Source organism: Aeromonas sp. 95A (assembly GCF_051919235.1).
GTDB lineage: Bacteria > Pseudomonadota > Gammaproteobacteria > Enterobacterales > Aeromonadaceae > Aeromonas > Aeromonas veronii.
Genome location: NZ_JBQBFC010000001.1, coordinates 1437906 through 1495576, shown reverse-complemented (window position 1 = coordinate 1495576; position 57671 = coordinate 1437906). Strand labels below are relative to the sequence as shown.

The 57671-nt window shown below is 51.7% G+C and carries 50 protein-coding genes and 2 pseudogenes (2 of these 52 cut by a window edge); 42 read left to right on the top strand and 10 right to left on the bottom strand.

Annotated elements, in window-relative coordinates; translation table 11 throughout:
- The 30 genes and pseudogenes from wecA to ACTG2U_RS06345 all read left to right on the top strand — a co-directional run.
- On the top strand, positions 1–781 hold the 3' portion of the coding sequence (gene wecA / locus ACTG2U_RS06490) for a UDP-N-acetylglucosamine--undecaprenyl-phosphate N-acetylglucosaminephosphotransferase (protein ID WP_439844658.1). Its footprint begins 287 nt before the window's first position; only the last 781 of its 1068 coding nucleotides appear in the window; its start codon lies off the left edge, out of view; its stop codon occupies positions 779–781.
- A gap of 105 nt (positions 782–886) precedes the next feature.
- Positions 887–1993: a dTDP-glucose 4,6-dehydratase gene (rfbB, locus tag ACTG2U_RS06485; protein ID WP_439974243.1), complete on the top strand. Its 1107-nt coding sequence runs from the start codon at positions 887–889 to the stop codon at positions 1991–1993.
- A complete protein-coding gene (gene rfbD / locus ACTG2U_RS06480; RefSeq protein ID WP_439974242.1) occupies positions 1993–2880 on the top strand; it encodes a dTDP-4-dehydrorhamnose reductase in 888 nt (295 codons plus the stop codon). Before rfbB ends, rfbD begins: the two co-directional genes overlap by 1 nt.
- Positions 2881–2992: 112 nt before the next feature.
- Complete coding sequence (gene rfbA, locus ACTG2U_RS06475) at positions 2993–3871, top strand: glucose-1-phosphate thymidylyltransferase RfbA (protein ID WP_439974241.1); 879 nt, start codon at positions 2993–2995, stop codon at positions 3869–3871.
- Between the two features lie 62 nt (positions 3872–3933).
- Entirely contained in the window at positions 3934–4479 is a 546-nt protein-coding gene (rfbC, locus tag ACTG2U_RS06470) for a dTDP-4-dehydrorhamnose 3,5-epimerase (RefSeq protein ID WP_439974240.1), read from the top strand.
- 17 nt (positions 4480–4496) lie between these two features.
- Positions 4497–5153, top strand: coding sequence for a DapH/DapD/GlmU-related protein (locus tag ACTG2U_RS06465; RefSeq protein WP_439974239.1), 657 nt, complete (start codon positions 4497–4499; stop codon positions 5151–5153).
- 52 nt (positions 5154–5205) lie between these two features.
- Entirely contained in the window at positions 5206–6363 is a 1158-nt protein-coding gene (locus tag ACTG2U_RS06460) for a glycosyltransferase family 4 protein (protein ID WP_439974238.1), read from the top strand.
- Entirely contained in the window at positions 6347–7576 is a 1230-nt protein-coding gene (locus tag ACTG2U_RS06455; protein ID WP_439974237.1) for an oligosaccharide flippase family protein, read from the top strand. Before ACTG2U_RS06460 ends, ACTG2U_RS06455 begins: the two co-directional genes overlap by 17 nt.
- Positions 7577–7648: 72 nt before the next feature.
- Positions 7649–8557: a hypothetical protein gene (locus ACTG2U_RS06450; protein ID WP_439974236.1), complete on the top strand. Its 909-nt coding sequence runs from the start codon at positions 7649–7651 to the stop codon at positions 8555–8557.
- Positions 8547–9533, top strand: a complete 987-nt coding sequence (locus tag ACTG2U_RS06445) for a hypothetical protein (protein WP_439974235.1) — start codon at positions 8547–8549, stop codon at positions 9531–9533. Before ACTG2U_RS06450 ends, ACTG2U_RS06445 begins: the two co-directional genes overlap by 11 nt.
- A gap of 27 nt (positions 9534–9560) precedes the next feature.
- A complete protein-coding gene (locus ACTG2U_RS06440; protein WP_439974234.1) occupies positions 9561–10727 on the top strand; it encodes a nucleotide sugar dehydrogenase in 1167 nt (388 codons plus the stop codon).
- A 96-nt stretch (positions 10728–10823) separates the two neighbouring features.
- A complete protein-coding gene (locus ACTG2U_RS06435) occupies positions 10824–11951 on the top strand; it encodes a glycosyltransferase (RefSeq protein WP_439974233.1) in 1128 nt (375 codons plus the stop codon).
- Between the two features lie 13 nt (positions 11952–11964).
- On the top strand, positions 11965–13248 hold the full coding sequence (locus ACTG2U_RS06430) for a hypothetical protein (RefSeq protein ID WP_439974232.1): 1284 nt from the start codon (positions 11965–11967) through the stop codon (positions 13246–13248).
- Between the two features lie 28 nt (positions 13249–13276).
- On the top strand, positions 13277–13981 hold the full coding sequence (locus ACTG2U_RS06425) for a glycosyltransferase family 2 protein (RefSeq protein WP_439974231.1): 705 nt from the start codon (positions 13277–13279) through the stop codon (positions 13979–13981).
- Entirely contained in the window at positions 13978–15087 is a 1110-nt protein-coding gene (gmd, locus tag ACTG2U_RS06420; protein ID WP_439974230.1) for a GDP-mannose 4,6-dehydratase, read from the top strand. The genes ACTG2U_RS06425 and gmd overlap by 4 nt, the downstream gene beginning before the upstream one ends.
- Positions 15088–15090: 3 nt before the next feature.
- Positions 15091–16071 carry a GDP-L-fucose synthase gene (gene fcl / locus ACTG2U_RS06415; RefSeq protein ID WP_439974229.1) on the top strand — a complete coding sequence of 327 codons (981 nt, stop codon included), beginning with the start codon at positions 15091–15093 and terminating at the stop codon, positions 16069–16071.
- Positions 16055–16552 (top strand): GDP-mannose mannosyl hydrolase, encoded by a 498-nt coding sequence (locus ACTG2U_RS06410; protein WP_439974228.1) that lies wholly within the window; start codon positions 16055–16057, stop codon positions 16550–16552. Before fcl ends, ACTG2U_RS06410 begins: the two co-directional genes overlap by 17 nt.
- Before the next feature lie 4 nt (positions 16553–16556).
- Positions 16557–17963 carry a mannose-1-phosphate guanylyltransferase/mannose-6-phosphate isomerase gene (locus tag ACTG2U_RS06405; protein ID WP_439974227.1) on the top strand — a complete coding sequence of 469 codons (1407 nt, stop codon included), beginning with the start codon at positions 16557–16559 and terminating at the stop codon, positions 17961–17963.
- A complete protein-coding gene (locus ACTG2U_RS06400) occupies positions 17963–18715 on the top strand; it encodes a glycosyltransferase family 2 protein (protein ID WP_439974226.1) in 753 nt (250 codons plus the stop codon). The genes ACTG2U_RS06405 and ACTG2U_RS06400 overlap by 1 nt, the downstream gene beginning before the upstream one ends.
- The gene (locus ACTG2U_RS06395; RefSeq protein ID WP_439974225.1) at positions 18712–20130 is read left to right on the top strand and encodes a phosphomannomutase; all 1419 of its coding nucleotides are present in this window, start codon (positions 18712–18714) and stop codon (positions 20128–20130) included. The genes ACTG2U_RS06400 and ACTG2U_RS06395 overlap by 4 nt, the downstream gene beginning before the upstream one ends.
- Positions 20131–20200: 70 nt before the next feature.
- Positions 20201–20901 (top strand): annotated as a pseudogene (locus tag ACTG2U_RS06390) (sugar nucleotidyltransferase); the annotation flags it as partial.
- Between the two features lie 78 nt (positions 20902–20979).
- Positions 20980–21144 carry a dTDP-4-dehydrorhamnose 3,5-epimerase family protein gene (locus ACTG2U_RS06385; RefSeq protein WP_439975111.1) on the top strand — a complete coding sequence of 55 codons (165 nt, stop codon included), beginning with the start codon at positions 20980–20982 and terminating at the stop codon, positions 21142–21144.
- A gap of 285 nt (positions 21145–21429) precedes the next feature.
- Positions 21430–24111: an SLBB domain-containing protein gene (locus ACTG2U_RS06380; RefSeq protein WP_439974224.1), complete on the top strand. Its 2682-nt coding sequence runs from the start codon at positions 21430–21432 to the stop codon at positions 24109–24111.
- 73 nt (positions 24112–24184) lie between these two features.
- On the top strand, positions 24185–25147 hold the full coding sequence (locus tag ACTG2U_RS06375; RefSeq protein WP_335843942.1) for a Wzz/FepE/Etk N-terminal domain-containing protein: 963 nt from the start codon (positions 24185–24187) through the stop codon (positions 25145–25147).
- A gap of 99 nt (positions 25148–25246) precedes the next feature.
- The gene (gene yjbE / locus ACTG2U_RS06370) at positions 25247–25480 is read left to right on the top strand and encodes an exopolysaccharide production protein YjbE (RefSeq protein WP_236563270.1); all 234 of its coding nucleotides are present in this window, start codon (positions 25247–25249) and stop codon (positions 25478–25480) included.
- Between the two features lie 90 nt (positions 25481–25570).
- On the top strand, positions 25571–26242 hold the full coding sequence (locus tag ACTG2U_RS06365; protein WP_335812609.1) for a YjbF family lipoprotein: 672 nt from the start codon (positions 25571–25573) through the stop codon (positions 26240–26242).
- A complete protein-coding gene (locus ACTG2U_RS06360; RefSeq protein WP_439974223.1) occupies positions 26239–26985 on the top strand; it encodes a capsule biosynthesis GfcC family protein in 747 nt (248 codons plus the stop codon). The genes ACTG2U_RS06365 and ACTG2U_RS06360 overlap by 4 nt, the downstream gene beginning before the upstream one ends.
- Entirely contained in the window at positions 26982–29060 is a 2079-nt protein-coding gene (locus tag ACTG2U_RS06355) for a YjbH domain-containing protein (protein WP_439974222.1), read from the top strand. Before ACTG2U_RS06360 ends, ACTG2U_RS06355 begins: the two co-directional genes overlap by 4 nt.
- 123 nt (positions 29061–29183) lie before the next feature.
- Positions 29184–30923, top strand: a complete 1740-nt coding sequence (locus ACTG2U_RS06350) for a Wzy polymerase domain-containing protein (RefSeq protein ID WP_439975110.1) — start codon at positions 29184–29186, stop codon at positions 30921–30923.
- 607 nt (positions 30924–31530) lie between these two features.
- A complete protein-coding gene (locus tag ACTG2U_RS06345; protein ID WP_064338382.1) occupies positions 31531–31941 on the top strand; it encodes an H-NS family histone-like protein in 411 nt (136 codons plus the stop codon).
- Positions 31942–32477: 536 nt separating this feature from the next.
- Here the strand turns inward: ACTG2U_RS06345 and ACTG2U_RS06340 are convergent.
- From ACTG2U_RS06340 to nadK, 6 genes are all read right to left on the bottom strand, one after another.
- Complete coding sequence (locus ACTG2U_RS06340; RefSeq protein WP_439974221.1) at positions 32478–33842, bottom strand: efflux transporter outer membrane subunit; 1365 nt, start codon at positions 33840–33842, stop codon at positions 32478–32480.
- Positions 33843–33844: 2 nt separating this feature from the next.
- Entirely contained in the window at positions 33845–35818 is a 1974-nt protein-coding gene (locus ACTG2U_RS06335) for a MacB family efflux pump subunit (protein ID WP_439974220.1), read from the bottom strand.
- Positions 35815–36978 carry a macrolide transporter subunit MacA gene (gene macA / locus ACTG2U_RS06330; protein WP_047439138.1) on the bottom strand — a complete coding sequence of 388 codons (1164 nt, stop codon included), beginning with the start codon at positions 36976–36978 and terminating at the stop codon, positions 35815–35817. Before macA ends, ACTG2U_RS06335 begins: the two co-directional genes overlap by 4 nt.
- A 250-nt stretch (positions 36979–37228) precedes the next feature.
- Positions 37229–38119, bottom strand: coding sequence for a manganese-dependent inorganic pyrophosphatase (locus tag ACTG2U_RS06325; RefSeq protein ID WP_429089108.1), 891 nt, complete (start codon positions 38117–38119; stop codon positions 37229–37231).
- 314 nt (positions 38120–38433) lie between these two features.
- On the bottom strand, positions 38434–40098 hold the full coding sequence (gene recN / locus ACTG2U_RS06320; RefSeq protein WP_439974219.1) for a DNA repair protein RecN: 1665 nt from the start codon (positions 40096–40098) through the stop codon (positions 38434–38436).
- A 250-nt stretch (positions 40099–40348) separates the two neighbouring features.
- Positions 40349–41233 carry an NAD(+) kinase gene (gene nadK / locus ACTG2U_RS06315; protein ID WP_005338038.1) on the bottom strand — a complete coding sequence of 295 codons (885 nt, stop codon included), beginning with the start codon at positions 41231–41233 and terminating at the stop codon, positions 40349–40351.
- Between the two features lie 291 nt (positions 41234–41524).
- Between nadK and grpE the strand changes: the two genes are divergently transcribed.
- The 8 genes and pseudogenes from grpE to ACTG2U_RS06275 all read left to right on the top strand — a co-directional run bounded on the left by grpE (position 41525) and on the right by ACTG2U_RS06275 (position 52313).
- Positions 41525–42100, top strand: a complete 576-nt coding sequence (gene grpE / locus ACTG2U_RS06310; protein WP_005338036.1) for a nucleotide exchange factor GrpE — start codon at positions 41525–41527, stop codon at positions 42098–42100.
- Between the two features lie 298 nt (positions 42101–42398).
- Entirely contained in the window at positions 42399–44327 is a 1929-nt protein-coding gene (gene dnaK, locus ACTG2U_RS06305) for a molecular chaperone DnaK (RefSeq protein WP_042053028.1), read from the top strand.
- Positions 44328–44428: 101 nt separating this feature from the next.
- Positions 44429–45571: a molecular chaperone DnaJ gene (gene dnaJ, locus ACTG2U_RS06300; RefSeq protein ID WP_005338032.1), complete on the top strand. Its 1143-nt coding sequence runs from the start codon at positions 44429–44431 to the stop codon at positions 45569–45571.
- Between the two features lie 264 nt (positions 45572–45835).
- Positions 45836–47340, top strand: a pseudogene (locus ACTG2U_RS06295) (carbohydrate porin).
- 115 nt (positions 47341–47455) lie between these two features.
- Positions 47456–48412: an aminoimidazole riboside kinase gene (locus tag ACTG2U_RS06290; RefSeq protein ID WP_439974218.1), complete on the top strand. Its 957-nt coding sequence runs from the start codon at positions 47456–47458 to the stop codon at positions 48410–48412.
- 83 nt (positions 48413–48495) lie between these two features.
- Complete coding sequence (locus ACTG2U_RS06285; protein WP_043818633.1) at positions 48496–49860, top strand: sucrose-specific PTS transporter subunit IIBC; 1365 nt, start codon at positions 48496–48498, stop codon at positions 49858–49860.
- Positions 49860–51275: a glycoside hydrolase family 32 protein gene (locus ACTG2U_RS06280; protein ID WP_439974217.1), complete on the top strand. Its 1416-nt coding sequence runs from the start codon at positions 49860–49862 to the stop codon at positions 51273–51275. The genes ACTG2U_RS06285 and ACTG2U_RS06280 overlap by 1 nt, the downstream gene beginning before the upstream one ends.
- A 27-nt stretch (positions 51276–51302) precedes the next feature.
- Complete coding sequence (locus ACTG2U_RS06275) at positions 51303–52313, top strand: LacI family DNA-binding transcriptional regulator (RefSeq protein ID WP_439974216.1); 1011 nt, start codon at positions 51303–51305, stop codon at positions 52311–52313.
- Positions 52314–52408: 95 nt separating this feature from the next.
- Here ACTG2U_RS06275 and ACTG2U_RS06270 read toward each other — a convergent pair whose 3' ends face one another.
- From ACTG2U_RS06270 to ACTG2U_RS06255, 4 genes are all read right to left on the bottom strand, one after another.
- Positions 52409–53137: an MgtC/SapB family protein gene (locus ACTG2U_RS06270; protein WP_005350335.1), complete on the bottom strand. Its 729-nt coding sequence runs from the start codon at positions 53135–53137 to the stop codon at positions 52409–52411.
- 218 nt (positions 53138–53355) lie between these two features.
- Complete coding sequence (locus ACTG2U_RS06265) at positions 53356–53760, bottom strand: hypothetical protein (RefSeq protein WP_374811011.1); 405 nt, start codon at positions 53758–53760, stop codon at positions 53356–53358.
- 380 nt (positions 53761–54140) lie between these two features.
- On the bottom strand, positions 54141–55412 hold the full coding sequence (locus ACTG2U_RS06260) for an NAD(P)/FAD-dependent oxidoreductase (protein WP_005338013.1): 1272 nt from the start codon (positions 55410–55412) through the stop codon (positions 54141–54143).
- A gap of 54 nt (positions 55413–55466) precedes the next feature.
- Positions 55467–55652 (bottom strand): YgaP family membrane protein, encoded by a 186-nt coding sequence (locus tag ACTG2U_RS06255; RefSeq protein ID WP_005344304.1) that lies wholly within the window; start codon positions 55650–55652, stop codon positions 55467–55469.
- Positions 55653–55740: 88 nt separating this feature from the next.
- On the opposite strand from ACTG2U_RS06255, the gene ACTG2U_RS06250 reads away from it, so the two are divergent.
- The 4 genes in view from ACTG2U_RS06250 to ACTG2U_RS06235 are tightly spaced (at most 41 nt apart) and all read left to right on the top strand, a layout consistent with a single transcriptional unit that may run on beyond the window.
- Positions 55741–56055 (top strand): ArsR/SmtB family transcription factor, encoded by a 315-nt coding sequence (locus tag ACTG2U_RS06250; RefSeq protein WP_005338008.1) that lies wholly within the window; start codon positions 55741–55743, stop codon positions 56053–56055.
- Positions 56055–56468, top strand: coding sequence for a YeeE/YedE family protein (locus ACTG2U_RS06245; protein ID WP_064338373.1), 414 nt, complete (start codon positions 56055–56057; stop codon positions 56466–56468). The genes ACTG2U_RS06250 and ACTG2U_RS06245 overlap by 1 nt, the downstream gene beginning before the upstream one ends.
- A gap of 13 nt (positions 56469–56481) precedes the next feature.
- Positions 56482–56952, top strand: a complete 471-nt coding sequence (locus ACTG2U_RS06240; RefSeq protein WP_335812596.1) for a YeeE/YedE family protein — start codon at positions 56482–56484, stop codon at positions 56950–56952.
- A gap of 41 nt (positions 56953–56993) precedes the next feature.
- Positions 56994–57671, top strand: partial view of an efflux RND transporter periplasmic adaptor subunit gene (locus ACTG2U_RS06235; protein ID WP_335812633.1) — the 5' portion only. Its footprint extends 378 nt past the window's final position; the window shows 678 of its 1056 coding nt (coding positions 1–678); the start codon lies at positions 56994–56996; the stop codon falls past the right edge of the window.

The window sequence follows — 57671 nt, the reverse complement described above, 5'->3', positions numbered from 1 at the left end:
AGGTTTGCAGGCATTCCTTATAGTTGTGTTATGTTTATCCACAGGTGTGGGTCTACACCACTTTGGTGACTTAGTGGGGCTGGGTAATATTAGCCTGCCTTGGGGGGGGGGGGTTGTTGCTGTACTTGCTGTTTGTGCAGCGGTTAACGCCTTTAACATGATGGATGGCATTGATGGCCTCGCTGGCTCAATGGCCGGGATCAGCTTGGTCGGCTTAGCTACTTTGTTCAGCAATACCATGCCCGATATGGCCAACTTCTGTTTGGTAATCGCGATTGCATTGGTACCCTATCTGGCGATGAACCTCACCATCCCCCCCTTTAAACACAAAATTTTTATGGGTGACGCAGGCTCAATGTTTTTGGGCTTTATAATCGGCTTTTTAGTCATTTATGGTTCACAAGTCACTCAACAACACCCAGCATTCAGGCCTGTAATGGCCCTGTGGCTGATGGGATTGCCGCTGATCGACATGGTCGGAATTATGATTCGGCGTATTCGTAAAGGTCAATCCCCACTCAAGGCTGACCGTAATCACCTCCATCATATCTTGTTGCATGCCGGATTTACTCATCGTGAGGCATTGTTGCTAATGGTTGTCACCAACCTTGGCATAGTTTTCATGGGCATTTTGGCTGAAATGGCAAAATTACCTGAGTGGTTAATGATGGTTATCTACTTGGGGTTGTTTGCAGGTTATACCCTATCTCTTAACTATGCATGGCGAGTGGGACGTTGGATAAAGAGCAGTAAAAATCAAGTAAGTAACAACAGTAATTGACCCTTATCTAGGTTTTGCCAAACTGAGACTAAGAGATATATTATTCATTGTTTATTTTATCTTTCATAAATTTGTATTTAACTTCAACATGGCCTAATAAAGAGAATGAAAATACTCGTTACTGGTGGCGCAGGCTTTATCGGCTCTGCCGTTGTGCGCCATATTATCCGTGATACCCAAGATTCCGTTATCAATCTCGATAAACTTACCTATGCCGGCAATCTGGAATCCTTGGCCGATGTATCGTCAAGCGAGCGTTATGTGTTTGAGCAGGTGGATATCTGCAACCGTGCCGAGCTGGATCGGGTGTTTGCCCTGCACCAGCCGGATGCCGTGATGCATCTGGCCGCCGAGAGCCATGTTGACCGCTCCATTACAGGGCCAGCTGACTTTATCGAGACCAATATCGTCGGCACCTATATGTTGCTGGAAGCGGCTCGCGCTTACTGGAATGGTCTGGACGAGGCGCGCAAGGCGGCCTTCCGCTTCCACCATATCTCCACCGACGAGGTATATGGTGATCTGCCCCATCCGGATGAAGTGGCTGCCGGTGAGGCATTGCCGCTCTTTACCGAAACCACCCCCTACGCCCCCAGCAGCCCCTATTCTGCCTCCAAGGCTTCCAGTGACCATCTGGTGCGCGCCTGGCGCCGCACCTACGGCCTGCCCACCATGGTCACCAACTGCTCCAACAACTACGGCCCGTACCACTTCCCCGAGAAGTTGATCCCGCTGGTCATCCTCAACGCGCTGGATGGCAAGCCATTACCTGTCTACGGCAAGGGCGACCAGATCCGTGACTGGCTCTATGTGGAAGATCACGCTCGCGCGCTCTATAAGGTGGTGACTACTGGTGTGGTCGGGGAAACCTACAACATCGGCGGCCATAACGAGAAGCAGAACCTGGATGTGGTGCATACCGTGTGTGATCTGCTTGACGAGATGGTGCCGAAGGCGGGCTCTTATCGTGAGCAAATCACCTATGTAGCGGATCGTCCCGGTCACGATCGTCGCTATGCGATCGATGCGACCAAGATGAGCAGTGAGCTTGCTTGGCAACCGCAAGAAACGTTCGAGTCTGGCATTCGCAAAACCGTGCAGTGGTATCTGGATAACCAGCAGTGGGTCAGCAACGTCAAGAGCGGCGCCTACCAATCCTGGATTGAGCAGCACTATTTCGCGATTGAACAGAACGATGGGGAGCGTGCCTGATGCATATTCTGCTGTTTGGCAAAAACGGTCAGGTAGGCTGGGAGCTGCAACGCGCACTGGCGCCGCTGGGCTGCATCACTGCCGTTGATTTTGACTCCACCGACTATTGCGGTGATTTCAGCAACCCGGCAGGGGTGGCCGAAACGGTACGCCTGGTCAAGCCGGACGTGATTGTCAACGCAGCGGCCCATACCGCAGTGGATAAAGCAGAGAGCGAGCGTGAGTTTGCCGAGCTGCTCAACGCAACCAGCGTGGCCGCTATCGCCAAAGAAGCGGAAGCATTGGGTGCCTGGCTGGTGCATTACTCCACCGACTATGTGTTTGATGGCAGCGGTGAGCGCCCCTGGGTGGAAACCGATGCCACCGCCCCGCTCAACGTCTATGGCGAAACCAAGCTGGCGGGTGAGCAAGGGGCCGCGCTTTGTTCCCGTCACCTGATCTTCCGCACCAGCTGGGTTTACGCCGCCCGCGGTGCCAACTTTGCCAAGACCATGCTGCGCTTTGGCAAAGAGCGTAGCGAGATGTCAGTCATCAATGACCAGTTCGGCGCCCCGACTGGCGCCGAGTTGCTGGCCGATTGCACCGCCCATGCGATCCGTGTGGTGCAGAGTAGACCCGAGGTCGCCGGGTTGTACCATCTGATTGCCTCTGGTACCACAACCTGGTTTGACTACGCCCAGCTGGTGTTTGCCAAAGCCAGAGAGGCCGGGGTTGAACTGGCGGTGACGCAGCTCAATGCAGTTCCGACCAGCGCCTTCCCGACTCCGGCCAAACGCCCCCATAACTCCCGCCTTGATACCGGCAAATTCCAGCGCACCTTTGATCTGGTGCTGCCGGAGTGGACCGTCGGTGTGGAGCGGATGTTGACCGAGATCCTCGGTAAGTAAATTACTGGCCAGGAATTTATTGAATGCGTCCTTGGCTGGCAGGGATAAAACAGAAAGGTGTGGCCGCAAGCCACCCTTTTCTTTTGCATTTTAAAAATAAGAAACAAACATCATGACCAAACGCAAAGGCATTATTCTGGCCGGTGGCTCAGGCACCCGTCTCTATCCTGTGACCATGGCGGTGAGCAAGCAGCTGCTGCCCATCTATGACAAGCCGATGATCTACTACCCGCTCAGCACCCTGATGTTGGCCGGTATTCGGGATATTTTGATCATCAGCACGCCGCAAGATACCCCCCGTTTTGAGCAACTGCTGGGTGATGGCAGTCAGTGGGGCCTTAACTTGCAATACAAGGTGCAGCCAAGCCCGGACGGGTTGGCACAAGCCTTTATTTTGGGTGAAGAGTTCATCGGGTCACACCCCTGTGCGCTGGTGCTGGGTGACAACATTTTCTACGGCCACGATCTGCAGAAACAGTTGGCGACGGCAGCGGCCAAAGAGAGCGGCGCTACCGTCTTTGCCTATCATGTGCATGACCCCGAGCGTTATGGGGTGGTTGAATTTGATAAAGAGGGTACCGCTATCTCTTTAGAAGAGAAGCCACTGGAGCCCAAGAGCAACTATGCGGTCACCGGCCTCTATTTCTACGACAATAGCGTGGTGGAGATCGCCAAGAGCCTGAAGCCATCGCCCCGTGGTGAGCTGGAAATTACCGATGTGAACCGTATCTACCTGGAGCAAGGCAATCTGTCGGTGGCCATGATGGGCCGTGGTTATGCCTGGTTGGATACCGGTACCCATGAAAGCCTGATTGAAGCGAGCAACTTTATTCAGACTATTGAGACCCGTCAGGGGTTGAAGGTGGCCTGTCCGGAAGAGATTGCCTATCGCCAGAAGTTTATTACTGCCGAGCAGGTGTGTGAACTTGCAGCTCCGTTGGCAAAGAATGCGTATGGCCAATATTTGCTAAAAATGGTTGCCAAAGCCTGATGTGGTATGGGGGGAGGAAAGATAGTCTCTCCAGAAAGATTGAATTGAATGCGGATAGACAGATGAATGTAATCAAGACAGCGATTCCTGACGTGCTTATTTTTGAGCCAAAAGTATTTGGTGATGAGCGTGGTTTTTTCTTCGAGAGTTTCAACCACAAGTTGTTTGAAGAGGCGGTAGGATATCCGGTTCATTTTGTGCAGGATAATCACTCCAAATCGTCGAAAGGGGTGTTGCGTGGGTTGCACTATCAGTTGCCGCCGCATGCCCAAGGCAAGCTGGTGCGTTGTGTAGCCGGTGAAGTATTTGATGTGGCGGTAGATATCCGCAAAAGCTCACCGACCTTCGGGCAATGGGTTGGGGTTAACCTGTCAGGTGAAAACAAGCGACAGTTGTGGATCCCGGAAGGGTTTGCCCATGGTTTTCTGACATTGAGTGAGAGTGCAGAGTTTTTGTATAAAACTACTAATTACTATGCTCCACAGAGTGAAGGTTCAATACGGTGGAATGATCCTCAACTAGATATTGAGTGGCCAATTAAAGAGCAAATAAATCTATCTAATAAAGATCAAGATGCGAGTTTTTTGCATTTATCAGAATTGTTTTGAAAAGCGTGGTGATGGAAATGTCCTTACTTGATAGAGTTCAGTCGTATATAGAATTACGTTCTTTTAGAAGAAAGTGGCGTTCGCTTAATACTCATAATAGAACAATTGCTGTTAATATCTTTGATCCTAGAGTAGTTACTGTTGGTCGTGAATCTTATGGCGCTTTAATTATTAAACAGTGGGGTGCAAATAAAGAACGACTCAGTATAGGTAGTTTTGTATCTATAGCAGAAAATGTCTGCTTTTTGCTTGGTGGGAATCATCATTTAAATGGTTTTTTGACCTACCCTATTTATTCAAAATTTAAACAATTGACTCCAGAATTAGATGCTCAGTCTAAAGGAGCGATCATTGTTGATGATGATGTATGGATCGGCTTTGGCGCAGTAATTTTATCGGGTGTTAGACTTGGGCGAGGCGTTGTCGTAGGAGCTGGTAGTGTCGTAACAAAATCATTTCCTGAATATGCAATTGTTGGCGGTAATCCAGCTAAAATAATAGGATTTAGATTAACGGAGAAGGAAAGGGAAATTGCTTCATCACTTGATCTTGAAAACCTATATTTACAGGGTTTAAGTGATGATGTCATTTCTCTTCTATATGAAAGACCAACCGAAAAATGTTTGCATAATATAAATGATTCTATCAATTCATATTCTAAGAATGGCTATTAAAGTACAAGCCTTATTCGATTATATTTCGATGTGATTTAAGAGATAAATTAAAATGAAGAAAGCATTTGTCACTATATTTCCTTTGTTTAGTGATGCCTTAGCCTACAAGGATGTTGGTTTAATATCAAGATACATGAGTGTTTATCATGGCTATGATGGCTTTATTATCTCAAATAAATTAGTCACATTGAGTGATAATGTTTTTGAAAGGGTGAAAAATATTCCATTGGGTACAGATAAAGAGACCGGTAACATCTCTTTAGATATAGCAAATTATGATGTAATTAAAATCATAAAATTCATATCAAAATTATCCAAAACTTATGACAAGGTGGTATTGAATTTTTATCATCTACATAGGAATACAATTTTATTATCAAGTATAATCAAGATGATCTTTCCTAAGTCATTTATATATATCAAGTTGGATATTAGATCTAATGTTGCAAAGGAAATATTTACAAAATCAAATAAATATAAGGGTAGGATTAGGGATTACTTGCTGGGTCAAGTTGACATGTTTAGTGCGGAAACACATGAGGCATATCATTTCTTAAAGCAAGTAGCTTGTGTAGCTGATAGAACATATTTAATACCTAACGGTGTATTTTTAGATGATGGATTAATTGAAATAAATAAGCATGAGAATATAGATAAAAAAGAAAAAATAATTTTTACCGCCGGACGATTAGAATCCTATGAAAAAAACACAAGATTACTTGTTGATGCTTACTTTACCTCAAGACTATGGCTGGAAGGTTGGCAACTCATTCTTGCAGGTAGTTATGATGAAGAGCTTGTCAATTATATAAGAGAAAGAACTTACGAACATATCGGAAAAGATAATAAAATGATAAGTCTAACGGGGCACTTAAATAGAGAGCAGTTATTCGCTTATATGCGTAAAGCAAAGATTTTTGCTTTAAGTTCCCGCTGGGAAGGATTTGCGCTCGTTTTACCTGAGGCTGTTGCTCATGGTTGCATTATCGCCGCCACTGATGTTGGTGGTGTAGCAGATGTAACAAATATGGGGACACTCGGTTTTATCGCAAAAGAGCAGACCGTTGAATCATTTGCAGATGTATTAAAATCTGCCGCCGAAAGTGATCCCTCACTAGGAAAAAAGCAAATGGATTTTGGTATATCTAATTTTGATTGGAAATCTATCAGCGACAAGTTGGCCAAGATCATTGATGAAAAAACAAATTAATCTTTCCTATGGTATTTTAAATACAATTCAAAATGCTATTTTCCCGCTAGTTACGTTACCCTATGTGTTGCAAACTGTCGGACCTGAATTATACGGAAAAAATTTACATGCTGCACTTTTTCATCAGCTATTTTCATTTTTATTTATCTTGGCAATAAATCCATACGCATTACGCCTCTTTAGTCACGCGATAGAAGTTGACAAAAAAATTGTAGAGGAGTCAGTTTTTAGTCGTATAGTATCTTTCCAGTTTATAATGTCATTTATCGCTACTATATTCCAAGTTTTTTTGATTACAGTGCTGGAGCTATTAACGCCACTTTATTTATTATATACATTGATAACCTTCTTTTCCTTCATGAATGTAGAGTGGCTTTTTCAAGCCAAACAAGACTATAGGGTCATATTTTTTAGGACGTTTATTATTAGGGCGTTAGTATTGCTTTTTCTTTTTATTCTTGTAAAAGATGAAAGTGATGCCAATTACTATAATATAATTATGGCTTGCAGTTTGATATTACCTGCTGTCATATCATTTGCTCTGGCGAATAAGACGTATAAAATCAAATTAAATTTTGAAAAAGTAAAATTAGATGTAATCGGTGCTAAGTATTTCTATGCTAATGGTGCAATAGGTAGTGTATATGCATATGTAGGGCAAGTAGTTATTGGTTTTCTTGTGTCAGGTAGTGAACTTGCATTATTAAATATCATGAAAACTATCGTTTCCACTATAATGGCCATACCTAATATGGTCAATAAATTCATTATGCCAGATGCATTTAAAGCCTATAGAAATGGAATGTTAATTGAGCATCATAAAAAATTTTTTATTTTAATGATTGTTTGCTTGGTTTTAGGTCTATACATATTCCATAGTTACGGCTTGATGGTTATATCTAGCTTTTTAGGTGAAAAAGTGGTATTTAAGCAGATGTATGTAGATCTAATATGTTTTTCTGTTGTTGCTACATCTTTAGCTGTCTATATCGATAATCAATCAAGTGTTATTATAGGGCTGGAAAAGATAACGACATTATCGAATAGTATAGTTGCGATCACCGGCCCGTTAACAGCGTATTTTATGTATCATCTTGGCTTTGGATTTTTAAGTCTATTTATTGGGTTCACTCTAGGCGAATTTTTGGGAGTATTGGTAATGATTGTTATGCATATTTGTGTGTATAAAACAAATTTTTGCTCTAGGAATTGAATTTAAATAATAATTCCATTCTGGAATAGTCCCTTTAAAAAGAAAGTCAATAATGTTGGACCTGAGTTTTTAATGAAACCAAAATTGCAAAAAGAAATCATTGCGGTGTTTTTGTCTTATTATCAAGATTATTTTGAAAGTGCCTTGGATGAATTTTTGGCAGTTTTAAAAAACTCTGGTATGCGATATAAATGTATAGTCGTTTTCAACGGTCAATTTGATAAAAATAACGCCATTAATAAAAAGAAATATGAAAATATTTATTTTTCCACTGGTGATAATACGAGAGGCGAGTTTTCTGGTTGGCAGAAAGGTCTTTCATATTGGCTAGATATACTTGCTGATATGAATGACTTGGCTGATAATGAAAATTACTTCATTTTTGCAAATGATACATTTAATCAGCATCGAAAATGGAATATCCGATCAAGAATTGCGATACTGAGTGGAATAGCAGAAATTCAAAGGCATAAAACGATCCCTGTATTAATAGGTCATGCAGATGGGCATTTAAAAGGGCTTTTTATGCAAGATGTACATTTGCATGCTTGGATTAGTACGTTTATTTTTGTCTGTAATCAGAAATTTTTAGATAAAATAAAATGGAACCTAGTCATACCAAGTGAAGATATTAACTCAATCATTAAACAAGTTGATTATAGTGGCATTTTGTGGACTGCTTCGGTAAATGAGGCGTTTAGTCACCATATCAATAAATGGCTGTTCCCAAAAGATGGTCAAAAAGGTTGGTATGGAGCTAATTCAAAATCTTTAGAAAGTAAAAAGTTTAAGTTAATAGCTATACTGAATGAAAAATGGCTAAGCAAAGAATTGATTAAAAGCCAAGGGAAATTAATATCATGGGCCTCTAGGCGAGATTTCATTTTGTTGTTCTTAAAAAATTTAATTAGAGTAGTTAAAGGCATTGTCAAGGCTAACCTAACAGCCAAACTTAAGTTGAGCTTAAATAATGATAGCTAAAAATGAGACTATTTATTGCTACCCGCCCAAAATGGAAATGAATGAATATTTTTCATTAAATTCAGCTGTTTGGGAAAAAATGGGATTTTCTGTTACCTCATTTCTTAAAATAACAAGTAAAATACTCAAGCCATTTAGTTGGAACCGAGATTTATTAATATTAAATTTTTTTGAAAACCTGGTCGTTCAAGATAAACGCTTAATTAAATTAGGAGTGGCGGTTTTATATCTTCTTTTTGCTAAGATTGTTGTTAGAAAAATAATCTGGGTCAGACATAATTACAAACCGCACGATATGAAACCTGGTTCTGAGTGGTATTATGACGTTATTTGCAAAATAATGTATCACTTGGCTAATGAGATCGTTGCTCATCGAGAGGTTGATGGTCTAAATATTACCAAAGTTGTGCCACATCCTCTTTACAGAAAAATAAATATGGATGATGAAGGTCAAGATGATGAAAATAATAAAAAAGACTATGTTTTTTTATATTTCGGATTGGTGAGAGCGTATAAAGGATTGCCTTCTTTGTTATCAGTATGGCCACAAGACAAAAAACTCACTATGCTTGGTTATTGTCAGGATACTGATTTAACTAATGAGATAAATTCAATTATCTACAATAGAAAAATTCTTGTTTCCTGGGAAAATAGTTACATTGAAGCATCTGAACTGGATTCTGCAATATTAAATTCAGATTACGTGGTTATTCCACACGTAGATAATTCCATGATCGTGACTGGTGCTATTTTTCATGCGATGAGTCTTGGCGCAAATGTACTCGTTAATAAATCCGACTTCTCAGCTTGGGCAACTAATGAATACCCATTTGTGCATGAGTATAATAATAATGAACTGCAGGCTATTCTGTGTAGCCTTAATGTGCCAAATAAAAAAAATGTTCTCAATATAGCAAACCAAAAAAATTCGGATAAAAAAATATCCGATGCTTGGAATGCTGTTTTTAATAGTTAATATTCACAATCGTTATAGTGAGTCTGTATGAAAATTGCTGTTGCCGGAACCGGGTATGTCGGTTTATCTAATGCGGTGTTGCTTGCCCAGCACCATGAAGTGGTAGCCCTTGATGTATTGCCAGAAAAAGTGGCACTAATTAACGATCGCCAGTCACCGATTGTGGATGTTGAAATTGCACACTACCTACAAACTCATGTACTTAATCTCACCGCAACGATTAATAAGCAGCAGGCTTATCGCGATGCTGATTTTGTGATAATCGCAACCCCTACCGACTACGATCCCACTACCAATTATTTCAATACACATACGGTAGAAGCCGTGGTGCGTGACGTGATGGCGATTAATCCGGCTGCGGTGATGGTGATAAAATCAACGGTGCCGGTCGGTTTTACTGCCAAACTGCGTGAAGAACTTGGTTGTGACAAGCTAATTTTCTCACCTGAATTTTTGCGTGAAGGACGAGCCCTCTATGATAACCTGCATCCTTCCCGCATAGTTGTGGGTGAACGCAGTGAGCGTGCTCAGCAGTTTGCAGATTTGCTGCTCGAAGGGGCTATTAAAGAAGATGTGCCGGTACTGCTTACCAATAGCACCGAAGCGGAAGCCATCAAGTTGTTTGCCAATACCTATCTGGCGATGCGGGTAGCCTATTTCAATGAGCTGGATACCTATGCCCAATCACTTGGCCTCGATTCACGTCAAATCATTGAAGGGGTCGGGTTAGACCCGCGCATTGGCAATCATTACAATAACCCCTCTTTCGGTTATGGCGGTTACTGCCTGCCCAAAGATACCAAACAGTTATTGGCCAACTACAATGACGTGCCGAATAACCTGATCCGTGCCATTGTTGATGCCAATACTACCCGCAAAGACTTTATTGCCGGATCTATTTTGCACCGGAACCCCAAACGGGTAGGTGTTTACCGACTGGTGATGAAAGCCGGCTCAGATAACTTCCGCGCCAGTGCTATCCAAGGCATTATGAAGCGTATTAAAGCGAAGGGCATCGAGGTGGTTGTGTATGAACCCACTTTAAAAGAGAGCCAATTCTACAGCTCGCGGGTCATTATCGACCTTGAGCAATTTAAAACTGAGTGTGACGTTATCATTGCGAACCGTATGGTGAATGAATTAAGTGATGTTGTCGAAAAAGTTTATACCCGCGATTTGTTTGGGTGTGATTGATAAAGTTCTCTGATTCATCTTGCGACCTTAATAAGGTTAGAGAGTTAACATTTTTACGCGTTTGTGAGTAGTTACCTGCCAAGCATAAGGAACTTTATGCGCGCCCTATTTTTTATTAATGAGACGATAAAAGAGTCATCTGGCATATCAAAAAAAATATTATCACAAGTTTCTGCATTAGCATCAATGTCTGAAACGTGTTATTTTTGCCGGTTAGTTGAATCTGATGGTTATTTTAGTAGGCAAGTCGATGATTATCTTTTAAATGAGTTTGGTGCAGGAAAACTAGGACGCTTAAAATCATGGTTGCAGTTCTATAATCTCGAGCAATTTATTTTAAAAAATGGTGTCACCTTTTTATATATTCGTTATACGCATTATGCTAACCCTCTATTTAATATTTTTTTGAAAAGGATTAAATCGGCCGGGGTTCGGGTTATTATGGAAATACCAACATTTCCTTATGATCATGAATACGATCAGGCTTGTCTATTCAGTAGATTGAAGCTGAAGCTTGAACAAGTTTTTCGTCAAACAATGGCGAATCATGTATATCGCTTCGTTACTTTCTCTAACGATAAAGAGATATGGGGCCGCCCAGCCATCTGTATTTCAAATGCAGTAAACCCTGATTTGTTACCAATTTCAACATCAACATTTAATGGTCTGCAACTCAATTTTATTGCTGTTGCCAATCTTGCTCCGTGGCATGGTTATGATCGATTTCTTCGAAGTTTAGCACACTACTATACTGGGCCGAACAAACCAACGTGTGACATTCACTTCCATCTGGTTGGTGATGGTCCTTTGCTTTCTGATTTAGTGGCCTTAGCTAAACAACTTGATATTACTTCAAGAGTGACATTCCATGGTCCTTTGGATGGTGAGAACTTGGATAAAGTATTCGCTAACGCACATATTGGTGTTGATTCATTGGGGCGGCATCGAAGTGGAAATAACTATAATAATTCATTGAAATCTAAAGAGTACCTGATTAGAGGCCTGCCTATAATTAAGTCACATATCGATTCATCTATTGATATAAATAACTATTGCTATCAGATTTCTGCAAATGAAGAAGTATTTTCTTTAAGCGAATTATTTTGTTGGTTTACAAGCATCAACTCATCACATACCACTATCAGGACTTATGCGACTCAGAAATTTACATGGGTTGTACAGATGGGGCACATACTTAAAAATGTCAATATGCAACGCCTATAAAGTTGACTTTCCTATGAAAAGAACACTTATACGAGTAGTGTTGTTTCTTTTGTTATACCTTTTTATTTTTGGACCAAATTTAAAGCCTTTAGACTTTTTGTTCCCAACTGTTTTTTTATTTTCTGTTTATTTTTTATGTCTATCTTTTATAAATGGGAAAGTTGATTCGAGTTATGGTCTTCTAACTTTTTCCATATTCCCAGTAATCATTTATTCTCTTTTTATTTCTATCTTTTCTAAAGGCAATGAGTATATTTTTTTTATTGAGTTGTTAAAGTTTTCATTTTTCATTACTGGTAGCTTTGGTGTCGTTTCACTATATAGTCGGATGATTGGACTTGATTGGTTTAAAATCCTTCTTTGTGATGTTGTAAACGCATGTATACTTGTAGCTATTACCACGCTGATTATTTTTTTATTCGATCCAGTGAAACAATTTGTTTTAAATGTTGTAAGTTTCAAAATGGCAGATAACATTCAGGTTTTAAAGGGGATGAGGTCAATCGATATTAGTGTGGGAGGGGGAACAGCGTTATCATTGGTATTTGTATTTGGCTTTGTGCTCGTTAATTGCTTGTATTTGTGGGGAGGAGGGGACTCATACAAGAACTCCCTGGCATCATATTTATTTATATTGAGCTCTTTAGTTACTGCTCGAACTGGTTTTATGGTAACATGTTTATTATATGTATCTTTTGTTGTGATTAATGTTTTTCATGAATTCTTTCATGTCTCATGCGACAAGAGAACAAGAATAAAACATTTTGCTATAAATATTGTTATTATATCTTGTTTTGTATCATATGCTCTTTATCAATATAATGATTTGATTTTTAATGTAATGATTCCATGGGCTTTTGAATTATTTATTAATGCTGCTGAATCAAAAAACATTTCATCTGCTAGCACTAGTGATTTGTTGAATAATCATTATTCAATTTCATTGACGGAGACTAACTATATATTTGGTGGTGGCACATTTTTAATTAATAGCGATGTTGGGCCGATTAAAATCCTTTCAAGTGTCGGAATAGTTGGTGCGATATTTCTTGCTGCGAATACAATTTGTTTTGTTTTTTTGATTTGCAATGCAACCAAAAGTATAAATTTTACTAAATTTGAAAAGCATATATGTGTATCAGTTTTAGTTTTTTGGTTGTTGATTTTTGTTGTTAATTTTAAAGAGTTGATTTTCTCAAATAGTAGAGGGGCATTTGTTTTGATAGTGCTGTGTTCGGTTGCCGTTATATGTAACTCATCATTGGTAAATAGAATAAATAAAGTAAATATTCATTAAGCTGAGGCATGGAATGCATGTTACTAATATGATTAGTGTATGTCTAGCCTCCTATAATGGAGGGTTATACATCGGTGAACAAATAGAAAGTATTTTACAACAGTTGCAAGTTAATGATGAGCTTATTATTTCAGATGATGGCTCATCAGATAATACTCTGGCTGTTATCGCTCGCTTCCAAGATGCACGTATTCGGTTGGTCAACGGGCCACGGCAGGGTTTGATAAAAAATTTTGAGTATGCACTTGCTCAAGCTAAAGGAGATGTTATATTTCTTTCTGACCAAGATGACATATGGCATGAGAGAAAAGTAACAGAGTGCTTAACTATATTGTCAAGCGATCAAGTCAGTATGGTGGTGACTGATTGTCAAGTCGTCGATGCGAGTCGAAAAGTTATTGAACCCTCATTTTTTAAAATGCGTCATTCAGGTGGTGGCCTATTTAAAAATTTAATAAAGAATTCATATCTTGGTTGCTGCTTGGCATTTAAACGGCGGATTTTACTAAGCGCAATGCCCTTTCCTGACTCAATTCCTATGCATGATTGGTGGCTGGGGTTAATTGCAAACATGTATGGCAAAGTGATTTTTCTTGATATGCCTTTGTTAAGTTATCGTCGACATGGGGCGAATGTTTCATGCACTGCTGACGTTAGTTCATTTTCATTAAAAGAAAAGTTTTGTCATCGCTCTGTTCTCTTTTTTTATGTATGTTTGAGAGTAATAAAATGAAAAAAAAAGCGTTAATTACCGGCATTACCGGCCAAGATGGTTCCTATTTAGCCGAGCTGTTAATTGAAAAGGGTTATCAAGTTCACGGTTTAATCCGTCGTGCGTCTTCTTATAACACAACCCGTGTTGATCACCTGCGCCAGTTAAGCGACAATATAATCCTTCATTATGGTGATTTGTCTGACAGTTCAAACCTTAATCGCTTAATAAAAGAGATAGAACCTGATGAGGTGTATAACTTGGGCGCAATGTCCCATGTGGCGGTATCTTTTGAATCGCCTGAATATGCTGCAGATGTCGATGCTATCGGCACTTTGCGTATTCTTGAGGCGATCCGTGTGAACGGCCTAGCGCAAAAGACCCGTTTTTATCAGGCTTCCACTTCCGAGCTATATGGCTTGGTGCAAGAGATCCCGCAACGGGAGACCACTCCGTTCTACCCCCGTTCCCCCTATGCAGTGGCCAAGATGTATGCCTACTGGATCACTGTAAATTACCGCGAGTCTTATGGCATGTATGCCTGCAACGGTATTCTGTTTAACCACGAGTCACCGCGCCGTGGTGAAACCTTTGTGACCCGTAAGATTACTCGTGCCATTGCTAATATTGCTCAGGGAATTGAGCAGTGTCTCTGCTTGGGCAATATGGACTCCCTGCGCGATTGGGGTCATGCCAAGGATTATGTACGGATGCAGTGGATGATGTTGCAACAAGAGGTGGCAGAGGATTTTGTCATTGCCACCGGTAAGCAGATTTCTGTTCGAGAATTCGTGCGTATGTCAGCCAAAGAGGCGGGGATTGAACTTGCGTTCAGTGGTGAAGGTGTTGATGAGATCGCCACGGTAACGGCTGTGACGGGTGATAATACACCGGCAGTTAACGTTGGGGATGTCATTGTGCGGGTCGATCCCCGTTATTTCCGACCCGCTGAAGTTGAAACCTTGTTGGGCGATCCTGCCAAGGCTAAGGCCAAGCTGGGTTGGGTGCCTGAGATCTCTGTCGAACAGATGTGTTCCGAAATGGTGGCCAACGATCTGCAACAAGCCAAACAGCATGCTTTGCTCAAGGCAAATGGCTTTGATGTGGCTATCTCACTGGAGAATTAAGAGATGAGCGAGCAGAGCATCCATAAAAAGCGTGTGTTTGTCGCTGGCCATCGAGGGATGGTCGGCTCGGCTATCTGCCGCCAGTTGGCCCTTCGAAATGATGTTGAGCTGGTCGTTCGTTCTCGTCGTGAGCTGGATCTGACTCGCCAGGAGGCTGTAGAGCGTTTTTTTGCAAATGAAGCGATCGATGAGGTCTACTTAGCGGCTGCCAAGGTGGGCGGGATCCATGCTAATAACACCTATCCAGCAGAGTTTATTTATGAAAACTTGGTGATGGAGTGCAATATCATTCATGCCGCACATCAGGCGGGCGTTCAGAAGTTATTGTTTTTGGGATCTTCCTGTATTTATCCCAAGCTGGCCGAGCAACCCATGACCGAGGCTGCACTGCTGACAGGGAGCTTGGAGGGCACAAATGAGCCATATGCCATTGCCAAGATCGCAGGTATCAAGCTGTGTGAATCGTATAATCGCCAATATGGTCGAGATTATCGCAGCGTGATGCCTACCAATCTGTATGGCGAAAATGACAATTTCCACTCGGAAAATTCACATGTTATCCCGGCACTGCTGCGCCGCTTCCACGAAGCCAAGTTACATGGTGATAAAGAGGTGGTGGTGTGGGGCAGCGGTACGCCGATGCGCGAGTTTTTGCATGTTGATGATATGGCGGCCGCCAGCATTCATGTGATGGAATTGGCGAACGAGGTATATCAGGTCAATACCCAGCCGATGCTGTCCCATATCAATGTGGGAACCGGTGTCGATTGTACAATCCGCGAGTTGGCAGAGACTATGGCTAGGGTGGTGGGGTTTGCCGGTGAGGTAGTATTCGATGCTACTAAGCCTGATGGTACTCCGCGAAAACTAATGAATGTAAGCCGCTTGGCTAACCTGGGTTGGCATTATACCCATTCATTGGAAGCAGGCCTGACCCTGACTTATCAGTGGTTCCTGGAGCACCAAGATGCCTTCCGTAAATAATGACGTCCCAAATATACTAAGTCATTGGTTAGATAAGACGCAATTTCAACTGATAGTGGCGGCTACGCCACTTATCTCGATTGATTTGATTGTGCGCAACGAGCTTGGGCTGATACTGCTTGGGCGTCGTTTAAACCGCCCGGCGCAAGGTTTCTGGTTTGTCCCGGGTGGTCGAGTTCGTAAAGACGAACGGTTAAATGATGCTTTTTTGCGTTTAACTGAGGAAGAATTAGGGGTTGCAGCTTGTCGTGACAATGCCCGCTTCCTCGGTCCTTATGAGCACTTTTATACCGATAACTTCTCGGGTGAAGATTTTTCAACCCATTACGTGGTGTTGGGGTATGAAGTGGCATGGCAAGGAGCGCAAGATGCACTGCCATTGAGCCAGCATGACCAATATCGCTGGTGTAGCGTCAATGAGTTGCTGAAAGACCCGAGTGTGCATCCGCATACCAAAGATTATTTTTTAGAAAGGACGTAATGCCATGTTATTGCCTGTTGTAATGGCCGGGGGCTCTGGTACTCGCCTGTGGCCCTTGTCTCGCACCCTGTTTCCCAAGCAGTTTCTATCGCTCACCAGCTCGGCCACCATGTTGCAAGAGACCTTGTTACGCCTATCTCCCTTAAATCATCAGCCGGCATTTCTTATCTGCAATCAGGAACACCGCTTTATAGTGGCAGAGCAGTTGCGCAAAGCCACATTGGCAAATGGTGGCATTGCATTAGAGCCGGTTGGGCGCAATACCGCCCCTGCGGTGGCTATTGCAGCATTGCATGCTCGTGCCAAGGGAGAGGACCCCTTGCTGTTGGTGCTGGCTGCCGATCATGTAATTGCACAACCAGCAGCATTTTGCCAAGCGGTGCAAGCAGCCATGCCACTGGCCGAGCAGGGCAAACTGGTGACTTTTGGTATTGTACCCACAGCGGCAGAGACCGGTTATGGTTATATCCAGCAAGGTGATTTGATCGGGCTTGGGGCGAGCACGGTTGCTGCGTTTGTTGAAAAACCATACCTTGAGCTGGCGCAACATTATTTGGCTGATGGCCGTTATCTCTGGAATAGTGGCATGTTTCTATTCAAGGCGTCGGTCTATTTGGACGAGCTGGCCCTGCATTGTCCACAGATGGTTGAGCAGTGTCAGTTGGCATTGCAGCTGGCGCAGGACGATCTCGATTTTATCCGGCTTGATCCGGATGCTTTTGCAGCCTGCCCGGATGATTCCATTGACTATGCTGTAATGGAAAAAACGGCCAATGCAGTGGTGATGCCGCTGGATGCCAGTTGGAGTGATGTGGGATCCTGGTCTGCATTGTGGGAAGTAAGTGAAAAGGATGCTCAGGGTAATGTATTGCAAGGTGATGTATTAACCGAGCAGACTCATAATAGTTTTATTTATGCCCAACATCGTTTAACCGCTACAGTGGGGATCGATGATGTTGTTGTGGTAGAAACAAAAGATGCTGTGCTGGTTGCCCATAAAGACCGAGTGCAAGATATTAAAGGTATTGTTAACAAGTTAAAAGCGGCTAATCGCCCAGAGCAATTACAGCATCGTGAGGTATTTCGCCCTTGGGGTAGCCACGATGCAATTGCGGATGGTCAGCGTTATCACGTTAAGCAGGTGATGGTTAAACCCGGTCAGAAAACAGCAGTACAAATTCATTATCATCGCGCCGAACATTGGATTATTGTTTCTGGCACAGCGCGAGTAACCCGTGGCGATGATACTTTTCTGATTTCTGAGAATGAATCGACCTATATTCCGGTCGGTGTCGCTCACTCCATCGAGAATCCTGGGAAAATTCCACTGGAGATGATCGAGGTACGTACCGGTATATATCTTGAGGAGGATGACATTGTACGTATTCCATCTACTGGAGTGGGCTATTGATGAAAGTCAGCATTATCACGGCAACGTATAACAGTGCTGCCACCATTCATGACACACTTGCTTCATTAGAGAGCCAGACTTACCCTGATATTGAATATATTATTGTTGATGGAGCTTCGAAAGATAATACTCTTAAAGTGATCAATGATGGTTGCACGCGGGTAAGCAAGATTATCTCTGAACCTGACCGTGGAATTTACGATGCGCTTAATAAAGGTATTGCGGCTGCAACCGGAGATATTGTCGGCTTCTTGCACTCAGATGATTTGTTCGCTTATCCAGACGCTATTCAGGACATGGTTGGAATTTTTCAATCAGGCGGATATGATGCCGTGTATGCAGATCTTGAATACGTGCAGCAAAAAGATGTCAATAAAGTAGTTCGTCTATGGCAAAGTGGCTCCTATAATAAGAAAAAATTAAAATATGGTTGGATGCCTGCACATCCGACATTTTATATGAAGCGTAGTTTTTACAAAAAATTTAATTATTTTGATTTGAGTTATAAGATTGCTGCTGACTATGACTCTATTTTGCGTTATTTATGGCGAGGGAATGTTCATGCTGGCTACTTACCAAAGGTATTAATCAAGATGCGTGTGGGTGGGATCAGTAATCGCTCTCTGGCAAGTATCTTGCGCAAGACTCGTGAGGATATTCACGCGATGCGCAATAATGGTTTATTCTGGCCATTGACAGTTGTGTTGAAAAATATCTCCAAAATTTCTCAGTTTTTGGTCAAAAAATCATGAACAATACACAATCTATTATTACTCAGAGTGGTATTTCCTTCGGCACTAGCGGTGCTCGTGGTTTGGTAGCCGATTTTAAGCCCGAGGTATGCGCCGCTTTTACCCATGCATTTATTGCCGTATTACGCCAGGAATTCTCTCCCATCCAATTGGCGTTGGCCATTGATAACCGGCCGAGCAGTTATGCCATGGCGCAGGCTTGTGCAGCTGCTTTGTTGCAAGCGGGGGTTGAGCCAATTTATTACGGGGTAATCCCAACCCCAGCATTAGCTTGTCAGGCAATGCAGGATAACATGCCATGTATTATGGTGACAGGGAGCCATATTCCATTTGATCGCAACGGGCTAAAATTCTATCGACCAGATGGTGAAATCACCAAGGCCGATGAATTGGCGATTTTGGCGGCTGAGGTTGATTTTGACTCTTTGCCTGTGTTGCCTGAGTTGATTTCCAGTCCAAGGGCCGCTGAAAATTATTGTTCCCGTTACGCATCTTTGTTTGTTGATGATATGTTGGCGGGTAAGCGAATTGGTATTTATGAACATTCGAGTGCTGGTCGTGAACTTTATGCTCCATTATTTAAGTCTTTAGGGGCTGAGGTTGTGCGTATCGAGCGCTGCGATCAATTTGTGCCAATTGATACTGAGGCGGTGGGGGAAGAGGATAAATTAAAAGCTCGTCGTTGGTCATTCGAACATCAACTTGATGCAATTTTCTCTACCGATGGTGATGGTGATCGGCCTTTGGTCGCTGACGAAAATGGTGAATGGCTGCGCGGCGATATTTTGGGTTTGTTGTGTGCCAGCGCGTTGAATATTGAGGCATTGGCCATTCCTGTGAGTAGTAACACTATTATTGCAAGCTGTGGTCGCTTTAAAAAAGTGAAATTGACAAAAATTGGTTCACCATATGTTATCGAACAATTTGCTGAGCTGGTTTATGAATATCAGCGAGTAGCAGGGTTTGAAGCCAATGGTGGTTTTTTGTTAGGTAGTGATATTGATCTGGATGGTAAAGTACTTGCTGCTCTGCCAACTCGTGATGCTGTATTACCATTTTTGATGCTGTTGTCGGCTACAGGAAAAGGTGCTATATCGCCATTAGTGGCTGAATTGCCTACGCGCTATACCCATTCTGATCGGATTAAGGATTTTGCCATTTCTCGTAGTCAAGCTATTTTAGCCTTGGGAGTTGCCAATCCACAGGCGTTGGTGGTGCATCTCGGATTGGTCGATAGTCAAGTGGGTGGGATTGATACAACGGATGGTCTTCGTATCACGCTTGATGATGGTTGCATTATTCATTTACGTCCTTCTGGTAATGCTCCAGAATTGCGTTGTTATGTAGAAGCGAGTGATATGGATAAAGCGAAGATGCTAGTAGATAAGGTACTAAAAAGGGTAGTCGAAATCTGATAGCAAAGATATCACTTTCAAATCAACGCAGCAGGCATTATTGGAGGATCGGTAATGGCGCGTCCATTGTGTGTACCCCCACCCTCTCGGAAAGGCGACTCGTTTTTATCCAGCCACACAGGCTGTGAGCAAACAGCTCTTACTTGTTTACGACAAACCAATGATCTACCACCCCTTATCGGTGCTGATGCTGGCCGGTATCCGCGAGATTTTGATTATCAGTGCGCCCATCGATCTGCTCAGCTTCCGATGACTGTTGAGGGATGGCAGTCAATGGGGGGCGACCTTTTCATATGCCGAGCAGGTGGTATCAGCAGATGTTTCCGAGCAGTTACGTCAGGCAATGTCGGATGATCAGGGGGATAGGGTATTTGCCTATAGGGTCGACGATCCGGCTCGTTATGGGGTATTGACGCACGATGAGCAGGGTAAGCCCTTGGCGATCACCGAGACGCCGGCCAATCCTGCTAGTCATTATGTGGTGACCGGTCTCTATTTTTTGATAAGCATGCGGTCGAGTTTGCCAAACAGCTGACTCCTTCGGTTCAAGGTGAACTGGAGAGCACCGATATCAATCGTTGCTATTTAGTGCAGGGGCAACTGCAGGTCACCTTTTTCCGTGGTTGTGCATGGTTAGACACGGGTACACCGGATAGCTAGCAAGATGCCGGGCTGTTCATTCAGACTTTGCAAAAGCGTCAGGGCTGGATCAATGATGCGCAGTTGCAGGCGCAGAGGTTGGTAAAAAGTGATTATGGGCAGTATTTGCTGTGTTTACCGACCCCTCGCTTTGGTATCACTCATGTCAATAATTCTCCCTTGGGGGAATTATTGACAGGGGGTAAGACCATGAAATTTCACCCCACTGCGCTGGCCGAGGTGATGGTATTGACGCCAGAAATCTGTCCTGATCAGCGCGGTTATTTTCGGGAGTGTTTTCGTTATACGGAGTTTGAACGTCATTGCGACCATCATCGATTTGTCCAGGACATTGTGAGCCATTCGCTGGGATAGCGCTCGTCTGGCGATAAAATGGCTCGTTGTCCGAGCGATTTCCCTTGCTGTTATCTGATAAAGATCGTCTTGCTCCTGAGTTTGTAGGTTAATGCCTCATTATTGCTCAGTATATTTTTAGGGAAGTATTTTTCGGTTGTTGTTATTACGTATTGACTGCACTGATGTGTTGAGTACAGGCTCAGCGCAGCCAAGATTGTTGGGCTCTCACTATGTTATGATAAAAGCCGTTTTGTGCTGCAGTTTCATAGTTTTCTTTAGTTACATTTGGTGGATTTGATAAAAATGATAGAAAAGGGATTGGTGCTTTCAATGGCGTTGGTCGGCGGGTCAGTGTTGGCCGTACCACAAGTGACGCCAGATATGATGGCCAAATTTAAACAGCTGTCTCCTGCCCAGCAGCAGGCGTTGGCAGCACAATATGGTATTGACCCCTCTCAGTTGGGGAGCTCATCGACTAAAAGCAGTGTGACCCCAGTCAATACAGCACCTGTTGCGGTACCACGTGAAGTTGATTATAGCCAGGCATCCCAGCGCCCCCTGTTGGCTGGTGTGGCACAAGAGGGAGAGTTACAGCCCTTTGGTTATAACGTGTTTGCCGGTGAGCCTTTAACTGATGCACCAGTTGTTGATATGCCTGTTGCTGATGACTATGTGATGGGACCGGGTGACGAGATCCGGATTCAGCTCTATGGCAAAGAGAATGCAAATTATACGCTGGCCATTGGACGTGAAGGTTTTATCGACTTTCCATCCCTCGGTCCCATTGCTGCAAGTGGTCAAACTTTTCAGCAACTGCGCAGTGAACTGGAAAATCGGATCAAAGAGCAAAAAATTGGTGTAGAGGCATTCATCAGTTTTGGTGCTCTGCGTACCATGCAGGTATTTGTTATGGGTGATGCATATCGCCCCGGCGCCTATAACGTCAATGGTATGGCTACCGTAACCCAGGCCTTGCAGGCTGCAGGTGGTATCGATACCGTTGGGTCACTGAGAAAGATCCAGGTCAAGCGTGCAGGGCAGAAAGTTATCGATGTTGATCTCTACAAGATGCTGGTATGGGGCGATACCAGCCAGGATATCCGCCTGCGCTCCGGTGATACGGTGTTTATCCCTGCAAAAGGGAGTGAGATCAGTATTGATGGTTTGGTAAAACGCCCTGCTATTTACGAGCTGAGTGGTCCTGCAGCCTTGACCAATGTTCTGGGACTTGCGGGTGGGATGAAAGCCGCTGCGCTGAAAGAGATTTCGGTGACTCGCTATGGTGAAACCGGAATGCGGGTATTTAATCTGAACTTGTCAAATCATCATGATCGTCAGTTTGTCGTACGTGATGGCGACAAAATAACAGTCAAGCCCAGCACTACTGAGTACAGTCAGGCTGTAATGGTGAAAGGTGCTGTGGTTCGTGATGGTGCGTTTAGCTATCAGCCAGGTATGCGCATTAGCCGCATTTTGCAAAGTGCTTCACGAGACTTGACATCAGCTGCAGATCTGAATTATGCCCTCGTGGTTCGTGAAGTGGATGCATTACGCAATATCGAAGTATTGCAATTTAATTTGGGGCGTGCACTTCAACTCCCTGGGAGTGAAGATGATCTGCGGTTACAGCCTCGTGATCAGGTTCTGATATTTAGTAATTCTGCGCTTGATGGTATAAATAACTCTACTTTTCATGGTGCTAATTCCGGGCGTGACAACCATCGTCAACTGGCATCTACATCTGATAACTCGGTCGTTACCCCGTCTGCTGATCAGCAACAATTGGCGATGCAATTGCAGCAAGAGCAGCGATCTGTTGTCGACTCGAGTACCGGTGCCATGGTTCGTCAAGGAGAATTGACATCAGAAAAAATGACCCTTGCAAAACTGGGGACTGATAGCAGCACAGTTGTGCAAGCCGCTGCCAGTCGCCAAGCGTTACTTGCTCCTGTAATTGAAAAACTGAAAGCTCAGGCTGCTCAAGGAAAACCGGTACAGATTGCTGAAGTACGGGGTGAAGTGAAGTTTCCGGGAGTGTATCCAATCAGTCGGGTTACCACCACACATGATCTATTGGTCGCAGCAGGTGGGCTGAATGAGCAGGCTAGTATCATCGAGCTCTCACGTATTAATGAAGTGGGAGATAATATATCAATTGAAAATTCGCGCTTGGATCTACCAACAGCCAATCGAGTTTTGGGGGCGCCTCAGGTACAGTCCAAAGACAGTCTGAATGTTTTGCCTCATCCGCAATGGCGTGAAGAGGCAACAGTGCAAGTATTTGGTGAGGTGAAGTATCCGGGTACTTACACTGTCCGTCGGGGTGAAAGTCTGCAGGATTTGATCCAGAGAGTGGGCGGTATTACCGCCTATGCTAACCCGAATGGTGCTGTTTTTGCGCGTGAAGCGCTGCGTAAACAGGAAGCAGAACGCATCGCGTTGCTGCGTGATGAACTCAAGCAAGAGATTGCGACCATGACACTGCGTCGTCAATCCAGTATTGCAAACTATACCAGCTCACCTGCCGAAGCGATGACAGTAGTTAATCAGCTGGAAAACAGCAAGGCGGTTGGTCGTATGACTATCGATATGCCAGCGATCTTGTCTGGCGACAAGCAAGCTGATGTGATGCTGCAAGATGGCGACAAACTCTATGTGCCCGCATTGCAAAATGTGGTATCTATTCAGGGTATGGTGCAGTTCCCCTCTTCCCATGTTTACGATGGTAACTTGAGTGTTAATGATTACTTGAGCCGTGCTGGAGGGACCAAGAAACAGGCTGATACCGACCGTATCTACGTTATCAAGGCCAATGGTAGTGTGATGCTGCCAGGTGATAGCTGGTTTGGTGGTCGCAAGAGCTTGGAGCCGGGTGATACGATCGTGGTGCCTGTTGATTCTGACTATCTGGATAACCTGAGCATCATGACTTCTGCAACCCAGATCCTCTATCAACTGGGTGTCGCATGGAATGCAATCAAGTAATGGCAAAGTTTATTTGATAACCCATTCAGTCAGGTGGTGAAGGCCACCTGACTCTTCTGAGATCCGGTTTGTTATGACACAAGTAAAAGAACACCCTCCCTTGCCAGTAGCAATGAATGGGGCGGGGGAAGATGAAATAGATTTGCGTGAACTGCTCGTGGCGCTTTGGCGTGGTAAGTGGTGGATAGTTGTCAGTACCTTGGTTGGTGCGGTAATAGCCGTCATTTTTGCAATATCACTGCCAAATATCTATCGTTCAGAGGCCTTGCTTGCGCCATCTGCTGAGCAGCAGGGGGGGGGACTTGCCGCCATTGCTGCCCAGTTTGGTGGTCTTGCTAGCTTGGCTGGCGTAAATCTCAGTGGTGGCGGTGGTCCGGACAAGACGGCCATAGCGGTCGAAATTGGGAAATCCCGCCAATTCCTAAGTCGCTTCATCCGCCAACATCAGTTGGAAGTGCCGTTGATGGCTGTTACCAAAGCAGATAAGGTGACCGGCGAATTGGTGATTGATGAAAATGCCTACGATGTCACGAGCAACAAGTGGGTGCGTGAGGTTCCTCCAGGAAAGTCTGTTGAACCAACGGATTGGGAGCTGGTTAAGAAATTTCTCGATATTGCCAGCATTAGTAAGGATGCCAAATCAGGGTTAGTTACGGTGGCAGTGGAGTACTACTCCCCCGAATCTGCTAAGCAATGGGTTGACTGGTTGGTAGCTGATCTCAATGAGGCTATGAAGTTGCGGGATCAAACTGATGCGACACGCAACATTAGCTATCTCAAGGCGCAACTTGAAAAAACACCGGTCGCAGATATGCAAAAGGTGTTCTATCAGCTGATCGAGGATCAGACCAAGACCTTGATGTTGACGGAAGTAAATCAAGAGTATGTGTTTAAAACCCTTGATCCTGCTGTGGTAGCTGAAGAGAAAGCGAAACCTAAGCGAGCGTTGATAGCCGTATTGGGGACTTTGCTTGGTGGCATGTTAGGCGTTATGATCGTGCTGGTACGGCATGCAATGGGACGTACACTATCGTAATTGATTAAGGGCTCATCTGAGCGACTTACTCTGGCTTATTGGTTTGTTTCACGATATCCTGTTAGTACTTTAAGTCATGTTTAAACAAGGAAACTAGTAATGAAAAAATCAGCGTTGACTCTGGCTGCTCTGTTGGTTCTTTCTTCAAATGCTTTTGCTGCTGAAGAAACCACAGGGACTGCAGCGGGTTCCACAGCGGGCACTGCGGCTGTTGGTACCACCTCTTTGGTTGCTGTCGGTGTTGGTGCTGCCGTACTGGCAGCGGTTGTTATTTCAGAGGCAAACGACGACTCGACCAGTACCAGCACTAACACAACTACTGCTACCAAGTAAGTTGTTTGGTATTGTAATAAGGCTGCCATATTGGCAGCCTTATTTTTGTCACTTTGCAATCATTTTCCAATTCCACTGAGTGACCCGTCTATGTTTTATCTTCGTTTGTTTGTACCTTTGGGATTGTTACTCTTGAGTGGTTGTTCTGCCACCAGTTCTGATACCTATGCAACGCTCCGTTATGCCCTTTTGGGGGTGGATGATGTGCAGGTAACTGCTGAAAAGGTGCGAGAATTACCTTATGCCAGTGCTTATCTGCGAGTTGGTGATAACCCGCAGGCATTGGTAGTACTTGCGTTTGCAGATCCTGATGGTTCATTGAGCTGGGTGAGTTCTGATAATAAGCTTTTTGTTACCAAATCAGGTCGACTATACAAGACGGTGGGTTTGGAAAATGATCTCTATTTAGTGGCATCGACTTGGCCTGATCCATTACAAAAAATGGTAAATGTACCCGATATATCTTTGAACCTAGATTCGATGTCTTGGCAGTATACTGCTGAATGGGAAAAGGATTATGTGAGTGGATATAACATGCGGGCTAAGTTTATATCTGCTGTTCCAGAAATGTTGGTAATCCTTGATAAATCACATGATGTTATGTTGATTGACGAGTTGGTCAGTCTCGGACATGACCAGAACTCCTGGCATAATTACTATTGGTTTGAACCTAGTACAGGCAGAGTATTAAAAAGCCAGCAGCAATTGGGGCCGGACTTACCGGTGATTGAAATGACAATATTAAAGCCGTACGCATTATGAAAAGATACCTGACGATCGGTCTCATACCATTTTTTGCTTTGGCTCAAGCTGATGTAAACGTAATTTTTGAACGTCATGCTACAGCGAAGATTGAGTTGCATGATGGAGCCAGACTTGCAGATCTGTTATTTAATGTTCAATTGCCAGATGATATATATTGGCGTACTGCACAAATAGCGAATGAAAAAACCATAGCGGAATTTCAGGCGACTAAAGAACAATTGCTCAAGGATCTTAAATCTCTTCAGGTATTTTGGATGCAAGAGGGTGACAAAGGTGCATTGATCCAGTCAACTCAGCAGTTACTACAAGAGCTGGACAAAGTTCCTGTCAGTGGTCGTTTGTCAATCGCATTAGACCCTGCTAAATCCAGAGTTGACCCGCATGGTAATCCACTGTTGAAAGGGCAGTACACACTTTTTCTTGCTTCAAGGCCCGATTTTATCTACTTCGTCGGACTGATTAACGGTCGCAGTAAGCAGCTGCTTCAGCCTGGTGCCAGTTTGGCAAGCTATTGGCAGGATTACCGCTTGTTGGCTGGCGCTGCGCAGCATGAAGCATTCCTGATCCAGCCTGATGGTTCTATCAGCCGCGTTCCTGTCGCTAATTGGAACAAACTTCATCGTGAACCTATGGCGGGAGCTACGCTGTTTGTCGGTTTTGATTCCCAAATCCTTCCAGAGCAATATAAGGATATCAATATTCGTATTGCCAATCTGATTGCTAATCGAGTGCCAGAATGATGCTGCCTAAATTGAAATATATTGCAATCTTTGTTTCAGGGGCGGTTTGTGCTGCAGAGTCTGTTATTGATCCTTATGGTCCCTCACAAGGTGACTTCGGTGGGGTGGGGCTGCTTCAAATGCCTACTGCACGAATGGCCAAAACAGGTGAATTCAGTGCCAACTATGTTGATAATGACCAGTATCGTCGATGGTCCATTTCTGCACAGCCATTTGATTGGTTTGAGGCGACACTAAGATACACTGACGTAAGAACAAGAAAATATAGTCCGAACGAAGATTTTAGTGGTGATCAAACCTATAAAGACAAAGCGATGGATTTCAAGTTCCGTCTCTGGAAAGAATCTAACTATCTGCCACAAGTATCAGTAGGCTTTAGAGATCTAATGGGGACGGGTCTCTTTGATAGTGAATTCGTGACGGCTAGCAAACGGTATGGCCCTTTTGATTTTACTATCGGTATCGGCTGGGGAAATATGGCCGAAAGTGGTAATATTAAAAACCCGTTTTGTGAGTATAAAGATAACTGGTGCCAAAGAAATTCGGGTTATTCTGGTAGCGGCGGTAAGTTTGAAGTTGATAGCTTGTTTCATGGACCAGCAGCACTCTTCGGTGGTATTGAGTATCAAACACCATGGCAGCCACTCAGGTTGAAGCTGGAATATGATGGTAATGATTATAGCAAGGAGTTCGCTGGCCATATTGATCAAGATTCACCTTGGAATGTAGGTGCGGTGTACCGCGTTTTCGAGAATCTGGATAGCCATCTAAGCTGGCAGAGAGGAAACACCTTGATGTGGGGGGTGACTTTTCGAACTAACTTTAATGATATGAAATCCGCTCATATTGACCAGCCGAGACCCATTTATCAACCTGATCAAGTACCTGCCACTATGACTGATGTGAAGTGGAAGGCGCTAACTGCCGATTTGAAAGAGAATGCTGGTTGGCAGGATACAGAGTTTTACACAACCACTAATTCTGTGACTGTCATCGGTAAGCAGAGCAAGTATCGTAATAAGAGTGAGGCGATAAAGAGAACCTCTTTGTTAGCAGCAAATTATCTGCCTAGTACAGTGGATGAGCTGAATGTTGTTGAACGTAAGGCGAACTTCCAGTTACAAGAGACTCACATCGATCTTCCATCAGTTCGTCGTGCAAATGTGGTACAGGTATTGGGAGAAGAGCAGTATGAAAAATCAACAATGCAGGCACCAGGAAAAATTCAGGGGAAACCCACCTATGCAGCTGAGCGCAAAGGTTTTTCATACTCTTTTGATCCAGATCTAACGCAATCATTTGGTGGTGCTGAGTCTTTCTATATGTATCAGTTAGGCATTAACGCAAATGCCGATTGGCGTATAAATGCAAACAACAGTTTGCAAGGTACGCTGTTTGTCAATCTGGTGAATAACTACGATGAGTTCAATTATAAAGCTCCTCCTCCAGATGGCGCTGCCTTACCACGGGTTCGGACGTGGATTCGTGAGTATGTCGATTCTTCTAATGTATTACTCAACAACTTGCAGTTAACCCATATGCAACCACTTGCTCAAGATTGGTACGGGCAAGCTTATGGTGGATATTTGGAGATGATGTATGCCGGCGTTGGGAGTGAGGTGCTCTATCGCCCATACGGTAAGACTTGGGCCATTGGTGTTGATGCAAACTGGGTGAAACAGCGAGACTGGAACAACACCCTGAAAATGGCTGATTATGATGTAATGACCGGACATGTTACTGCGTATTGGCAGTTACCATTCATGAATAATGTCACTGCCAAAGTTTCCGTGGGTCAGTATTTGGCTGGTGACAAAGGCGCTACATTCGACTTTTCCAAGCGGTTTGATTCGGGGGTTATCTTGGGGGGGTATGCAACATTTACAGATGTTTCTGCGGACGAGTATGGTGAAGGTAGCTTTACCAAAGGAATTTATGTCACGATACCGTTTGATTTGATGCTGCTCAAGCCAACAACCGCGAAAGGAAGCATTGGATGGGTTCCTTTGACACGGGATGGAGGCCAAATGTTGAGTCGCAAGAATGGTCTTTACGGCTTGACTGAGCTGCAGTAATCGAAAGTTGCCATAGGACTGATCTTTCTTCATCAAACAGGGCGAGCAGTTGTACACTGCTCGCCCTTTTATTACCTGCCTAAGATATATGGCAATCTGAGGGAATTATGCTAGGAATGCATGATGATTAAATACCTAGGTGGTTTGTTTGGCGTACTTTTTATCGCTTATTGGTTGTTGGGCATGCACTTTTTTATGCACAATCCTGGTGGTGCGGGGCTGTATTTGCCCTTTAACGCATGGGGATGGGTGTTTGCCTCGTTGGCTATTGGATTGGGATTGTGGCAAGTAACGTTACGCCAGCGTCTGCTCTTTTCTCCATTACAGGCTGGTCTATGGATAGGGGCATTCTTGCTACTGCTTCCGATGCTATATCCAGGTTTTGCACTCAAGGATTATGCCATTCCCCGACTGCTGGGCCTTTTTGCTGGTCTGCTGTTTTTGTTTGGACTCTATCAATGGCGCTTTGATAAGTCGCAGCGTGATCGCTTGCTCTATCTCATCCTGATTGCGATCGCGATGGAGGCATTGCTGGGTCTGGTGCAATTCTACCTCTTAACGCCAGGTAACTGGATTGGCTATGATACTAAAGCCAATCGCCCTTACGGGATCTTTCAACAGCCAAACGTGATGGCGACGTTTATGGCAACTGGACTTGCCCTTGCTATCTGGCTGGAATTACGCACAGAGGGTGGTCGATTGCTGATGGCGTTGCGCTATGGCGTCATTCTATCTGCAGCACTGCTGCTCGTTGTTTTGCAATCCCGAGTGGGGCAGTTGGGCGGTCTGCTAGCACTGTTTTTACTGATGCCTCAGCTTTATCGACAGAGGCTGCTATGGCGGATATTGGGTCTGGTTATTTTGGCTGTAGCGATTGGTCTGTTATCACAATATTGGCTGGCTGGAGCAAAACGCGGATTAGAGATCTATCAGTCCGGTGGTATGCGCTCTATTTACTGGCCTTATGCTGTAAAACTGATTGCACAGGCTCCCTGGAGTGGATGGGGATACGGCAGTTTTGAATCTGTTTTTCTTCATCACTACATGGCTGATAAAGCACTGAATCCGTCCATGGTGCAGATTGAGTACAATCTTGACCACCCCCACAACGAGTTTCTCTATTGGGCTGTTGAGGGCGGTATTGCACCCATGGTCGGCATGGTGATCATGGGAGGCGCATTATTATGGCGTCTGGCGAGTGTGCATTGGGTAAATGCCATGGGACTGCTTGCTCTGGTTACACCGATATTGCTTCATACCCAGACGGAATACCCGCTCTACCATGCGATCGTGTTGTGGTGGCTGTTGCTGACGCTGATTTATATCATCGATACCGAAATTGAGGAGACCAACCTGACGAGTCAGGGGTTCTCATCATGGTGGGATATGGAATGCCGCCCATGGCTTTTACTGCGATTTATGGCGATCGCTATCCCGCTGCTGGTCGTTCCCTTTATGCTTACGGCCATTCACACCGCATGGGTAGTCACCAAATATGAACGGGGTGGGTATAAAGAGCCGACCTTGCTACTTGATATCATCAATCCCATAGCTTGGTTGACCCGAGTCGAGTTTGATGTGAACTCGGTTCGTCTGATGGTGGGTTTGCAGACAAACAACAAGACCGAACTGGGAGCTTATCTGGAGTGGGGGCAGGCATTCGTACGCCATACACCCCGTGCCAACATATACGCTAATATGGTGATCGCGCTTAATGCATTGGGTCGTACGGAGGAAGCCAATGCGATGCGGGCAGAAGCACTTACGCTCTATCCAACCGAGCCCCTTTTAACTGGGTCTGCTTCACAGGCAGTGATTAGCGGTGTTGACCAATCAGGCAAGAATATAACCAAAAATAAATAGCGCTATTTGGATACATAGAAAGCCAGCCCTTAAAAACGGCTGGCTTTTTTATTGTTTACCTTCTGGACTGCCAGTATCCGAACAGTCTGTTTTCAGACGCACACGTCTGTCAAACGGGCTATGAAAAGCATATTTGAAATGTCATTCTCTGTTCTCAACCAATTGATTAATATGCAGTTTTGTTGGTGGTGCCGAATGGGTTGATAGTCAGTTGGGATATCCCCTTATCATCGGGGGACGGGACAGGTTCTAGACGTGTGCATTGCTAAACAGATAGGCATAGTCTTGTCACATGATGTTGAACGTATGGTAGAAATGTTCGCTCAGGCTTATAAGTCAGGTTACCGAGTTAGTTTTGTTGGATGCTGAACAGGAAATTAATGAGTCTTGAAATACCGATGTTTCTTGAACACAAGATGGCAATCACCTCTCTACCCAGAAGATCTGCATTCCAGCCAGTTTGTTATTGATAGTGGCAAGCATTCGATCATGATGGTGAAATTTAAGAAAAAAAGAACGTTAATATAGAAAAACTGCATGTTCTCGAGAATTGTCCATGCTATTCTGAAACAGTTATCCCTGTAACCGACTTTTTTGTGAGGAAATAATGAACGAGTTTCTGAAAGTTCTGCTGAACATTCGCAGTCTGCGTGCGGCTATTCGTGAGCTGCCGTTTGAGCAACTGCTGGAAGCTAAAGAGAAGTTTGACCTGGTTTACCAAGAGCGCGCCGATTCTGTTGAACAGGAGCGTGCTGAACAGGAAGAGCGTCAGCGCAAGCTGAATGAATTCACCGAAATGCTGCAGCAGGCTGGTATTGATCCTCGCGAGCTGCTGGCGACTGCCACTGCTCCGGCTGCTGCGGCTGGTGCTGCCAAGAGCAAGCGTGCTCCGCGTCCGGCTAAATACAAGTACGAAGAAGATGGTCAGGAAAAAACCTGGACCGGTCAAGGCCGTATGCCGAAAGCCATTGCTGCTCAAGTAGCACTGGGTAAAGACCTGAACGATTTCCTGATCTAATTCGTCAGGTTCAGAGATTGAATAATGCCGCTCTTGGGCGGCATTATTTTTGCCGTTTTACTCGTGGTTATCCAATCCGCCACTTCACCCCACTGTTATCTACATCCTCGCTTGTATCCTTTTTACCGTCGTTTTACTTCACTGTTACTTTGCTCAATATCACTCGTTGTTTGCGATTAATTTTGTCGTGCAGGATTAACTGCGTGATATCGCTATTTGTATGCGTCGTGCAGATATGCGCTTCGGATATGTCGCTCATGATTCACGGGGTGCCGCTCGGTAAGAGCCGAGCTCTCTGCTGATGGAATATCCGGTAACCGTTATCTCTGGTCAGGGAGCGTGAGGGATAGAGATAGCCGCAAGGTATGGCCGGGATATTCTGGGTCACCGATGCATGTAATTGGCTGCGCTGCCATAACAGCCCCTGATGATGGGCAATGGCGTTCGTCTGCCGTGTGGGAGAGGGAATTCTGTGCGGTCGATGATGATGGCATTCCCCACTCTGCCGGCAGAGTGGGGAATGCCCAGGTGAAGCGCTATCGGGGCGTCACGCTATCGCTTCCGCCCAGGGCGCGATAGATTTTGGCGGTGGTGGTGAGCTGCTCTTTTTGCTGGGCCAGCAGGCTCTGCTGGGCATCCCACAGCCGGTTCTGCTCATCAAGCCAGGCTTGCACGCCGGTCGCGCCCGCCTGGAAGCGAGCCTTGGCCAGTCGTTCGGCCTCCTGGGCATAACTCAGCTGCTCTTGCAGATAATCGAGTCGCTGCTGGCCATAGTGGCGGGCGGCCAGATTGTCTTCCACCTCCACCAGTGCGGTGTAGAGCTGTTTGCGAAACTCGGTTTCAGCAATCTGGTAATCCAGCTCTGAGCTTTCGATGGCAAGCTGGGTGCGGTTGTATTCAAGGAAGGGGAGGGCGAGGCTGGCCCCTAGCGTACCAACCGGATTTTGCAGCACCTGCGCCAATCTATCGGATGCGGTGCTGGCACTGCCGGTCAGGGTCAGGCTGGGGTAGAAGCTGGTGCGGATCTCGTCCCCTTTGGCCAGCGTCTTGCGCAGCCGCAATTCGGCCGCTTTGACGTCGGGGCGGCGTGCCAGCACATCAGCCGGAATACCCACCGCAAGTTCAGGAATGGTCTGCTTTACAAGGGAAGCGGGTGCATACTCTAGCGGCCCGCTGCTGCGGCCCAGCAACAGACGCAGGGCATTGCGAGCTTGCTCCTGCTGCGCCTTGAGGGAGGCCAGCTCAGCCTGTTTTCCTGCCAACAGTTGGCGTGCCTGCGCCAGATCAAGTCGGGTGATGGCGCCAGCCTGGTATTTGGTCTGGGTCAGCTGCTCGGTTCGGGACAGGTTGGCCAACTGCTGTTCCCCAAGGGTGATGGCAGAGCCGAGATAGCCGAGCTGCCAATACTGCTCCAGGGTATTGCCGATCAGCAGCAGTCGGGTGCTGGCGAGATCCTGCTCGCTTGCCGCCGCCTCCCAGCTTGCCTGATCTCGCACCGAGGCAAGCTTGCCCCACAAATCCACTTCGTAACTGAGGCTCAGCGAGGGGCCCAGACTGTTGGTGCCTTTGCCGGTTTTCAGATCCTTGTTGCCACTGGCTGCGATAGTGCCATTGACCGAGGGTGTGAGGTTGGTATCGGCCTGCTCGGCGCCCAGTCTGGCGCTTTTGAGCTTGAGGGCCGCCACACGCATGTCCGGGTTGGCGGCCAGTACCGCCTCGACCAGTTTGTCGAGTTGGGGATCATGAAATTCCCGCCACCAGGGCCCAGCCTGCGCAGCCAGTTGGGCGCCCTCTGCCTGTTGCCATGCAGGGGCGATCGCCAGCTCGGGTCTTTGATAGGTGCTGTGCTGACTACAGCCGCTGAGGGCCATGCAGAGAGCCAGCCAGGAGAGTTTGTGCATTGTTATTCCCTCGCCAGTGCGACAACAGGGTCGAGCCGCGCCGCATTGCGTGCCGGCAGGTAACCAAACAGGATCCCGATGAGTGACGAGCAGCCAAAGGCCATCAGGATGGAGAAGAGCGAGAACTGCATCTTGATGGAGTCCACCAGCACTGAAAAGAGTGCACCAATGCCTAGCGAGAGGCCGACGCCGAAGATCCCCCCCAGCAGGCTCACCATCACAGCTTCAATCAGGAACTGCTGCAAAATATCTGACTGGCGGGCGCCCACTGCCATGCGAATGCCGATCTCGCGGGTGCGTTCGACCACCGACACCAGCATGATGTTCATCACGCCCACCCCGCCGACGATCAGCGAGATCACCGCGATGGCCGAGACCATCAGGGTCATGGTGGCGGTGGTTTTCTCCACCGATTTGATGATGCTGTCACTGCTGAAGGTGAAGAAATCCTTCACTCCATGGCGCTTGGTGATCAGCTCGATCACCGCCTGTTCGGCCAGTGCCGGTTGTACCCCGTCCTTGACCCGGATGGTGATCTGGCTGAAGTGGTGCTGCGAGATGAGGCGACTCATCACCGCGCTGTAGGGCAGCCAGATATTGACCGACTGGCTGGTGGGGCCGAAGCCGGTCTCCTGCGAAACCACACCGACAATCCGCACCGGCAAGGTGCCGACCAGTACTACCTTGCCTACAGGATCCTCCTTGCCAAGCAGGCTGGTGATACTCTTCTTGTCCACCACGGCAACGGCGGCACGCTGCTGGATATCTTGCCACTCCAGTAAGCGACCACTGACCAGCGTCATCCCCTTCACCTTGAAATAGTCGTTACCAACCCCGGTCACATTGCCGCTGTTGGTCTTGTTGCGATAGCGCAACTGCCCTGAGCTGCCGATCTCGGGGCTGGCGCCTGCAAGATAGGGTTGCCCCAACAGGGCATCGAGATCCCCCTTGTTGAGGGTCTGGATGCTGGCCATCTTCTCATCGCCCCATCCCTTGCCCGGGAAAATTTCGATGGTGTTGGTGCCCATCGCATTGATCTGGTCGATCACCTTGGCGCGCGCCCCTTGCCCCAGCGCCACCACGCTCACTACGGCGGCGATACCGATGATGATGCCGAGCATGGTGAGGAAGGTGCGCATCCGGTGGGCGAGCATGGCATGCATCGCCATCCGTCCCGCTTCCCGATAACGATCCCAGTCGTGGCCCATGGCACCTTTAGTGGGCGCTATTTTTTGAGGGGCTACAGCGGTGGCTGGAGCCAACACGGCCGTTTGGCAGGGGCCGCTATCTTGTTCAATCCGACCATCCTTGAGAGTGATGATCCGGTCTGCATGGCTGGCCACGTTCATATCGTGGGTGACCAGAATGATGGTGTGGCCCTGAGCGTGCAGCTCCTTGAGGATCGCCATCACCTCCTTGCCGCTCTGGCTATCCAGTGCGCCGGTCGGTTCATCGGCGAGGATCACTTCGCCGCCATTGGCCAGCGCCCGGGCGATACTGACCCGCTGCTGCTGACCGCCGGAGAGCTGGCCCGGTGTATGGTGGCTGCGATCGGCCAGTCCCAGTCTGCCCAGCAGCTGACGCGCGCGCACCTGGCGATCCGGGCGGCTGGTGCCGGCATAGACGGCGGGGATCTCCACGTTGGCGGCGGCATCGAGATGGGGCAGCAGGTGGTAGCGCTGAAAGATAAAGCCGAAGTGGTGGCAGCGCAGCCGGGCCAGCGCCAACGCATCCATGGTGGCGGTGTCCTGACCGCGAAACAGGTACTGGCCGCCGCTCGGGCTATCGAGACAACCCAGCAGGTTCATCAGGGTCGACTTGCCAGAGCCGGACGCGCCGACAATGGCGATCATCTCTCCTGCCGAGATGGTGAGATCAAGAGCGTGGAGCACGGTGACTTCGCTGTCGCCGCTCTGGTAGCGTCGCTCGACCCCTTTCAGCTGGATCAACGGCAGCTGGTTCAGGGGCTCACTCATAGCATCACCGCCATCTCATCATTGTCGGCGGGGGCTCCGTGATTGAGCTGCACCTCCTCCTTCTCACTCAGCCCGCTGATCACCTCAATGCGGATCTCGTCCTTCATGCCGGTTTTGATATGACGGGTTTCGGTTGTCTCATCGTCCTTGATCACGGTGACTTCATACTCGTTGTCACCCAACGACTTGCCGAGGGCGGTTTGCGGCACAGTGAGCACCTGCTTGCGCTCGCCGAGCACTATGGTCACCTGGGTGGTCATTGCCACCCGCAGGGTATGATCGGGATTGGGCACATCGAACAGGGCGTAGTAGTAAACGGCCGCATTGTTGGTGGTGGTGCCGGTGGTGGCCTGATCGTTGATGTTGGTAGGCGCTAACTCCACGGCGCGAAGCGTACCCTGATAGCGGGTATCCGGATCGCCGATCAGGGTGAAGTAGACCGGCATGCCGGCTTTGACCTTGGTGACATCGGCTTCGGAGATCTGAGCCTTGACTGTCATGGTCTCGAGGTTGGCCAGCTTGAGCACGGTCGGCACCGTCTGGCTGGCAGCCAGGGTCTGGCCCTGACGGGTCACAATGCTGATGACGGTGCCATCCATCGGCGCCAGGATCTTGGTGTAGCCCAGCTCGGTCTTGGCCCGATCAACCTTGATCAGGGCGTTGTCGATATTGGCCTGACTGTTTTGCAGTTCGGCGCGGGTGACCGCCAGCAGGGCCTCGGCACTCTCCAGATCGGCCCGTGAGCTCGCCTCCTGCTTGAACATCTGCTGCTGGCGCCGCCAGGCGAGCTCGTTCTGTTTGAGTTGTGCCTGCTTGATCTTGAGCTGGGCGCGGTTGCTGGCAAGCTCCGCCTCGGCCGTCTTGAGGTTGTTCTGGGCAATCAGGGGATCGATCTCGGCCAGCAGGTCTCCCTGCTTGACCTGATCACCAGCCTCGACGGCCAGCTTGGTAACCTGACCGGAGACCTGGGCCCCCACATCCACCTGTTCTACAGCCTGCAGCACACCACTGGCCAGCACGGTCTGGGCAATATCCTCGCGGGTCACTTGAGCGGTCAGCATCGCCTTGGGTGGTTGACTGGGCCAGAGCAGCCAGCCGAGGAGCACCACGGCGATCAGCATGGTGATGGCCAGGGTTCTCTGCTTGGGGGTTATGTTCATCGATCACCTGAATGGAAACGGAAAAGGTTGTGCGCGGCGATTATCCTGCAGCAAAGCCCTGATAAATAACAGCCGCAAATATGTAAGCAAAGTTATGGCGTTAACTGTCAATAAGCGGTGGAAGGCGTAAGTGAGAGACCGGAGGGGTGAGCCAGATGATCAGCAAGAGGATGGGGAGTGCGGCTGGCGGTGGCGATGAAAAAGCCCTGCGCAGAGGCAGGGCTTTGGAATAGGTGATGGCGAGGGAGGATCAGGCCTTGGCCAGCAGATCCATCACCCATGGCAGACCCTGCTTCTTGCGGCTGACAAAGCCCGGGTGGTAGCTGGACTCTGCCGGTACTTTGGTGTGCTCGGTAAAGTAGATACGGCTCGCAGCCGCAGTCAGGTCAGTCACCATCAGCACGAAGAAGTCGAGCCCTTCGCTCGCCACGCGCTGGGCCATCTCCTGCTGCAGGGCTGGCAGGTGCTCGGCCAGCTGCTGCTCGCTGCCCACTTCGATCTGGCTCATGATGAAGCTGCAACCTTCCGCCTGGAACGCTTTCTCATCCTGCTGCAGCAGTTGAGCCGGAGTCAGGCCGCTCAGGTCGGTTTTCGCCATCAGCAGCTGTTGGCCGAATTCGGCCAGCGATACTTCGGCTAGCGGTGCCAGACGCTCACAGGCGATCTTGTCCTGCTCGGTGGTGGTCGGCGAGGTGAGACAGAGGGTGTCGCTCATGATGGCACCTAGCATCAGGCGAGCCTGGCTGCGGGTCACAGTGCCTTGCTGGCTCAGCAGATCGAAGGCGATGGTGCAGGTGCAGCCGACGGCCCGGATCCAGGCATCCAGCGGAGACTGGGTGACCAGGGTACCGAGACGGTGGTGATCCACCAGACCCAATACATTGGCTTGTGCCAGTGTGGCAGGGCCCTGTTCCAGATCACTGAAATCCACCAGCCAGACATCTTCACCGGTCAGATCTTTGGTCAGCAACTCGGGTTCGCTGACGCCAGCCTGCTCCAGAATAAAACGGGTTTCGGTGCGCAGGTCACCCAGACGCCATGGGGTGGCCTGACGGCCCTGGCCATTGAGCCAGTCGGTGATAACCAGCGCACTGCAGATACTGTCGCTATCAGGATTCTTGTGACCAAAAACGTGGATCATAGACAAAGCCTCACAATTGGATACCCATAAAGGGGGGCAACACTATGCGAAATCCGCCACATGAAGGCAACTGGATCCACGCCCATGTTGCTGCCAGCTTCGCCTAACTCGCCATTTTATTGATCTGGGTCGGTAATCCTTACGCGAGTTCGGTTCTCACAGTTGGCTATTGGCTATTGGCTATTGGCTATTGGCTATTGGCTATTGGCTATTGCTAACTGTGCAGGCTATGGCACTCGTCCGTACCTGCGCAGTCAACATGTTCGGTCTGCCCTGTCAGTCGCTATCGCTGCAAATCGGCTTTATTGCCAGATTCAACGACGCAGCAGCTCGCGGGCGTTGGCCAGGGTGTTGTCAGTGATCTGGTCACCACCGAGCAGGCGTGCCAGCTCGTTGAGACGGGCAGCCTCATCAAGGGCACTCATTTGGGTTTCGGTGGTTTTGCCATCGGTATGCTTGCTCACCACCATATGCTGGTGGCCGTTGCCTGCCACCTGAGGCAAGTGAGTGACCACCATCACCTGAGTGGACTCCCCGAGCTGGCGTAGCAGGCGACCTACCACAGCGGCAGTCGGACCGCTGATCCCCACATCCACCTCATCGAAAATCAGGGTCGGAGTGGAGATCTTGCGGGCGCTGATCACCACGATGGCGAGGCTGATACGTGACAGTTCGCCGCCTGAAGCCACCTTGCCAAGCGGCTGGATCGGTTGGCCCGGGTTGGTGGTGACCATAAATTCCACCCGATCTATACCCAGCGGAGAGAGGCTGCTCTGGGCATCGGGGCGTACCTCGATGGCAAAACGGCCATCGGGCATCGCCAGTTCGTGCATGCTGTTGGTCACCTTGGCGCCCAGTTCCTGGGCGTAACGCTGACGGCTCTGGCTCAGTGCTTCGGCGGCCTGGACAAAAGCCTGTCGGGCCTCGGCCAGCTCATCTTCCATCCCCTCTAACCGCTCTTCGTCGGAGTTGAGGCGGGCGAGATCGGAGGCTAGCTCTTGATGGTGCTGGGCCAGATCCGCCGGTTTGACGTGGTGCTTGCGGGCCAGATTGATCGCCTTGGAGAGGCGGGCCTCCAGCTCGTTAAAACGTTCGGGATCCAGCTCCAGCCGATCGAGGTAGCTACGCAGCTCGCTGTGACTCTCCTGCACCCCGATCAGCGCTTCGTTCAGCATCTCCAGTACCGGGGTGAGGCGGCTGTCCATGCTGACCAGCCCCTCGGCCCGATCGACGGCCGATTGCAGCAGCCCTGCGATAGTGGTCTCTTCGTTGTCATAGAGCAGATCGAGGCAAGCGCCGCACTCCTGCATCAACTCGGTGCCGTTGGCGAGACGCTGGTGCTCCTCTTCTATCTCTTCAAACTCCCCCGGCTGCAGGGCAAATTCGTCCAGCTCCTGCACCTGATACTCGATAAGCTGGCGACGGGCCTCCCGCTGCTGCTGCTCAGCTTTGAGCCGGTTCAGTTCGTTTTGCAGTTGGCGCCACTGCTGATAGTGCTGGCGCACCTCGTCGAGCAGCAGATGGTGACCGGCATAACCATCGAGCAGAGCGAGCTGATAGTCGGGTTTGAGCAGCATCTGGTGGGCATGCTGACCGTGTACGTTGACCAGCAGCTGGCCCAGATTCTTGAGCTGGGTGAGGGGGACGGGCACGCCGTTGATATAGCTGCGGGAGCGGCCCTCGGCGGAGATGACTCGCCGCACGATACACTCACCTTCGTTTTCCAGTTCGTTGGTGGCGAGCCAGGCGCGGGCGGCCGGGTTGTTGTCCAGCAGGAAGCGGGCGCTGACCTCGCTTTTGTCGCTATCGGGTCGCACCATGCCGGCTTCGGCCCGCTCTCCGAGGCAGAGACCGAGAGCATCGATGGCGATGGATTTACCGGCGCCGGTCTCCCCTGTGATGCAGGTCATGCCCGGTTGCAGATCGAGTTCGAGAAACTTGACGATGGCGAAGTTGTTGACGGTCAGCTGGGTCAGCATGGTCTCATCCTGTATAGGTCAACATTACTGTGTATGCATCCAGTATATACTGGTCTTATATACAGTAAAGAGGGCGCCGCCATTTTTAACGCAGGAAAGCCGCGCCAGTGCGGTATGGCTATGAGAATGCGGTACTGACTATTGGTACGCGGTACGGGTATGAGAGTGCAGGGGACGTTGCCACGACAGAAAAGAGAAGGGCGCCAATTCAGGCGCCCTCTGTGGCAATGCCGTTGTCGGTCAGCGCCGATTAAAACAGCTTGCTGCCCCAGCCGAGCTTGTTGCGCAGCACGTGGAAGTAGCTGTAGTCGAGGGGATGCACCAGATGAAGCTGGTGGTGGCTCTTCTTGATGAGGATCTCGTCCCCCGGGTGGACCGCCAGGGTCACCTGACCGTCACAGCTGACCTGCATGGCATCGTCCTGATTATCCGGCGAGACCAGCAGCCGCACTTCACTGTCGGCATCGAGTACGATGGGGCGACTGCTCAGGGTGTGCGGGAACATGGGCACCAGCGTGATGGCGTTGAGCTTGGGGGTGAGGATGGCGCCGCCCGCCGACAATGAGTAGGCGGTGGAGCCGGTCGGGGTGGCCACTATGATGCCGTCCGAGCGCTGGCTATACATAAAGCTGCCATCGATATAGACCTCGAACTCGATCATGTGGGCGATCTTGCCCGGGTGCAGCACTGCTTCATTCACCGCCAGATTGCTCGACTTGCGCTCGCCGTGGCGATAGACCGAGGCCTCCAGCAGGAAGCGGTGTTCGCTCTTGTAGTGACCGGAGAGCACCTGCTCCAGCGGCAGCAGGTAATCTTGTGGCGAGAGATCGGTCAGAAAGCCGAGGTTGCCCCGGTTCACCCCGATCACCGCCACATCGAAGCGCGACAGCACCCGCGCCGCCCCCAGCATGTTGCCGTCACCGCCGACCACGATGGCGAGATCGGCCTGCTGGCCCAGTTGCACCAGATCCATCACGTTTTCATCGAGGATGCTCAGGGTCTGGGCGACCCGGCTCTCCACCAGAACCCGAAAGCCGCGGGCGGTCAGGTATTGATGCAGGCCGGTCAGCGTCTGGTTGGCCCCCTCATGGTGGGGTTTGCCAATCAGGGCGATGGTTTTGAACGGAGAATCCATAGTCAGTCAGATCTGGGATGGGTATTGCGGGCCAGTATACAGTGCTTTGCTCCGCTTGTGACGCTCTCCCGTGTGAGGGTGTCGGCTATCCCCTTGAGGCTAATGGTTAAACGGTGAGCGGTAACCCGGATAAACCGACGGTTGCGGCTATTCAGCAACCCAGATTGCCCTTTACCCCTTGAAAGCCGGGGATGCATCCCCATAATAGCGCCAACATAGTCGGTCTGTTGTCGTCCGGTCGCTCAACCAGACGTCAGGGCCCTCATAAGTAACCCCGGAATTGGAGATGTCATGAACCACGAAGAGCAAAAGGTTGAAGCGATGGAGCAAGTGGAAGCCCAGCCAGTCGAGCCGACCGATGTAGACAGTGAAGTGACAGCCGAGCAGGCCCGCATTGCCGAACTGGAAGCGCAGCTGGAAACCGCCATCCAAAAAGCGGCGGAAGAGCGTGAACGCGCCCTGCGTACCGCCGCCGAGATGGAGAACCTGCGCCGTCGTACCGAGCTGGATGTGGAGAAGGCGCACAAATTCGCTCTGGAGAAGTTCGCCAATGAACTGCTGCCGGTGCTGGACAACCTTGAGCGTGCCATCGAACTGGCCGACAAGGAGAACGAAGCCCTCAAGCCGATGATCGAAGGTGTCGAGCTGACCCTGAAATCCATGCAGAGCGGCGTGGCCAAGTTTGGTCTGGTGGCGCTCGACCCGATCAACCAGCCGTTTGACCCCAACGCCCATCAGGCGATGAGCATGGTACCGAGTGCCGATGTTGCCCCGAACACCGTCATTGCAGTGATGCAGAAGGGCTATGACCTCAACGGTCGGGTGATCCGTCCGGCCATGGTGATGATCGCCAAAGCGGTCGACTGATTGGCTGTGGGTGCCCGAGCCCGCCCCGTGGCGGGCTTTTTGTTTCGCAGTGCAGCACCTGTTCATCTTGCCCGGTTTTACGGCTCAACGTGACCGCGCAACCATGACAAAGGGTGTGGTTTTTTAGGGTTGGGGCTTGAAGCTGCGTCCGGCGACCCCATATAGGTAGCAAGGCCGCGGCGGCACAAAAAATTTGATGCCGGGAGCTTGAAAGCCAGATTGGCAGCCCCCACCTAGCCGTTAACGCATTAAGGCGAGTTCCTCGCCAGTTTATTCAAAGTATTTGGAGATTCGTCAAATGGGTAAAATCATCGGTATTGACCTGGGTACTACCAACTCCTGCGTCGCTATTCTGGATGGCGACACTGCTCGCGTGATCGAGAACGCAGAAGGCGATCGTACTACTCCGTCCATCATTGCCTATGCCGATGATGGCGAGATCCTGGTTGGTCAGCCGGCCAAGCGTCAGGCCATCACCAACCCGAAAAACACCCTGTTCGCCATCAAGCGTCTGATCGGTCGTCGTTTTGAAGATGAAGAAGTGCAGCGTGACCTGAAAATCATGCCGTACGCCATCGCCAAAGCTGACAACGGCGACGCTTGGGTTGAAGTGAAGGGCAAGAAAATGGCACCGCCGCAGATCTCTGCCGAAGTGCTGAAAAAGATGAAAAAGACCGCTGAAGACTACCTGGGCGAGCCGGTAACCGAAGCTGTTATCACTGTTCCGGCCTACTTCAACGACGCCCAGCGTCAGGCTACCAAGGATGCCGGTCGCATCGCCGGTCTGGATGTAAAACGCATCATCAACGAGCCGACTGCTGCTGCTTTCGCTTACGGCGTGAACAAGGTCAAGGGCGAGCGCAAGGTTGCCGTATATGACCTGGGTGGCGGTACTTTCGATATCTCCATCATCGAGATCGACGAAGTGGAAGGCGAAACCACCTTCGAAGTACTGGCGACCAACGGTAACACCCACCTGGGTGGTGAAGACTTTGACAACCGCGTCATCAACTACCTGGTTGACGAGTTCAAGCGTGAGCAGGGCATCGACCTGCGCAACGACCAGCTGGCTCTGCAGCGTCTGAAAGATGCCGCCGAGAAAGCCAAGATCGAGCTCTCTTCTGCCCAGCAGACCGACGTCAACCTGCCGTACATCACTGCAGATGCCACCGGTCCGAAGCACATGAACATCAAGGTGACCCGCGCCAAGCTGGAATCCCTGGTGGAAGACATGGTGAAAGACTCTCTGGAGCCGGTTCGTGTCGCCCTGAAAGACTCCGGTCTGGCAGTTGGCGAGATCGACGACGTGATCCTGGTTGGTGGTCAGACCCGTATGCCGCTGGTTCAGAAGACCGTTGCCGAGTTCTTTGGCAAAGAGCCGCGTAAAGACGTCAACCCGGACGAAGCCGTGGCCATGGGTGCTGCCATCCAGGGTGCCGTACTGTCCGGTGACAAGACCGACGTACTGCTGCTGGACGTTACCCCGCTCTCTCTGGGTATCGAAACCATGGGCAGCGTGATGACTGCGCTGATCGAGAAGAACACCACCATTCCGACCAAGAAGTCCCAGGTGTTCTCCACTGCCGAAGACAACCAGTCTGCCGTGACCATTCACGTGCTGCAGGGTGAGCGCAAGCGCGCCAGCGACAACAAGTCTCTGGGCCAGTTCAACCTGGAAGGCATCCGTCCGGCACCGCGTGGTCTGCCGCAGATCGAAGTGACCTTCGACATCGATGCCAACGGTATCCTGCACGTCTCTGCGAAAGATAAAGAGACCAACAAAGAGCAGAAGATCACCATCCAGGCCTCCTCTGGTCTGTCTGATGACGAGATCGAGCGCATGGTACGCGAAGCCGAAGCCAACGCGGCCGAGGACAAGAAGTTTGAAGAGCTGGTACAGGCTCGCAACCAGGCTGATGGTCTGGTCCACTCCGTACGCAAGCAGATCACCGAAGCCGGTGAAGCCCTGCCTGCCGACGACAAGACCAAGATCGAAGCCGCTCTGAGCGAGCTGGAAGTTGCCATCAAGGGTGACGACAAGGCTGCTATCGAAGCCAAACAGCAGGCGCTGCTGGAAGCGTCCCAGAAGCTGATGGAAATTGCCCAGCAGCAGGCTCAGGCCCAGGGTGCAGCCGGTGCTGATGCCGGTCAGTCCTCCTCTTCTGCCAAGGCTGACGACGACGTAGTCGACGCCGAGTTCGAAGAAGTGAAAGACGACAAGAAGTAAGCCCTACCCAGATGGGCGGAGTCCGCTTCGCCCATCGGCTTGGTCAATGAATTCACGGGCGTTGGGTAACCAACGCCCGTCTGCGTAACCACAGGATGAGTATGTCGAAGCGCGATTTCTACGAAGTACTGGGTGTGGCGAAAGATGCCGACGATCGCGAGATCAAGAAGGCGTACAAGCGCCTGGCCATGAAGTATCACCCGGATCGTAACCAGGGTGATGCCGCATCCGAAGAGAAGTTCAAAGAGGTCAAGGAAGCCTACGAGGTCCTGACCGATGCCAACCTGCGTGCCCGTTACGACCAGTACGGCCATGCCGGTGTCGACCCGAGCCAGGGTGGCGGTGGCCACGGTGGCTTTGGCGGCGGTGCCGACTTCGCCGACATGTTTGGTGACGTATTCGGTGACATCTTCGGCGGTGGCCGTGGTGGTGCCCGTCGTGGCCCGGCCCGTGGCTCCGACCTGCGTTACACCATGGAGCTGACGCTGGAAGAGGCGGTACGCGGGGTCTCCAAGGAGATCAAGGTGCCGACTCTGGTTCACTGCGAAGTCTGTAACGGCTCCGGTGCCCACACCGGCAGCAGTGCCCAGACCTGCCCGACCTGCCACGGCTCCGGCCAGGTGCAGATGCGTCAGGGCTTCTTCGCGGTGCAGCAGGCATGTCCGCACTGTCACGGCCGCGGCAAGATCATCAAGGATCCGTGCCGCAAGTGCCACGGTGAAGGTCGCTACCAGCGCACCAAGACCCTGTCGGTGAAAATTCCGGCGGGCGTCGATACCGGCGATCGCATCCGTCTCTCCGGTGAAGGGGAAGCGGGGGAAGCAGGAGCTCCGGCAGGGGATCTCTACGTACAGGTGCACGTCAAAGAGCACGAGATCTTCGTGCGTGACGGCAACAACCTCTACTGTGAAGTGCCCATCAGCTTCACCGCAGCTGCGCTGGGTGGCGAGATTGAAGTGCCGACCCTGGATGGCCGCGTCAAGCTCAAGGTCACTCCGGAGACCCAGACTGGCAAGATGTTCCGCATGCGCGGCAAGGGCGTGAAGTCAGTACGCTCCGGCCAGGTAGGGGATCTGATGTGCAAGGTGGTGATCGAAACCCCGGTCAACCTCACCGAGCAGCAGAAAGAGCTGTTGCGCCAGCTGGACGAGTCGTTCAGCGGTGCCGCTGCCAAGACCCACAAGCCGAAATCGGAAGGCTTCTTCGAAGGGGTGAAACGCTTCTTCGACGATCTGACCAGCTGATTTCAGCGACCCGAATAAACAGAGCCGGCCTTGTGCCGGCTCTTTTTTTGCCCGCCATTTCGCCAAGATCCGCCCTATTGAGTGGATCCTGATGAGGGATCCTCCTCACAACTCCCGCCAATTCCTGCTGTACAAATGTTATCCCGCTCACACTGTTGCTGAAACGGTTTAGTTGTTGCATTGAATTGGCTAAAGCGGTTTAGCTATGCTTCGTCTGTCGATAACAACAGCGCCCGTCCGGGCCACAGATGACAGGTGAGGAAGATGATGATGTTCAAGAGCAAGTTGGCGCTGGCGGTAGCGCTGGGATTGGGGATGAGCAGCCCGCTGTGGGCGGCGCAGGGGAGTGTTGCAGGTGAGAGTGTCGAGGCCAGACTGGCGGCGCTGGAGGCGCGGGTACAGGCGGCTGAAGCGAGAGCCGAGGCGGCAGAGAGCCGTGCCAGTCAGGCGGAAGTGAAGGCGAGCGCGGCCAGCGAGAAGGCGCAGGTGGCCGACAACCGCAGCCAGAAGGTGGATGAGAAGACAGCAGGTGCCCAGGGCTTCGAGTTTCACGGCTATGCCCGCTCGGGCCTGCTGGTCAACGGCAATGGCAACGGCGGGCGCGGCGGCCCCTACATCACCCCGGCAGGATCCGTGGGCGGGCTGTCGGTCGCCTTGGCAACGAGGATGACACCTACATGGAGGCCAACCTGCTGAAAACCCAGACCTTCGAGGATGGCAGCTGGGCCCGCTACAAGCTGATGCTGGCAGACGGGGTGGAGACCAGCAACGACTGGACCGCCAGCGATTCGAGCCTCAATACCCGTCAGGTGTTTGCCGAGATCGGTAATCTGGCGAGCTTCGACGGCCCTTTCAAGAATGCGGTGCTGTGGGCGGGCAAGCGCTTTGACCGCGACAACTTCGATATCCACTGGCTCGATTCCGACGTGGTGTTCCTGGCCGGTACCGGCGGCGGCGTCTACGACGTGCAGCTGGCCGACAGCTGGAAGGCCAACTTCTCCCTCTATGGCCGCGATTACGGCGACATCAGCGCCAGTGGCCTCTCCGATATCGAGAGCTACATTCTCACCATGAACAACCGCGTCGGCAACTGGCAGTGGATGGTGAACGGCCTCTCGGCCAAGGACAATGACGCCCGCATCAATGACAAGGGGGTGGGCAGCGAGGCGGCGGACAAGGGGGCACACACCCTGCTGGCCTACCACGGCGAGAGCTTCTTTGGCATCAACCCAGGGTTTGCCAAGGCGGCGGTGCTGTACGGCCATGGGCTGGGGGCCGAGGTCAAGGGGCTGGGCTCTGACAGCGAGCTGTTGCCGGACGCCGATGCGGTGCGGGTCGCCGTGTTTGGCGCCACCGATCTCAACTCGCGCTGGCGTTTTGCCCCGGCCCTGCTGGCCGAGCAGAGTCAGGATCGCTACGTGAAAGGAGATGAGTACCGCTGGCTTACCGTCAATACCCGGGTGGCGCAGGTGCTGAGCCAGAACGTCGAGCTGGTCTACGAGGCGGCCTGGCAGTACATGGATCTCGATCCCAAGGGTTACAAGGGACGCCAGGCGGTGAATGGCAACTTCACCAAGCTCACCTTCGCCCCCACCTTCAAGGCGCAGACCGCCGGCTTCTTCGAACGGCCCGAACTGCGGGTGTTCGCCAGCTGGATGGACTGGTCCTCCGAGCTCGACAACTACGCCAGCGACGATGCCATGGGCCAGAGCAACTTCACCGCCGGTGGCGAGTGGAACTTTGGCGTACAGATGGAAACCTGGTTCTAGTTCGTTATCCCGATCACAAAAATGGCAGTCGGTGCCGAGATCTATTGGTTGGCTAAAACGGTTTAGCTGATAATGCTAGCCAACAGAATAGAGTTCGGGTTTGACCGTGGATCCGATGCAGCAGTGGAGTAGCAAGGTGACGAATCGTGTGTGGGTAATGGGGGATGCGGTGGTGGACTTGATCCCGGAAGGGGCGTTGCACTACCTCAGGTGTCCGGGTGGCGCGCCCGCCAATGTGGCGGTTGGCGTGGCACGGCTGGGCGGCGATGCGGCCTTTATCGGCCGGGTTGGAGCTGACCCGTTCGGCCGCTTTATGGCCGACACCTTGCGCGGGGAGGGGGTGGATATCGGTGCGCTGCGGCTCGATCCAGACCATCGCACCTCTACCGTGTTGGTGGCACTGGATGACGAGGGGGAGCGCAGCTTCACCTTTATGGTGCGCCCCAGTGCCGACCAGTTCCTCACCCCGGATGAGTTGCCCCGCTTCAAGGCCGGTCAGTGGTTGCTGACCTGCTCCATCGCGCTAGCCAACGAGCCGGTACGCACCAGCTGCCTGCAGGCCATGGCGGCCATCAAGGCGGCAGGCGGGCGAGTCTGCTTCGACCCCAACCTGCGCCCCGAGGTGTGGGGCAACCCCGCCGAGATGCTGCCGCTGGTGCGTCAGGCCATCGGGCAGGCGGATGTGGTCAAGCTCTCCATTGAGGAGCTGCAACTGCTGAGTGGCGAGGATGAACTGGTCGCCGGGCTTGCGACTCTCTCTGGCCCGGCGCTGGTGCTGGTGACCAGAGGGGCGGCCGGGGTGGTGGCTCGCCTTGATGGCGAGTTGCTGGAGTGGGTGGGGCAGAAAGTGACGCCCATCGACACCACGGGGGCGGGGGATGCCTTCGTCGCCGGTCTGCTGGCGGCGCTGGCCGGGCGCTCGTCGCTGCCGACACTGGCCGAGTTGCCCGCCATTCTGGCGCAGGCTCACGGCTGCGGGGCACTTGCCACCACCGCCAAGGGGGCGATGACGGCGTTGCCGACCCGTACTGAACTGGATGCCTTTTTGCGATCAAGCGCAAGCGGCTGTTGAGCTGAGGCTAGAAGCCCGGTTCGACAGCCCCTACTCTCATGTGACAAGGGCCCGCCAGCGTGGCGGGTCATAAGAGGAAGAATATGAATATCAGTGCGATAGCCAAGGATCTGGTGCCCCTGCTCGGGGGCAAGGAGAATATCGTCAGCGCTGCCCACTGCGCCACCCGGCTGCGGTTGGTGCTGGCCGATGACAGCAAGGTAAACAAGGCCGCCATCGACAAGCTGGAGGGGGTCAAGGGGTGCTTTAGCAACGCGGGCCAAATTCAGGTGATCTTCGGCACCGGTCTGGTCAACAAGGTCTATGCGGAGTTTGTGGCGCTGACCGGTACCGGCACCGCCAGCAAGGCTGAGTTGACCGACATGGCGGCGGCCAAGCTCAACGTGGCTCAACGGTTGGCGCGAACCCTCTCCAACATCTTCGTGCCGATCATTCCGGCCATCGTCGCCTCCGGCCTGCTGATGGGGCTGCTCGGCATGGTGCGCACCTACGGCTGGGCCAATGCCGACAGCGCCCTGTTTGTGATGCTCGACATGTTCAGCTCGGCGGCATTTATCATATTGCCCATTCTGATCGGCTTTACGGCAGCACGTGAGTTCGGTGGCAATCCGTACCTCGGGGCGACCCTTGGCGGCATCCTCACCCACCCGGCGCTAACCAACGCCTGGGGCGTGGCCGGTGGCTTCAAGACCATGGATTTCTTCGGGCTCGATGTCGCCATGATCGGCTATCAGGGCACCGTCTTCCCGGTGCTCTTGGCGGTCTGGTTTATGTCCCATCTGGAGAAACAGCTGCGCAAGCGCATTCCGGATGCGCTGGATCTGATCCTCACGCCGTTTCTCACCGTCATCATCACCGGTTTCGTGGCGCTGCTCTTTATCGGCCCGGCGGGTCGGGTGCTGGGGGATGGCATCTCGTTCGGTCTGAGCGCCCTCTATGAGCAGGCGGGCTGGCTGGCGGGGCTGGTGTTTGGCGGCACTTACTCGCTTATCGTCATCACCGGCATCCACCACAGCTTCCACGCCATCGAGGCGGGGTTGCTGGCCAATCCGCAAATTGGCGTCAACTTCCTGCTGCCCATCTGGGCCATGGCCAACGTGGCACAGGGCGGGGCTTGCCTCGCGGTCTATTTCAAGACCCGCGATGTGAAGATCAAGGCCATTACCGTGCCGGCGGCCATGTCCTGCCTGCTGGGTATCACGGAAGCGGCGATCTTCGGGGTCAACCTGCGTTACATCAAACCCTTTCTCGCCGGTCTGTTTGGCGGGGCCTGCGGCGGCGCCTACGTGGTGGCGGCCAAGGTGGGGATGACGGCGGTGGGGCTGACCGGTATTCCCGGCATGGCCATCGTCCAGCCCATGAGCCTTATTCACTACATCATCGGGCTGGTGATCGCCTTTGGCGCCGCCTTCGCTGCATCCTACCTGCTCAAGTACAAGGTGGAGTGATGAAGGAAAGCGATCTTCTCAACCAGATTGTCCGGTCGTTGCTGGCCGGACAGCTCAAGGCGGCGGCCGATCCCCATCGGCCCCACTGGCATCTGGCAGCCCCGGTGGGGCTGCTTAACGATCCCAACGGCTTTATCGAGCACGACGGGCGCTACCACCTCTTCTACCAGTGGAACCCGCTGGGCTGCGAGCACCGCAACAAGGGCTGGGGCCATGTCACCTCCACCGATCTGCTGCATTGGCAGCACGAGCCCATCGCCTTGCTGCCCACCGAGGCCTATGAGAGCCACGGCTGTTATTCTGGCTCGGCGGTGAGCGATGAGCAGGGGTGCCTGACCCTTATCTACACAGGTAATGTCAAATACCCGGATGGCAGCCGCACCGCCTATCAGTGTCTGGCCCGCGCCGACGGTGAGGGCGGTTTTGCCAAGCTGGGGCCCGTGCTGGATCTGCCCGAAGGCTACAGCGGCCACGTGCGCGACCCCAAGGTGTGGCACGACGGCAAACAGTGGCTGATGGTGCTGGGCGCGCGCACCCTGGATGACAAGGGGGAAGTGCTGCTCTATCGCGGTGACACCCTGCAAAGCTGGCAGCGGGTGGGCCCCATCGCCGGTAGCGGGCGAGGGGGGCTGGGCGAGTTTGGCTATATGTGGGAGTGCCCGGATCTCTTCCCGCTGGGGGAGCTCCATGTGCTGATCAGCTGCCCGCAGGGGATTGCCCCGGCAGGCGAGGATTATCGCAACCTCTACCAGTGCGGCTGGCTTTCTGGCAACTTCGACGGCGAGCGCTTCGAGCACGGGGCTTTCCACGAGCTAGATCGGGGCTTCGAGTTCTATGCGCCGCAAACTACCCTGGACACTCAGGGTCGCCGCCTCTTGTTTGGCTGGCTGGGTCTACCGGAGGAGAACGAGATGAGCCAGCCCACTGTCGCTTACGGCTGGATCCACCAGATGAGCTGCCCGCGGGAGCTGTTCTGGCAGGATGAGTGGCTCTGCCAGCGGCCGGTGGCGGAGCTTGCGGCGCTCAAGGGAGAGCTGACCCGTTTCGAGGGGACGCTTGGCGAGTTTTCGGGGATGGCCATCGACTCGGCCTGGCTCGATCTGGATCTGTGTGGTGAGGGGAGTCTCTGGTTCGGTGCCGTGGCCGAGCTGGTGTGGCAGCCGGACCGCATCACCTTGCGGCGCCAGAACTGGCAGAGCGGGACGTGGGAGACCCGCAGCAGCCCATGGGCTGGCGGGCGGATCACCGTCCTGTGCGATCGCTCCAGTCTGGAGTGTTTCATCGATGAGGGGCGAAACAGCCTGTCGGCGCGCTACTTCCCCGGGGACAAGCCGCAACTTTCATCAGGCAACGGCGATGATGGCTGCAAAATTTGCCTCAATCACTGGCCGCTGTCGGCGTGCCTAGTACAATAGCCCGGTTCTAGTCAGCCGGGAGGCCAGGTGGAGAAGAAGAAACGGATCACGATTGCCCAGATCGCCGAACTGGCGGGGGTGTCCAAGGCGACCGCCAGTCTGGTGCTCAACGGGAAGAGTGCGGAGTACCGCATTGCCGACGATACCCGCAAGCGCATTCAGGCGGTGGCGGAGGAGTGTCACTACCTGCCGAGCTTTCACGCCCGCTCCCTGCGCGAGACCCGCAGCTACACCTGGGGGTTGGTTATCCCCGATCTCACCAACTTCGGTTTTGCCCGCATCGCCCGCGCCCTCGAGGCGGACTGCCGGGAGGCGGGTATCCAGCTGCTGATCGCCTGCTCCGAGGATGATCCCGCTCTCGAGCAGCGGGTGGTGGACAACCTCATCAGCCGTCAGGTGGACGGGCTGATTGTCGCCTCCAGCGGCCACAGCGATGACATCTATGCCCGTATCCACGACCGCCTGCCGGTGGTGCAGCTCGACCGCCATATTGGCGAGTCGCGCCTGCCCATGGTGATCTCCGATGCCTGCAAGGCCACCGCCGAGCTGGTGCGGGACATGACCAGCGAGTGCGGCGAGGAGATCTACTACTTCGGCGGCCTGCTGGATCTCTCCCCCAGTCGTCATCGGCTGGCGGGCTATGAGCTGGGGCTCCATCGCGCCGGTTTTGAAGCCGATGCAGCCCGGGTGCGTCATCGCGACTATCAGCCGAGCTCCGGTTATCAGCTGATGGCTGAGCTGGTGGCCGAGCTGGGAGCGCCTCCCAGGGGGCTCTTTACCGCCTCCTTTACTTTGCTGGAAGGGGTGCTGCGCTACCTCAACGAGGCAGGGCTGATGGAGACGGGCATGCGCCTGTGCACCTTCGATGATCACGACCTGCTCGACTGCATTCCCATGCGCATCGACTCGGTGGCGCAGGATTGTCCGGCGCTGGCCCTCGCCGCTTTCGAGCTGATGCAGCAACTGATTGCGGGCAATCCCCCGGCGCAGACTGCCCAGGTGATCACCCCCAAGGTGCGCTGGCGCAGTCGCCGCTAGCCACGCCGTGTCACCCATCCCATATGAGAAAGCCCCGCCATTGCTGGCGGGGCTTTTTGCTGTTGGCGGATGGAGCCATGACTCTGGCCGACAGCTCAGTCGGTGGTACTGGTGCGCCAGAACACCTGCTTGATATGGGGGTGGATGCCGAGTTTCACCATCAGGGCATCGAGCTCGTCGCCATCGATGGAGGTAGCCAGCAGCACCGCCGAGATCTCCAGATCCCCCTCGCCAAACGGCTCGATATCGAGTTCGCTCAAGGGGTAGTTGGCCTGCTCCAGCATCTCCTCGAGCCAGTGCAGCACCTCTTTTTGATGCTCGCGCTGGGTCAGGGCCGTCACCTTGTAGGTCACTTCGGTGTCGGTATTGTCCACCGGGCGGCGGTTGATCTGGTTGACCAGCGGTCTCAGCAGGGTGTTGGCGGCCAGCACGAACAGGGCCCCCAGAATTGCCTCCATGGCCAGTCCGGCACCACAGGCGGCGCCGACCGCAGCAACGCCCCACAGGGTGGCGGCGGTGTTGATGCCGCGGATATTGCCCGACTCGCGCATGATGACGCCGGCGCCGAGAAAGCCGATGCCGGAGACGATATAGGCCACCACATGGACCACGTTGTAGTTGCCGCCGTGCAGGTCATAGATACGCTGGGCCAGACTGACGAACAGGGCGGCCCCTACGGCGACCAGCACGTTGGTGCGCAGGCCCGCGGTACGTTGGCGGTACTGGCGCTCCAGCCCGACCAGACTGCCGAGCACAAAGGCGAGCAGCAGGCTGGCCAGGGTGTCGAGCAGGGAGATCATGTCAATTTGTTGCCACATCTTCATGGCGTACTCCTTCTGATGAGCGCTGGTTTGGCGCAATCCATGATGAAACGCCGGGAGGCGGATGGATCAGGGGATGATTGCGCGGATGGCCAGCAGACAAACAAAAACGCGGCGTCCCGGGGCGCGAGCACCATCAGATGCCCTGACGCTCGGAGAGGACGCAACAAGCGGGGCCAGCGTGGCTGGCCCCTTTCACTGTGGTTAACGCAGGTGTGCGGTCAGTTGAGTTCGGGATCGCAGTCGATGCGCGGGCGCAGTTGCCAGCGCACCGGATGTGCTACTCCGACCTGATGAACGAACTGCACCAGATAGCGTCGCTGGGGCGGGGTGCACTGCAGGTTGAGCACCAGCTCTCGCCCGCCGCCGCGACCCGGCTTCATCGATTGCATCGGTTGCAGCCCGGCCGGTTGCAACGTGTGGTTCACCATATCCAGCACCTGCTCCATATCGGCGCGATCCTCACAGCGGATCTGCAGCCGGTAGTGGTGCTGACGCTGTTTGCCGCCCAGCCAGCGTGGCAGCATGCCACGGCCGAGCCGGCTCAACAGGGGGTGAGCCCGGGTAGCAACAGAACCTGTTACGACCGTGCGATCCGCAGCCGGTTTGATTGAGATAAAACGCATAGCAGCCTCCTTGTGGGAAGCAGAAACTATGCAGGCATGGCGACCGTGGCGGTTGGCCTCTGGTTGCCAGACGTCAAGTGTAAAAAGGGAGAAGAGGGGAGTGGATTTCCGCTTCTCGCAGGGTTGCGAGCATGCGGCAGAGAAAGACCTGCGGCTAGCTCGCGACCTTGGTACCGACGATGAGGGTCGGTCTACAACTGTCACTTGATGAGTTGCCCACTGATGGTCTCCGCTATTGATAAGAGGCTCGAATGATAGCCGAGGTGGCAGGCAGGGTAAACCCCGCGCCGCCCGCAGCAACATCTTGAAACATAATCGAAAGCCCCGTTTTGCCGCGCAGGGCCGTAAAAAGAGACCCGGCGAGGGCCGGGTCTGCGGGGTCATTCGGTCTTGTCGATGCCGAGGTATTTGAGCATCAGTTTCTCGTAGATGGGCTCGGTATCCCCCACCTGCATCTTGTGCAGGAAGTACTTCTCAAAGGCGATCTTGGCCAGATGGACCCACTTTCCTTTCTTGAACCAGGCGACGTTGCGCGGCGGGATCTGCGGCATGGCGACGAAAGCGGCGCCGGTGTCCCCCATGTCTGCCAGACAGATGGCATTCCACACTGCCTTGGTCACCGGCGGCTGGCCGCTGAGCTCCGCCTTGATGTTGTGGCTCAGGGTGCGCACCATGGCCTCAATCATGTAGCCGGTCTTGGGCACCCCGGTCGGTACCGGCGTCTTGTGCGGCGGGGCAATGGCGATGCAGACCCCGGCGGCGTAAATCTGCGGGAAGGCGGGATTACGCTGGTGCTCGTCGACGATGACAAAGCCGCGGGGATTGACCAGCCCCTCGATGCCCCGCAGCGGTGCAATGCCGACAAAGGCGGGCAGCATCATGGCGTGTTTGTAGGGCAGAGTGTGGGTGCGCTTGATGTTGCCCTCATCGTCCAGCTCCTCCACCGTCATCTGGCCATCTTGCGCCGCCACAGTGCGGGCATTGCAGATCCACTGCACGTCGCGCATCCGCAGTTCGCTCTCCAGCATCCCCTTGGAGTCGCCCACGCCGTTGAGACCAAGGTGGCCGATGTAGGGCTCGCTGGTGACAAAGGTCATGGGCACATTTTTTCTCACCTTCTTGTCGCGCAGGTGGCGATCGAGGATGAACGCATACTCGTAGGCGGGGCCGAAGCAGGAGGCGCCCGGCATGGCGCCGACAATCACCGGGCCGGGCTCATCGACCAGGGCACTGACACTGTGGCGGCACTCTTCGGCGTGTGAGAGGGTACAGACGCTGGTGGTGCCACCGGATTCGGGGCCAGCCCCCGTCACCTCGTCAAAGGCGAGAGCCGGGCCGGTGCAGATTGCCAGAAAGTCGTAACGCAGGGTCTGGCCATCGGAGAGGGTGAGCTGCTGCGCTGCCGGTTGCAGCTCGGTCAGGGCGGCATGGATAAAGCGGATCCCCTTTTTCTTCACATGGGGTTCGATGGGGATCGAGGTCTCCTTGCGCTCCCGCCACTGGACGGCAATCCAGGGGTTGGAGGGGGTAAATTCAAAGTCCGGCTTGTCATTGATGAGGATCACCTCATGCTGCTTGCCCAGTTCGGCCTTGAGTTCGTAGGCGGCAGACATGCCCCCGAGACCCGCGCCGATGACGATTACCGTTGCCATGTTCAGCCTCCTGCGTTTATTACACGCTCATGTGAGCCGGGTCATCCGACCCGTTTATTTAAATCCTATCCGTTTGAGGATCATCGCTGCCGGGCAGAAACCGGTGAATGCGCTCTGGATCAGGTTGACCCCGACAAAGGCACTTAACCAGACAAAGCCCGGATGAACCCAGGTGGTAAGGATCAGCGAGAGCAGCAACATGCAACCCGCGACGATTCTGACTCCGTTATCTACTGTCATGGTCTTTCTCCTTATCTACTTTAGATATTGCTAATTTAGTGTTGTTTTATACAATAGAACAAATATCAGCAATTGCTAATTTACTCTTATGAGCCAATTCGACGAGATGAACAGACATGCGACAGCCGCCGCCTCCCTGCTCAAGGCGTTGGCTCATCCCGAACGCCTGATGGTGCTCTGCCAACTGGTGGAGGGGGAGAAGGGGGTCGGGGAGCTGCTGGCCCATAGCCAACTCGGGCAGTCGGCCTTCTCCCAGCAACTTTCGGTATTGAAGCGCTACGGCCTGATCCGTTCGCGCAAGGTCTCCCAGCAGATCTACTACTCGCTGGTGAGCGAGGCGGCCGCCGATGTGCTGGGGGCGCTGCAAACCCATTTTTGTCACTCGGAAAATAAGGAATCTTGATGATGGAAAGCCAATGGCTGCTCTCTTTGGGCGGTGGCATGCTGGCGGGGCTGTCGGCCCTGATCCTGATGTTGTTCAACGGCCGGGTTGCCGGGATCAGCGGCATTCTGGCCGGTGCACTGCAACACCGTGCGCCGTGGCGGGTGCTGTTTCTGCTGGGGCTGGGGGCGGGCGCCTGGTTGGCGCTGACCCTGGGTTGGGCCACCATGCCCGCATTCACCACCTTGCCCGGCTGGCCTGTAGTGCTGCTGGCCGGTCTGCTGGTCGGCATCGGTACCCGTCTTGGCAATGGCTGCACCAGCGGCCACGGCATCTGTGGCATGGGGCGGCTCTCCCTGCGCTCCATCGTCGCCACCCTGACCTTTATGGCGGCTGGCTTTATCACCGTCTTCGTCACTCATCATCTGCTGTAAGGGGCTGATTGCCATGAAGTTGCTGACAAGTTTGTTTGCGGGTGTGTTGTTCGGACTGGGGATGGCCATCTCCGGCATGATGGATCCCGCCCGGGTCACCGGTTTTCTCGATCTGGCCGGGGCCTGGGATCCCAGCCTCGCCTTCGTGATGGGAGGGGCCCTGCTGGTCTTTATGCCGGGTTATTTTCTGCTGGTGAAACCCCGTCGCCAGAGTGTGCTGGGGGATCCCATCGCAGCCGTACCAGCCCCTCGGCTGGAGCGCAGGCTGATCGGCGGGGCCGCGCTGTTTGGCATCGGCTGGGGATTGGTGGGCATCTGCCCGGGGCCAGCTCTGAGTCTCATTTCCAGCGGGCAGCCCATGATAATGTTGTTTATAGCGGCCATGGTGGCCGGGATCTTGCTGTTTGACAGAGGGCTGGCCAGGGTGCTGACCAAGGCGCCAGCTCGGGGAGTGGATAAGGTGCGCCAGTCCCATACCGCCTGATCCCGTGAAGTGATTGATGATGCCAGGGAAGGAGAGTAATGATGGAAAAGATCCGGTTGCTGGGGATCACCATGTTGGTGATGACATCGCAGGCCATGACATCCCCCCAGGCCCTTGCCGCAGACGGGGAGTCTATTGCCCCACTGACAGTGCCCCTGTTGACAGTGGCGCCACAGGCGGTGACCGACTGGCTGACGCTGGATGGCACCGTCAGTGCCATCAATCAGGGGACGGTGGCGGCCCAGACCAGCGGCCGGGTCTCCCGCATGCTGGTGGATGTGAACGATCAGGTGCAGGCGGGGCAACCGCTGCTGGAGATCAGCGGCAAAGAGCAGTTTGCCGCCGTCACGGGTGCCGAGGCGCGGCTGGCGCGGGCGCAGGCCCAGCAAGTGGAAGCCGAGCGCCAGCTTGCCCGCTTTCAGGCGCTGATTGCCAAGGGGGTGATCACCCGCGCCCAGCTCGATAATGCCCAGGCGACGGATCGCGCCGCCCGCGCCGAGGTGAACGCTGCCGATGCGGCCCTCACTCAGGCCCGCGAGGCCTACGGTTATACCCGCATTCTGGCCCCTTACGCCGGAGTCGTGACCAAACGGCTGGTAGAGCTGGGGGAGACTGTCGCCCCCGGTACCCCGCTGCTCTCCGGCTTCTCTCTAGACACACTGCGGGTGGAGGTGGAGTTGCCCCAATCCGCCCTTTCGCTGGCTCGTGAGCCTGCGGAT

Bases quoted from the DNA above. Each gene is read 5' to 3' on its own strand.
- rfbB (WP_439974243.1), top strand. From the start codon at position 887: ATGAAAATACTCGTTACTGGTGGCGCAGGCTTTATCGGCTCTGCCGTT.
- rfbD (WP_439974242.1), top strand. From the start codon at position 1,993: ATGCATATTCTGCTGTTTGGCAAAAACGGTCAGGTAGGCTGGGAGCTG.
- rfbA (WP_439974241.1), top strand. From the start codon at position 2,993: ATGACCAAACGCAAAGGCATTATTCTGGCCGGTGGCTCAGGCACCCGT.
- rfbC (WP_439974240.1), top strand. From the start codon at position 3,934: ATGAATGTAATCAAGACAGCGATTCCTGACGTGCTTATTTTTGAGCCA.
- ACTG2U_RS06465 (WP_439974239.1), top strand. From the start codon at position 4,497: ATGTCCTTACTTGATAGAGTTCAGTCGTATATAGAATTACGTTCTTTT.
- ACTG2U_RS06460 (WP_439974238.1), top strand. From the start codon at position 5,206: ATGAAGAAAGCATTTGTCACTATATTTCCTTTGTTTAGTGATGCCTTA.
- ACTG2U_RS06455 (WP_439974237.1), top strand. From the start codon at position 6,347: ATGAAAAAACAAATTAATCTTTCCTATGGTATTTTAAATACAATTCAA.
- ACTG2U_RS06450 (WP_439974236.1), top strand. From the start codon at position 7,649: ATGAAACCAAAATTGCAAAAAGAAATCATTGCGGTGTTTTTGTCTTAT.
- ACTG2U_RS06445 (WP_439974235.1), top strand. From the start codon at position 8,547: ATGATAGCTAAAAATGAGACTATTTATTGCTACCCGCCCAAAATGGAA.
- ACTG2U_RS06440 (WP_439974234.1), top strand. From the start codon at position 9,561: ATGAAAATTGCTGTTGCCGGAACCGGGTATGTCGGTTTATCTAATGCG.
- ACTG2U_RS06435 (WP_439974233.1), top strand. From the start codon at position 10,824: ATGCGCGCCCTATTTTTTATTAATGAGACGATAAAAGAGTCATCTGGC.
- ACTG2U_RS06430 (WP_439974232.1), top strand. From the start codon at position 11,965: ATGAAAAGAACACTTATACGAGTAGTGTTGTTTCTTTTGTTATACCTT.
- ACTG2U_RS06425 (WP_439974231.1), top strand. From the start codon at position 13,277: ATGATTAGTGTATGTCTAGCCTCCTATAATGGAGGGTTATACATCGGT.
- gmd (WP_439974230.1), top strand. From the start codon at position 13,978: ATGAAAAAAAAAGCGTTAATTACCGGCATTACCGGCCAAGATGGTTCC.
- fcl (WP_439974229.1), top strand. From the start codon at position 15,091: ATGAGCGAGCAGAGCATCCATAAAAAGCGTGTGTTTGTCGCTGGCCAT.
- ACTG2U_RS06410 (WP_439974228.1), top strand. From the start codon at position 16,055: ATGCCTTCCGTAAATAATGACGTCCCAAATATACTAAGTCATTGGTTA.
- ACTG2U_RS06405 (WP_439974227.1), top strand. From the start codon at position 16,557: ATGTTATTGCCTGTTGTAATGGCCGGGGGCTCTGGTACTCGCCTGTGG.
- ACTG2U_RS06400 (WP_439974226.1), top strand. From the start codon at position 17,963: ATGAAAGTCAGCATTATCACGGCAACGTATAACAGTGCTGCCACCATT.
- ACTG2U_RS06395 (WP_439974225.1), top strand. From the start codon at position 18,712: ATGAACAATACACAATCTATTATTACTCAGAGTGGTATTTCCTTCGGC.
- ACTG2U_RS06385 (WP_439975111.1), top strand. From the start codon at position 20,980: ATGAAATTTCACCCCACTGCGCTGGCCGAGGTGATGGTATTGACGCCA.
- ACTG2U_RS06380 (WP_439974224.1), top strand. From the start codon at position 21,430: ATGATAGAAAAGGGATTGGTGCTTTCAATGGCGTTGGTCGGCGGGTCA.
- ACTG2U_RS06375 (WP_335843942.1), top strand. From the start codon at position 24,185: ATGACACAAGTAAAAGAACACCCTCCCTTGCCAGTAGCAATGAATGGG.
- yjbE (WP_236563270.1), top strand. From the start codon at position 25,247: ATGAAAAAATCAGCGTTGACTCTGGCTGCTCTGTTGGTTCTTTCTTCA.
- ACTG2U_RS06365 (WP_335812609.1), top strand. From the start codon at position 25,571: ATGTTTTATCTTCGTTTGTTTGTACCTTTGGGATTGTTACTCTTGAGT.
- ACTG2U_RS06360 (WP_439974223.1), top strand. From the start codon at position 26,239: ATGAAAAGATACCTGACGATCGGTCTCATACCATTTTTTGCTTTGGCT.
- ACTG2U_RS06355 (WP_439974222.1), top strand. From the start codon at position 26,982: ATGATGCTGCCTAAATTGAAATATATTGCAATCTTTGTTTCAGGGGCG.
- ACTG2U_RS06350 (WP_439975110.1), top strand. From the start codon at position 29,184: ATGATTAAATACCTAGGTGGTTTGTTTGGCGTACTTTTTATCGCTTAT.
- ACTG2U_RS06345 (WP_064338382.1), top strand. From the start codon at position 31,531: ATGAACGAGTTTCTGAAAGTTCTGCTGAACATTCGCAGTCTGCGTGCG.
- ACTG2U_RS06340 (WP_439974221.1), bottom strand. From the start codon at position 33,842: ATGCACAAACTCTCCTGGCTGGCTCTCTGCATGGCCCTCAGCGGCTGT.
- ACTG2U_RS06335 (WP_439974220.1), bottom strand. From the start codon at position 35,818: ATGAGTGAGCCCCTGAACCAGCTGCCGTTGATCCAGCTGAAAGGGGTC.
- macA (WP_047439138.1), bottom strand. From the start codon at position 36,978: ATGAACATAACCCCCAAGCAGAGAACCCTGGCCATCACCATGCTGATC.
- ACTG2U_RS06325 (WP_429089108.1), bottom strand. From the start codon at position 38,119: ATGATCCACGTTTTTGGTCACAAGAATCCTGATAGCGACAGTATCTGC.
- recN (WP_439974219.1), bottom strand. From the start codon at position 40,098: ATGCTGACCCAGCTGACCGTCAACAACTTCGCCATCGTCAAGTTTCTC.
- nadK (WP_005338038.1), bottom strand. From the start codon at position 41,233: ATGGATTCTCCGTTCAAAACCATCGCCCTGATTGGCAAACCCCACCAT.
- grpE (WP_005338036.1), top strand. From the start codon at position 41,525: ATGAACCACGAAGAGCAAAAGGTTGAAGCGATGGAGCAAGTGGAAGCC.
- dnaK (WP_042053028.1), top strand. From the start codon at position 42,399: ATGGGTAAAATCATCGGTATTGACCTGGGTACTACCAACTCCTGCGTC.
- dnaJ (WP_005338032.1), top strand. From the start codon at position 44,429: ATGTCGAAGCGCGATTTCTACGAAGTACTGGGTGTGGCGAAAGATGCC.
- ACTG2U_RS06290 (WP_439974218.1), top strand. From the start codon at position 47,456: ATGCAGCAGTGGAGTAGCAAGGTGACGAATCGTGTGTGGGTAATGGGG.
- ACTG2U_RS06285 (WP_043818633.1), top strand. From the start codon at position 48,496: ATGAATATCAGTGCGATAGCCAAGGATCTGGTGCCCCTGCTCGGGGGC.
- ACTG2U_RS06280 (WP_439974217.1), top strand. From the start codon at position 49,860: ATGAAGGAAAGCGATCTTCTCAACCAGATTGTCCGGTCGTTGCTGGCC.
- ACTG2U_RS06270 (WP_005350335.1), bottom strand. From the start codon at position 53,137: ATGAAGATGTGGCAACAAATTGACATGATCTCCCTGCTCGACACCCTG.
- ACTG2U_RS06265 (WP_374811011.1), bottom strand. From the start codon at position 53,760: ATGCGTTTTATCTCAATCAAACCGGCTGCGGATCGCACGGTCGTAACA.
- ACTG2U_RS06260 (WP_005338013.1), bottom strand. From the start codon at position 55,412: ATGGCAACGGTAATCGTCATCGGCGCGGGTCTCGGGGGCATGTCTGCC.
- ACTG2U_RS06255 (WP_005344304.1), bottom strand. From the start codon at position 55,652: ATGACAGTAGATAACGGAGTCAGAATCGTCGCGGGTTGCATGTTGCTG.
- ACTG2U_RS06250 (WP_005338008.1), top strand. From the start codon at position 55,741: ATGAGCCAATTCGACGAGATGAACAGACATGCGACAGCCGCCGCCTCC.
- ACTG2U_RS06245 (WP_064338373.1), top strand. From the start codon at position 56,055: ATGATGGAAAGCCAATGGCTGCTCTCTTTGGGCGGTGGCATGCTGGCG.
- ACTG2U_RS06240 (WP_335812596.1), top strand. From the start codon at position 56,482: ATGAAGTTGCTGACAAGTTTGTTTGCGGGTGTGTTGTTCGGACTGGGG.